The sequence below is a fragment of the Noviherbaspirillum suwonense genome (assembly GCF_900182955.1).
Classification (GTDB): Bacteria; Pseudomonadota; Gammaproteobacteria; order Burkholderiales; family Burkholderiaceae_D; genus Noviherbaspirillum_A; species Noviherbaspirillum_A suwonense.
Window position 1 is genome coordinate 57,672 of sequence record NZ_FXUL01000015.1, and the last position, 56,558, is coordinate 114,229.

General features: G+C 64.4%; 49 protein-coding genes and 5 tRNA genes (1 of these 54 only partly in view). 9 read left to right on the forward strand and 45 right to left on the reverse strand.

Annotated features, from left to right (window positions below; genetic code table 11):
• Positions 1–64 precede the first annotated feature (64 nt).
• The 5 genes from QOL82_RS17940 to QOL82_RS17960 all read right to left on the reverse strand — a co-directional run bounded on the left by QOL82_RS17940 (position 65) and on the right by QOL82_RS17960 (position 4,925).
• Complete coding sequence (locus tag QOL82_RS17940) at positions 65–1,582, reverse strand: XrtA system polysaccharide chain length determinant (protein ID WP_283443675.1); 1,518 nt, start codon at positions 1,580–1,582, stop codon at positions 65–67.
• Positions 1,583–1,927: 345 nt separating this feature from the next.
• On the reverse strand, positions 1,928–2,503 hold the full coding sequence (locus QOL82_RS17945) for an XrtA/PEP-CTERM system exopolysaccharide export protein (RefSeq protein ID WP_283443768.1): 576 nt from the start codon (positions 2,501–2,503) through the stop codon (positions 1,928–1,930).
• 327 nt (positions 2,504–2,830) lie between these two features.
• On the reverse strand, positions 2,831–4,042 hold the full coding sequence (locus tag QOL82_RS17950) for a hypothetical protein (protein WP_283443676.1): 1,212 nt from the start codon (positions 4,040–4,042) through the stop codon (positions 2,831–2,833).
• Positions 4,043–4,219: 177 nt separating this feature from the next.
• Positions 4,220–4,296 (reverse strand) — tRNA-Val (locus QOL82_RS17955).
• Positions 4,297–4,574: 278 nt separating this feature from the next.
• Complete coding sequence (locus QOL82_RS17960) at positions 4,575–4,925, reverse strand: hypothetical protein (protein ID WP_283443677.1); 351 nt, start codon at positions 4,923–4,925, stop codon at positions 4,575–4,577.
• A 310-nt stretch (positions 4,926–5,235) separates the two neighbouring features.
• On the opposite strand from QOL82_RS17960, the gene QOL82_RS17965 reads away from it, so the two are divergent.
• Positions 5,236–6,237: a zinc-dependent alcohol dehydrogenase family protein gene (locus tag QOL82_RS17965; protein WP_430438511.1), complete on the forward strand. Its 1,002-nt coding sequence runs from the start codon at positions 5,236–5,238 to the stop codon at positions 6,235–6,237.
• Between the two features lie 32 nt (positions 6,238–6,269).
• Here the strand turns inward: QOL82_RS17965 and QOL82_RS17970 are convergent, their stop codons facing one another.
• Positions 6,270–8,798 (reverse strand): cation-translocating P-type ATPase, encoded by a 2,529-nt coding sequence (locus tag QOL82_RS17970; RefSeq protein ID WP_283443678.1) that lies wholly within the window; start codon positions 8,796–8,798, stop codon positions 6,270–6,272.
• A gap of 346 nt (positions 8,799–9,144) precedes the next feature.
• Between QOL82_RS17970 and mgtA the strand changes: the two genes are divergently transcribed.
• Positions 9,145–11,685, forward strand: coding sequence for a magnesium-translocating P-type ATPase (gene mgtA / locus QOL82_RS17975; RefSeq protein ID WP_283443679.1), 2,541 nt, complete (start codon positions 9,145–9,147; stop codon positions 11,683–11,685).
• Between the two features lie 238 nt (positions 11,686–11,923).
• Positions 11,924–13,666 (forward strand): bifunctional lysylphosphatidylglycerol flippase/synthetase MprF, encoded by a 1,743-nt coding sequence (mprF, locus tag QOL82_RS17980; protein ID WP_283443680.1) that lies wholly within the window; start codon positions 11,924–11,926, stop codon positions 13,664–13,666.
• A gap of 160 nt (positions 13,667–13,826) precedes the next feature.
• On the opposite strand, the gene QOL82_RS17985 is transcribed toward mprF, so the two are convergent.
• The 29 genes from QOL82_RS17985 to QOL82_RS18125 form a co-directional block, all read right to left on the reverse strand.
• Positions 13,827–13,900: transfer RNA gene (locus tag QOL82_RS17985), tRNA-Cys, on the reverse strand.
• 247 nt (positions 13,901–14,147) lie between these two features.
• Positions 14,148–14,223: transfer RNA gene (locus QOL82_RS17990), tRNA-Gly, on the reverse strand.
• Between the two features lie 93 nt (positions 14,224–14,316).
• A tRNA-Gly gene (locus tag QOL82_RS17995) sits at positions 14,317–14,392 on the reverse strand.
• Positions 14,393–14,485: 93 nt separating this feature from the next.
• Positions 14,486–14,561 (reverse strand) — tRNA-Gly (locus QOL82_RS18000).
• 57 nt (positions 14,562–14,618) lie between these two features.
• The gene (gene pgsA / locus QOL82_RS18005) at positions 14,619–15,197 is read right to left on the reverse strand and encodes a CDP-diacylglycerol--glycerol-3-phosphate 3-phosphatidyltransferase (protein WP_283443681.1); all 579 of its coding nucleotides are present in this window, start codon (positions 15,195–15,197) and stop codon (positions 14,619–14,621) included.
• Positions 15,198–15,253: 56 nt separating this feature from the next.
• Complete coding sequence (gene uvrC, locus QOL82_RS18010) at positions 15,254–17,110, reverse strand: excinuclease ABC subunit UvrC (RefSeq protein WP_283443682.1); 1,857 nt, start codon at positions 17,108–17,110, stop codon at positions 15,254–15,256.
• Between the two features lie 47 nt (positions 17,111–17,157).
• Positions 17,158–18,207: a beta-N-acetylhexosaminidase gene (nagZ, locus tag QOL82_RS18015; RefSeq protein WP_283443683.1), complete on the reverse strand. Its 1,050-nt coding sequence runs from the start codon at positions 18,205–18,207 to the stop codon at positions 17,158–17,160.
• Complete coding sequence (gene acpS, locus QOL82_RS18020; protein WP_283443684.1) at positions 18,204–18,596, reverse strand: holo-ACP synthase; 393 nt, start codon at positions 18,594–18,596, stop codon at positions 18,204–18,206. The genes nagZ and acpS overlap by 4 nt, the downstream gene beginning before the upstream one ends.
• Complete coding sequence (pdxJ, locus tag QOL82_RS18025) at positions 18,593–19,357, reverse strand: pyridoxine 5'-phosphate synthase (protein WP_283443685.1); 765 nt, start codon at positions 19,355–19,357, stop codon at positions 18,593–18,595. Before pdxJ ends, acpS begins: the two co-directional genes overlap by 4 nt.
• A gap of 27 nt (positions 19,358–19,384) precedes the next feature.
• Entirely contained in the window at positions 19,385–20,209 is an 825-nt protein-coding gene (gene recO, locus QOL82_RS18030) for a DNA repair protein RecO (protein ID WP_283443686.1), read from the reverse strand.
• 9 nt (positions 20,210–20,218) lie between these two features.
• Positions 20,219–21,121 (reverse strand): GTPase Era, encoded by a 903-nt coding sequence (gene era / locus QOL82_RS18035; RefSeq protein ID WP_283443687.1) that lies wholly within the window; start codon positions 21,119–21,121, stop codon positions 20,219–20,221.
• A complete protein-coding gene (gene rnc / locus QOL82_RS18040) occupies positions 21,118–21,999 on the reverse strand; it encodes a ribonuclease III (RefSeq protein WP_283443688.1) in 882 nt (293 codons plus the stop codon). The genes era and rnc overlap by 4 nt, the downstream gene beginning before the upstream one ends.
• 20 nt (positions 22,000–22,019) lie before the next feature.
• Positions 22,020–22,358, reverse strand: coding sequence for a DUF4845 domain-containing protein (locus tag QOL82_RS18045; protein WP_346772303.1), 339 nt, complete (start codon positions 22,356–22,358; stop codon positions 22,020–22,022).
• 58 nt (positions 22,359–22,416) lie between these two features.
• Entirely contained in the window at positions 22,417–23,328 is a 912-nt protein-coding gene (gene lepB / locus QOL82_RS18050) for a signal peptidase I (protein ID WP_283443689.1), read from the reverse strand.
• Positions 23,325–25,118, reverse strand: coding sequence for a translation elongation factor 4 (gene lepA / locus QOL82_RS18055; protein ID WP_283443690.1), 1,794 nt, complete (start codon positions 25,116–25,118; stop codon positions 23,325–23,327). The genes lepB and lepA overlap by 4 nt, the downstream gene beginning before the upstream one ends.
• A 146-nt stretch (positions 25,119–25,264) precedes the next feature.
• Positions 25,265–25,516 (reverse strand): glutaredoxin family protein, encoded by a 252-nt coding sequence (locus QOL82_RS18060; RefSeq protein WP_283443691.1) that lies wholly within the window; start codon positions 25,514–25,516, stop codon positions 25,265–25,267.
• An 84-nt stretch (positions 25,517–25,600) separates the two neighbouring features.
• Positions 25,601–27,049, reverse strand: a complete 1,449-nt coding sequence (locus QOL82_RS18065) for a DegQ family serine endoprotease (protein WP_283443692.1) — start codon at positions 27,047–27,049, stop codon at positions 25,601–25,603.
• Between the two features lie 67 nt (positions 27,050–27,116).
• The gene (locus tag QOL82_RS18070) at positions 27,117–28,124 is read right to left on the reverse strand and encodes a MucB/RseB C-terminal domain-containing protein (RefSeq protein ID WP_283443693.1); all 1,008 of its coding nucleotides are present in this window, start codon (positions 28,122–28,124) and stop codon (positions 27,117–27,119) included.
• A gap of 5 nt (positions 28,125–28,129) precedes the next feature.
• Positions 28,130–28,702: a sigma-E factor negative regulatory protein gene (locus QOL82_RS18075; RefSeq protein ID WP_283443694.1), complete on the reverse strand. Its 573-nt coding sequence runs from the start codon at positions 28,700–28,702 to the stop codon at positions 28,130–28,132.
• A 63-nt stretch (positions 28,703–28,765) separates the two neighbouring features.
• Entirely contained in the window at positions 28,766–29,368 is a 603-nt protein-coding gene (rpoE, locus tag QOL82_RS18080; protein ID WP_194713749.1) for an RNA polymerase sigma factor RpoE, read from the reverse strand.
• A gap of 83 nt (positions 29,369–29,451) precedes the next feature.
• The gene (locus QOL82_RS18085; RefSeq protein ID WP_283443695.1) at positions 29,452–29,955 is read right to left on the reverse strand and encodes a hypothetical protein; all 504 of its coding nucleotides are present in this window, start codon (positions 29,953–29,955) and stop codon (positions 29,452–29,454) included.
• Positions 29,956–30,001: 46 nt separating this feature from the next.
• The gene (gene fabF / locus QOL82_RS18090; protein WP_283443696.1) at positions 30,002–31,249 is read right to left on the reverse strand and encodes a beta-ketoacyl-ACP synthase II; all 1,248 of its coding nucleotides are present in this window, start codon (positions 31,247–31,249) and stop codon (positions 30,002–30,004) included.
• Positions 31,250–31,279: 30 nt separating this feature from the next.
• Positions 31,280–31,519 (reverse strand): acyl carrier protein, encoded by a 240-nt coding sequence (gene acpP, locus QOL82_RS18095; protein ID WP_283443697.1) that lies wholly within the window; start codon positions 31,517–31,519, stop codon positions 31,280–31,282.
• A 117-nt stretch (positions 31,520–31,636) separates the two neighbouring features.
• The gene (gene fabG / locus QOL82_RS18100) at positions 31,637–32,383 is read right to left on the reverse strand and encodes a 3-oxoacyl-ACP reductase FabG (protein WP_283443771.1); all 747 of its coding nucleotides are present in this window, start codon (positions 32,381–32,383) and stop codon (positions 31,637–31,639) included.
• 11 nt (positions 32,384–32,394) lie between these two features.
• Positions 32,395–33,327 (reverse strand): ACP S-malonyltransferase, encoded by a 933-nt coding sequence (gene fabD, locus QOL82_RS18105; RefSeq protein ID WP_283443698.1) that lies wholly within the window; start codon positions 33,325–33,327, stop codon positions 32,395–32,397.
• Positions 33,328–33,355: 28 nt separating this feature from the next.
• The gene (locus tag QOL82_RS18110; RefSeq protein ID WP_283443699.1) at positions 33,356–34,342 is read right to left on the reverse strand and encodes a beta-ketoacyl-ACP synthase III; all 987 of its coding nucleotides are present in this window, start codon (positions 34,340–34,342) and stop codon (positions 33,356–33,358) included.
• A complete protein-coding gene (gene plsX / locus QOL82_RS18115; RefSeq protein WP_283443700.1) occupies positions 34,339–35,430 on the reverse strand; it encodes a phosphate acyltransferase PlsX in 1,092 nt (363 codons plus the stop codon). Before plsX ends, QOL82_RS18110 begins: the two co-directional genes overlap by 4 nt.
• 144 nt (positions 35,431–35,574) lie before the next feature.
• Positions 35,575–35,757 carry a 50S ribosomal protein L32 gene (rpmF, locus tag QOL82_RS18120; RefSeq protein WP_194713757.1) on the reverse strand — a complete coding sequence of 61 codons (183 nt, stop codon included), beginning with the start codon at positions 35,755–35,757 and terminating at the stop codon, positions 35,575–35,577.
• Between the two features lie 132 nt (positions 35,758–35,889).
• Positions 35,890–36,387, reverse strand: coding sequence for a YceD family protein (locus tag QOL82_RS18125; RefSeq protein WP_283443701.1), 498 nt, complete (start codon positions 36,385–36,387; stop codon positions 35,890–35,892).
• Positions 36,388–36,492: 105 nt separating this feature from the next.
• Here QOL82_RS18125 and QOL82_RS18130 point away from each other — a divergent pair, with 105 nt between their 5' ends.
• Both QOL82_RS18130 and QOL82_RS18135 read left to right on the forward strand, forming a co-directional pair.
• Positions 36,493–37,104, forward strand: coding sequence for a Maf-like protein (locus tag QOL82_RS18130; RefSeq protein WP_283443702.1), 612 nt, complete (start codon positions 36,493–36,495; stop codon positions 37,102–37,104).
• 10 nt (positions 37,105–37,114) lie between these two features.
• Positions 37,115–37,867, forward strand: a complete 753-nt coding sequence (locus tag QOL82_RS18135) for an SAM-dependent methyltransferase (RefSeq protein ID WP_283443703.1) — start codon at positions 37,115–37,117, stop codon at positions 37,865–37,867.
• Between the two features lie 20 nt (positions 37,868–37,887).
• On the opposite strand, the gene QOL82_RS18140 is transcribed toward QOL82_RS18135, so the two are convergent.
• The 4 genes from QOL82_RS18140 to QOL82_RS18155 all read right to left on the reverse strand — a co-directional run bounded on the left by QOL82_RS18140 (position 37,888) and on the right by QOL82_RS18155 (position 41,042).
• A complete protein-coding gene (locus tag QOL82_RS18140) occupies positions 37,888–38,895 on the reverse strand; it encodes a S49 family peptidase (protein ID WP_283443704.1) in 1,008 nt (335 codons plus the stop codon).
• 28 nt (positions 38,896–38,923) lie between these two features.
• Complete coding sequence (locus tag QOL82_RS18145; protein WP_283443705.1) at positions 38,924–39,295, reverse strand: Rieske (2Fe-2S) protein; 372 nt, start codon at positions 39,293–39,295, stop codon at positions 38,924–38,926.
• A gap of 4 nt (positions 39,296–39,299) precedes the next feature.
• A complete protein-coding gene (locus QOL82_RS18150; protein ID WP_283443706.1) occupies positions 39,300–39,959 on the reverse strand; it encodes an HAD-IA family hydrolase in 660 nt (219 codons plus the stop codon).
• A gap of 66 nt (positions 39,960–40,025) precedes the next feature.
• A complete protein-coding gene (locus QOL82_RS18155; protein WP_283443707.1) occupies positions 40,026–41,042 on the reverse strand; it encodes an RluA family pseudouridine synthase in 1,017 nt (338 codons plus the stop codon).
• A gap of 582 nt (positions 41,043–41,624) precedes the next feature.
• On the opposite strand from QOL82_RS18155, the gene QOL82_RS18160 reads away from it, so the two are divergent.
• The 4 genes from QOL82_RS18160 to moeA all read left to right on the forward strand — a co-directional run bounded on the left by QOL82_RS18160 (position 41,625) and on the right by moeA (position 48,806).
• Positions 41,625–44,870, forward strand: a complete 3,246-nt coding sequence (locus QOL82_RS18160; RefSeq protein WP_283443708.1) for an Rne/Rng family ribonuclease — start codon at positions 41,625–41,627, stop codon at positions 44,868–44,870.
• Between the two features lie 136 nt (positions 44,871–45,006).
• Positions 45,007–46,350 carry a chromate efflux transporter gene (gene chrA, locus QOL82_RS18165; RefSeq protein ID WP_283443709.1) on the forward strand — a complete coding sequence of 448 codons (1,344 nt, stop codon included), beginning with the start codon at positions 45,007–45,009 and terminating at the stop codon, positions 46,348–46,350.
• Between the two features lie 37 nt (positions 46,351–46,387).
• Entirely contained in the window at positions 46,388–47,512 is a 1,125-nt protein-coding gene (gene moaA / locus QOL82_RS18170; RefSeq protein WP_283443710.1) for a GTP 3',8-cyclase MoaA, read from the forward strand.
• 7 nt (positions 47,513–47,519) lie between these two features.
• A complete protein-coding gene (gene moeA, locus QOL82_RS18175) occupies positions 47,520–48,806 on the forward strand; it encodes a molybdopterin molybdotransferase MoeA (RefSeq protein ID WP_283443711.1) in 1,287 nt (428 codons plus the stop codon).
• A 42-nt stretch (positions 48,807–48,848) separates the two neighbouring features.
• Here moeA and QOL82_RS18180 read toward each other — a convergent pair whose 3' ends face one another.
• The 6 genes from QOL82_RS18180 to QOL82_RS18205 all read right to left on the reverse strand — a co-directional run.
• Entirely contained in the window at positions 48,849–50,858 is a 2,010-nt protein-coding gene (locus tag QOL82_RS18180; RefSeq protein ID WP_283443712.1) for an acyl CoA:acetate/3-ketoacid CoA transferase, read from the reverse strand.
• A 64-nt stretch (positions 50,859–50,922) separates the two neighbouring features.
• Entirely contained in the window at positions 50,923–52,356 is a 1,434-nt protein-coding gene (locus tag QOL82_RS18185; RefSeq protein WP_283443713.1) for a DNA recombination protein RmuC, read from the reverse strand.
• A gap of 3 nt (positions 52,357–52,359) precedes the next feature.
• Positions 52,360–52,767 (reverse strand): group II truncated hemoglobin, encoded by a 408-nt coding sequence (locus tag QOL82_RS18190; RefSeq protein WP_283443714.1) that lies wholly within the window; start codon positions 52,765–52,767, stop codon positions 52,360–52,362.
• 47 nt (positions 52,768–52,814) lie between these two features.
• Positions 52,815–55,310, reverse strand: a complete 2,496-nt coding sequence (locus tag QOL82_RS18195; protein WP_283443715.1) for an ABC transporter permease — start codon at positions 55,308–55,310, stop codon at positions 52,815–52,817.
• A complete protein-coding gene (locus QOL82_RS18200) occupies positions 55,310–55,894 on the reverse strand; it encodes a DUF4126 domain-containing protein (protein ID WP_283443716.1) in 585 nt (194 codons plus the stop codon). The genes QOL82_RS18195 and QOL82_RS18200 overlap by 1 nt, the downstream gene beginning before the upstream one ends.
• Positions 55,895–56,005: 111 nt before the next feature.
• A protein-coding gene (locus QOL82_RS18205; protein WP_283443717.1) for an adenosine deaminase crosses the window boundary here: on the reverse strand, positions 56,006–56,558 show its 3' portion. 464 nt of this gene lie beyond the right edge of the window; 553 of the gene's 1,017 nt are visible here — the last part of the coding sequence; the start codon falls outside the window, past its right edge; the stop codon is at positions 56,006–56,008.

Here is a 56,558-nt window from a genome sequence, read left to right on the forward strand (position 1 = left end):
CAATCGTATTCAATGCGGCTAAGTGTCTCGGCAGCGGCGGCGTTGGCCGCCGCAGGCGTCGTCATCAGGCTGTCAATAGCATGCGCGCCATGACGCCGGCATACAGCGTGACCAGGATTGCAAGCGATGCGCCGAAGGCATAGAAACTGCGCTTGCGCTTGGCCCTTTCGTGGTCGGTCCAGTTCATCGACACGGAACCCAGGATAGGCAGACCGGTCGACTCGCGCAAACCATGCTGGCTCAGGTAGGTCGGACGCAGCTGGCTCAGCAGCATGGCGAAAGCGATGCCGGCAATCAGCGCGCCGAGGAAGACCAGCGATGCCAGGCGCAGGCGGTCCGGACCGGCTGGCCGCAGCGGCACGGTCGGCGGGTCGACGACGCGGAACTTCACCATGTCGGTGGTGTTGGTCAGGTCGCCCGACAGGCGGGCTGCCTCGCGGCGGCTGACCATCTGCTGGTAATTTTCCTTGTTGACCTGGTAGTCGCGGTTCAGCTGCGCCATCTGGGTCTCGAGTTCCGGACCGTTGATGCTCTGGGCACGAAGGCGTTCGAAGCGGACCGTGAATTCGTCGACCCGTGCGCGCATCGATGCCACGCGTGCCTCAGCTGCGGACAGCGCAACGTTGAGCTGCTGCAGCATCGGGCTGTAGTTCGCGCCGCGGTCGCCGCCGGCCTTGAAGTTCTTCGCCTCTTCCACCTTCTGGGCTTCGAGCTGCTTGATCAGGCGCTTTGCGGAAATGATGTCCGGATGCTGCTCGGTGTACTGCATGCGCATCGTGTCCAGGTTCTTTTGCAGCGCCAGGATACGGCCGTCCAGTTCGGGGTTGACCAGCGCGCCGGCAGTGGTCGCGCCGGTGCCATTGCCCATGATCTGCACCTGGATCGCATTGCGCGCCTGTTCGGCTTCACGCAGGTCCAGGCGAGCCTGGTTGAGCTGGTCGGACGCGGCCTGCACCTGGGTGCCGTAGTCGCCGCCCTGCGGCAGCGAGCCGCTGTGCTTGATCTTGAAATCCTTCAGCGCGTTTTCGGCGGCCACCAGCTTGGCTTCGTAATTCTTGATCTGCTCGTCCAGGAACTGGACTGCCTTGTCGGAATCGTTCTTCTTGTCGCCGAAGCTGCCCTCGACGAAGATCGTCAGCAGCGACTGGACCACGTCCTTGGCGATGCGGGGATTCGGATTGTTGTAGCTGATGGTGTAGATGTCATCGCGGCCGGTGCTGCTGATCCTGATTTCCTTCATCAGGTCGTTGATCAGCTCCTCGTTTTCCTTGGGCGTCTTGGCCTTGATGTCGAGGTCGACCATGCGCATCACCTTCTCCACGTTGGGCCGGCTCAGCAACGTTCGACTCATGATGGAAACCTGTTGCTCGACGTTGGGCAGCGTTGTCATGCCCGACATCAGCGGCTTGAGGATACTCTGGGTATCAACGAACACCCTGGCCGACGCCTGGTAATTGTCGTCCAGCGTGTAGACGCGTATCCAGCCAGCCAGCGCAATAACCCAAGCGACGATCACGGCGTGCCACCTGTACTTCCATACGCCCTTTAGCAGGAAGAGCACCTGATTGATCGTTTCTTCCATTTCTAACTCTCCATCTGTTTACTGCTGTTCGATAGTGCATTTATACGATATTGCGGCGCAGCATAATTATTGCGGATCATGGAACAGTACCGCATGCGACCGAATTATACGCAGTGGCCAGCGCGCCTGAATTCACAATGCCGTCGAAAACTAACATTGCGACGCAACATTATGGCCATCGCGACACGCAATTGGCCTTCTGAATCAATCCGTAACAATTTATTTTAAGCAATTTTCTATACTAATTGAAAATTTATTTCTTCCATGTAATCCATTTTGATGCCGCAGGCCATCAGGCCCACGGCATATCCGGCTGCTTGCTACATGAATACCAGCGATCAGCGCTTAAAAGAAGCTTTCCGGGATCACGAGCACGTCGCCAGGACGCATGGAGGCATTCGCGGACAGGTCGCCGCGCTTGATCAGATCGTTCAGGCGCAGCGAGAAAGTCTGTTGCTTTCCATCAACATTACGGATCAGCACAGCCTTGTTGCCGGACGCAAACTCAGTGATGCCGCCTACCGCGATCAGCACGTCCATCAGCGACATGTTCTCGCGGTACGGCAGCGCCTGCGGACGGGCAGCCTGGCCGATCACGCGGATCTGCTCGGTGTACGGGCCGACGAAGCCGGTGACGATCACGGTCACGATAGGCTGCTGGATGTATTTTTCCAGCGATTTCTCGAGATCGCGCGCGAGCTGGGTCGCGGTCTTGCCGCTGGCATTCATGTCCTGCACCAGCGGCGTGGTGATCTTGCCGTCCGGCCGGACCGGCACGGTCAGCGAAACCTCGGGGTTGCGCCAGACCAGGATGTTAATGGAGTCGCCTGGGCCGATCAGGTATTCGTGCTGCGGCGCTTGGGTCCGGTCTGCTGCCAGGGAAGGATAGTCAGTGGTTGCGCATGCGGTCAGGGCCAGCATGACGCCTGCCAGCGCGACACTGGCGGCTCGCCTGACGAGGGTTTTCTGTAATGACTTCAATTGATCTTCTCCTTGCTGTATGAATGGTTGCGCTCCGGGCAGGTGCGGCTCGAATGGTACGTTATGATAATGTTAAGGGCAACGCAAAATGGTGCTCTGTTACGCGTTGTCAGGATGCCATAAACACAAAAATTGTCATAGAGTAATTTTACGTTTTTGCCGGCTTGCTGAGGATGATCAAACTTTTCTGTTGGCCTTCTATATCGACAGAAGGCCCCGCACTGGGTGCGGAGCCTTCTGTCTTTACCGCATGTGCCTTACCGAATATCAGTTTTTAACGTAGCTGATAAGCTCGATATTGGTAGTTTCTACCAACGAGGCTGACTGCACCGCATTAGGGGTGCCGATATACGTCCGGACGCCGCTGAATTTCACATTGCGTCCCAGAACCGGATCGAACCAGACCGAGACAGTCTGGGTGTAGCCGCCGCCAGGGAATGCAGCGTTCGTGCTGTTTGCAACGGTCGTTGTCTCGTCAATACGCATTGCGTTGAAGACACCGGCTGCAGTCGTCACTGATTCGTAACCCACAACGCGCGCGCTAATGGATTCGTCCTGGCTATCAACTATGGTTGTATCCGTACCGCACACTGCCTGCCACTTGCCCGTGAATGTCGAGCCAATGGTCAGCGGGAATGCAAGGAGTTTTTCTTCCGGCAGATAACGTGCGACTTTGTTTCCCTGTCGGTTGCAGGTCTGCGTACTGGATGCGTCATTTCTGAAGCTTGTACGGTTACCTTGGTTGGTATAAGTGGCCGCTCCGATAACGGCATTTGCCGACGTCAGGTAGGTCTCAGTCCAGGTGCCATCGCCATTTACAGCCGTCACACGCTGGGTCGTATTGTCAACTCTAAAGGTGTTCTTGTTGAGCAGAATGTCGTTTTCCGCATAGACAAACGAGTCGCCAACCTTTGGCACTACGGCCTGGAATTGGGTAGCCTTCACTGTCACGGGAATTGTTGCAGTCTGCAATGGCAACGCAGTCGTCGTAAAAGTCAGGGTTGCGTTCGTATCGGTGGCAGATGCGAGAACAGCCTTATAGGTTGTCGACGAGTTCGTGCGAACTGCAGCCACTGCGCTACCCAGATTGCCGCCGAATACGGTGGGAATGGACGACGTGACTTCGAGCTCCTGGCCGGAGGTCAAAGTGATGGCCGGCGCCGAAGCGGCAGTAACCGGGTAACCCGCGACCACTACGCCATTCACCTTCGCGGTGACGGTCAGCGTGGACGTGGCGGCATTAGAGTTACCACCACCGCCCCCGCCGCCGCCGCCGCCGCACGCAACCAGAGCTGCACCAAGAAAAGCTATCGGGATAAATTTGAGTTTCATAGTGGTCGTGTTCTTCCTAAATTGTCTGCGATGTTGTAATTCGATCGCCTCCCCGCATGCCATGCGTGTATATTTCCTCGCGGCAGTCATGCTCAGCGCGAGATTCAGTATGGACACATTTTTTCTGAAAGGCTTGAGCAGGAACAATAGTCTCTTCGACAACATTTGTATGTGCGGAAACCCACACAAGAATGCATGGTCGAACTACCGGGATTGCGCTTTGAAAGTTTCCCTGGAGAAAATTTACGGGGGATTCAATGGAAGCAGGACATAAAAAAGCCGGCTTTATCTAGCCGGCTTTTTATCGTACGTGGAACTGGATCCTGGTAGGCGCGAGTGGATTCGAACCAATGACCCCTACCATGTGAAGGTAGTGCTCTAACCAGCTGAGCTACGCGCCTGCGGGTACCGGTATCTGATGATGCAAGGCCGATCCGGATTCAATGGCCTTGGGGCCACGTCATTGCCGTATGTCGGAGCCTCCCGGGCTGACTGCATTGCCCGTTCCAGACACTGGTTGTCGCTAAAACGGTTGCCACTTTACCAGAAGAAAAACAAAAAGCAAGGCGCCTGGCCGCCCGCTGCGCCAAGGCTTGAATACGATCAAGTATTGCGGATTCCGCTCGGCGTGCGCACGGGTTGCCGCGGCTGACGCCAGTGCGGCAGTCCCGGCCGCCAGTCATTTGCCGGAGATGACCTTGTCTTCCCGCGGCGCCTGGAACTGGTAGTACATCCGGTTCAGGTAGTACGCAGTGCTTGCAATGTCATCCTCGTCCCAGTTCAACTCGATTGCGCTCTGCCAGCGCCTGACCTGCACCTTCAGGCTGTCCCAGTCGGTCGCCAGGCGTTGGTCGCGCCAGTGCATCTTGCTGGTGTGGCACGCGACGCAATGGGTGTTATAGAGAAGTTCGCCGCGCACGGCGTCCGCTGCGCGGGCGTCGCCCAGCCCGGTCGATGCATGCAGCACACCGACCGCCGCGCATGCGAGCGCCAGTCGTATTCTCGTGTCGGACCGCTTGCCTGGCTTCATGGACAGACCTCTCAGTTGCTTAATTGCTCAGTTGCTCGCTGCTCGCTGCTCGTTGCTCGTTGCTCGTTGCTCGTTGCTCGTTGCTCGTTGCTCGTTGCTCAGTTGCTCGCTGCTCGTTGCTCGTTGCTCGTTGCTCGTTGCGCTGACGGAAAGCGCGCACCACGAGTCACTGCCATCTAAGCACGCAGGGGTGCCGGGTGCGTTTGACTCAGGTCAATTTAAGGCGGGCGGCATTATCCTAGCCTGAACTGGACAGCCCGGCACGCCGGCCCTCCATCATGAAAACCACGGCATGAATCCCGCCTCGCCCCTGCCCGACCGCATGTATGCGATGGTGCTCGAACACCCGCTGCGGCCCTTGCTGGGACAATGGCGCCCGCTTCCGCAGCCAGGCCCCGGCCAGGTGCTGATACGGGTGGGCGCCTGCGGCGTCTGCCGCACCGACCTTCACATTGCAGACGGTGAATTGCCGCCTCATAAACTGCCGCTGATACCTGGCCATGAGATCGCGGGCACGATCGTCATGGCCGGCGATGCGGCAACGTCGCTGCGCATCGGGCAGCGGGTCGGCGTGCCGTGGCTGGGCCACAGTTGCGGCCGCTGCGACTTCTGCCGCAGGCACCGCGAAAACCTGTGCGACCAGGGGAAGTTCACCGGCTACGACCTGGACGGCGGCTATGCGCAGTACGCGGTGGCCGATGCCGACTATTGCATCCCGCTGCCCGACCAGTATGACGACCTGCATGCGGCGCCGCTGCTATGCGCAGGCTTGATCGGCTTTCGCGCCTACTCGATGATGCAGGCCGATGCGGTCCGCATCGGCATCTACGGCTTCGGCGCCGCCGCCCATATCATTGCCCAGGTGGCCCGCCATGACGGGCGCGAGGTGTTCGCCTTCACCCGCGACGGCGATCGGCGCAGCCAGGACTTCGCGCGCTCGCTGGGCGCGGCCTGGGCCGGCGACGCCAGCCAGGCGCCGCCGGCCGGCATCGACGCGGCGCTGATCTTCGCGCCGGCCGGCGCGCTGGTGCCCACGGCGCTCGGCCATGTGCGCAAGGGCGGCGACGTGATCTGCGCCGGCATACACATGTCCGACATCCCGTCCTTTCCCTATTCGCTGCTGTGGGGCGAACGGCAGCTGCGCTCGGTCGCCAACCTGACCCGGGCGGACGGCACGGCCTTCTTCCGCTTCGCAGCCGCCCACCCTATCGACGCGCGCGCCGTGCCGTTCGCATTGAGCCGGGCCAACGAGGCGCTGGATGCGCTGCGCCGCGGCGCCTTCGACGGCGCGGCAGTGCTGGTGCCGGACTAGTCGCGTCACCTGGCCGGCAAACGCCGGCAGGACTACGGCCTGCGCAGTGCGCGTCCCTGCAGCCTGCGCCGCGTCCATTCGCACCACCCGACGCAGAGGACGGAGGCGGCGGCGCCCACCAGCGCGAGCCTCAGGTCCGGCATCGAGAAGGCGAACAGGCTGCGCACCGGCGGCACGGCCAGCACCGCCGCCAGCAGCGCGAGCGTGGCGACCAGCATCCATGCAAAGTAGGGATTGGCCGAGCCCAGCATGCCGGACGGCAGCATGCCCCAGTTGCGGTTGACCTGGATCAGGCCGATGCTCGACAGCACCAGCGCGGCAAACATCACGGCGCGCGCGGCTTCGTCGGACTGGCCGACCTGCCGCGCCAGCGCAAATACGGCAAGCAATATCAGCAGCACGCCGCCGCCCTGCCACAGGCCGCGCGACAACACGGTCGCATCGAACAGCCGCGCTTCGGGCCGGCGCGGCCTGGCCTGCATGGCGCCCGTTTCCAGCGGCTCGGCTTCGAACACCAGCGAGCAGCTGGGATCGATGATCAGTTGCAGGAACAGGATATGGACCGGCATCAGCAGCATCGGCCATCCGGCGAGCAGCGGCGCGATGGACAGCCCGATGATGGGCGTGTGCGCGGCGACCAGGAACACGAATGCCTTGCGCAGGTTGCCGGTGACCCGCCGACCGTAGCGCACCGCGGTCAGCAGCGATGCGAAGTCGTCGTTCAGCAGCACCAGGTCGGCGGCTTCGCGGGCGACATCGGTGCCGCGCGCGCCCATCGCCACGCCTATGTGCGCCGCCTTCAGCGCCGGCGCATCGTTGATGCCGTCGCCTGTCATCGCGACGATCTCGCCGGATGCGCGCAGCGACTGCACCAGCCGCAGCTTGTGCTGCGGCTGCACCCGGCAAAATACATTGGTCTGCGGCAGGCGGCTTCGCAATGTTTCGTCGTCGAAGGCGTCGATGTCGGCGCCGGTCAGCGCGTCGCCGTCGACAGTAAGGCCGGCCTGGCGGGCAATCGACATTGCGGTGTTCGGATGGTCGCCGGTCATCATCACGACCCGTATGCCGGCGGCCCGGCATTCCGCGATTGCCGCGGGCACGTCGGCGCGCACCGGGTCTTCCAGCGCGATCAGCCCGACGAAGCGGAAGGCGAAGTCATGCTGGCTGACCGGCAGCGCCTGCCGCGGGAAGGCCGCCTCCGCCACGCCGAGGACGCGCAGCCCGCCGGCGGCCAGCCGGCCCGCGGCGGCGACGATGCCCGCGCTGCGGCCGGGGTCGAGATGGCACAGGTCGATGATGGCTTCCGGCGCGCCCTTGGCGGCGATGACCCGGTTTTGCAGGTCCGGCGACTGCCAGACGCGGGACATCGCGAGCATTTCACGGGAGAGCGGATAGTCGCTGACCAGCGTCCAGTCGCGGTGCAGGTGCTCGGTGTCTGCCAGCAGTTCCGCGCCGGCATGGCCGATCGCGGCTTCCATCGGGTCGAATGCCTGCCGGTGGCTGGCGAGCACTGCATACTCCAGCACGCCGTGCAGCGATTCGGGCACCGCCGGCGCGCCCTGCTGCGGCAGGTCATGCTCGGCCTGCTCCGACCAGAGCGTGCGCACGCGCATCCGGTTGACTGTCAGCGTGCCGGTCTTGTCGACGCACAGCACGGTGGTCGCGCCCAGCAGTTCGACCGCGGGAATGTTCCGCGTCAAAACCTGCGCCCGGGAAAGCCGCCACGCGCCCAGGCCGAGGAACAGCGCCAGCACCACGGGCAGTTCCTCCGGCACGACCGCCATCGCGAACGTGATGCCGGCCAGCAGCCCGCCCAGCCAGTCCTGGCGCATTGCGCCATAGGCGCCGGCAAGGACCGCGGCCAGCGCCAGCCCGGCGACGGCCACGACGTTGACGATGCGCCGCGTCTCCTTCTGCACCGGGGTGGTTTCCTTCTCGATGCCGCCGAGCGACATGCCGATGCGGCCCAGCGCGCTCTTCGCGCCGGTTGCCGTCACCTCGCCGCGGCCGGTGCCCTGCGTCACCGGCGTGCCGGCATAGACGGCGCTGTCGCTTCCCTGCGTGGCGCCGGGCGCCGCATGCTTCATCACCGGCACCGATTCCCCGCTCAGCATCGATTCGTCCACCGTGAGGCTGGCCGACTCCAGCAGCCGCATGTCGGCCGGCACGCGGTCTCCTTCGGCAAGCAGGACGATGTCGCCGGGCACCACTTCGCGGCCGGCGATCCTGACCGCCCGGCGGTCGCGGACGACCAGCGCCCGCGGGCTGGAAATGTCCCGCAGCGCCAGCAGCGAGCGCTCGGCGCGCCGCTGCTGGCTGAAGCTGATTCCCATGATGACAAAGACGAAGGCCAGCAGCATCAGCGCCTCGTGCATGTCGCCGAGCGCCAGGTAGATCGCGCCGCAGGCGAGCAGCAGCAGGAACATCGGCTCGAGCACGATTCCCCGCACGAGGCGCAGCAGGCTGTTCTGCCGCGCCGCCGGCAACTCGTTGGGGCCGTGCCGCGCCAGGCGGCTGCATGCCTCCTCGGTGCTCAGCCCGTCGAGGCCGCGCGCGTTCATCGGGCCCTCCAAGCGAGCGCCGCAGGCCGGCCGGGTCGTGGCTCTGCGCCGCGCGTCAAGCGACTGGCTGCCATGCGCGTCTGCGTCGCTGCGCAGCTCGCCGGTCGATGCCTTCGGACGTACACCGTTATTTTGACCATCCGCAATGCCCCGATCCCGGTTTAGGCGAACTTCTGATTGTCACGGCCATGCCGCCGCGCAGGCGACGCTGAACGGCAGGCACAGGCCGCACTCCCATCATCGCGCCCGTTTGAAGCGAATGGCTTGAGACGAGGCAAGGACGGCCGTTCGAACCGCTACCGCAGGTCGCAGTCTCCATGGCACGCAACCATCCGGAAAAAGGCAGATGAGCGCGGCGGCGAAACGCACGCTGTGGTGGCTCTCGGCCATCCCCGATCCGTCGGCCGAGGGCGCCGGCCTGTCCGGCAAGGAGGCTCGCGACAGGCTCGAACGCGACGGCCCCAACCTGTTCCGACCGCAGCGCCGGAGATCGCTGCTGGCCCAGTACCTGGCGCGCTTTCGCAATCCGCTGGTGCTGGTCCTGCTCGCCGCCAGCGCTGTCTCCGCCTTCACCGCGGAATTCGGCAATGTCGTCATCATCGGCGTCATCGTGCTCCTCAGCGTGACGCTGGACTTTTCCCAGGAATACCGGGCCAACGCGGCCGCGGAAAAGCTGCGGCTGTCGGTCGCCCTGCGCGCCACCGTGCTGCGCGACGGCAAGCCGCAAAAGGTCCCCGCGGCGGACGTGGTGCGCGGCGATGTCCTGCAGCTGTCCGCCGGCGACCTGGTTCCGGCGGACGGCACGGTGCTGGCGGCGAACGACTTCTTCGTCGAGCAGGCCATGCTCACCGGCGAGTCCTATCCGGTCGAGAAGCGCCCGGGCAGCCTGCCCGATGGCGCGACCGATCTGCAGGATGCGACAAACGCGGTGTTCATGGGCACCTCGGTCGTCAGCGGCAGCGCGCGGATGCTGGTAAGGGAAACCGGCGAACACACGGTCATGGGGGAGATCGCGGCCAGGGTCGCCCAGCCGTCGGAACCCAGCGCGGTCGAGGCCGGCACGCGCCGCTTCGGCATGCTGATCATGCGGCTGACCGTGCTGATGGTGATATTCGTCTTGCTGGTCAACACGCTTTCCCACAAGCCCCTGCTGGAGACGTTCCTGTTCGCAGTCGCGCTTGCCGTCGGCCTGACGCCGGAACTGCTCCCGATGGTGGTCTCGGTCACGCTGTCCCGCGGCGCGCTGCGCATGGCCGGCAAGCATGCGATCGTCAAGCGGCTGTCGGCCATCCAGGACCTGGGTTCGATGGACGTGCTGTGCACCGACAAGACCGGCACGCTGACCGAAGCGAAGATCCGGCTGGAACGGCACGTGGACGCCGACGGACACGACAGCGAGCAGGTGCTGGAGCTGGCTTACCTGAACAGCTATTTCGAGAGCGGGCTGAAGAGCCCGATCGACGACGCCATTCTCGACCATGCGCAGACCGGGCCGGGCGCGTGGAAGAAGATCGACGAGGCGCCGTTCGACTTCGAGCGCCGCCGCGTGTCGGTGCTCATCGACGACGGCAGCCGGCGGCGGCTGGTCGTCAAGGGCGCGCCGGAGGACATCGTTGCGCTCTGCAGCCTTTACCGGACGCGGGACGGCGGCGCGCAGATGCCGATGGACGACGCGGCAAGCGCCGCGATCCGCGAACGCTGCCATGAGCTGGAGCGCCAGGGCTTCCGGGTGCTGGGCATCGCCTGGCGCGACGTGCCGCCCGATCATCCGCATGCGGTCGTCAACGATGAAACCGAACTGGTGCTTGCCGGCTTCGCCGCCTTCATCGACCCGCCCAAGGCCAGCGCGGCCGCCGCGCTGGCGGCGCTCGGCAAGTCGGGCATAGCCATCAAGATCGTCACCGGCGACAGCGACCTGGTGACCCGGCATGTGTGCGCCACGCTGGGCATCCCGGTGACGGGGCTGCTGACGGGCAAGGACATCGAGCGGATGGATGAGCCTGCGCTGCAGGCGCGGGCAGAGACGGCCAACCTGTTCTGCCGCGTCAACCCGTCGCAGAAGAACCGGGTCATCCTCGCGCTCAGGGCGCGCGGCCATGTCGTCGGCTACCTCGGCGACGGCATCAACGATGCGCCGTCGCTGCATTCGGCCGACGTCGGCCTGTCCGTCGACTCGGCCGTCGATGTCGCGCGGGAAGCGGCCGACATCATCCTGCTGCGGCAGGACCTGCGCGTGCTGCATGCCGGCGTGCTCGAAGGGCGGCGCACCTTCGGCAATATCCTGAAGTACATCATGATGGGGACGAGCTCCAACTTCGGGAACATGTTCAGCATGGCCGGCGCATCGCTGTTCCTGCCTTTCCTGCCCATGCTTCCGGCCCAGATCCTGCTGAACAACATACTCTACGACCTGTCGGAAATCGCCATCCCGTTCGACAAGGTCGATGCCGCGGAAGTCCGCACGCCGCGCCTGCTGGACATCAGTTTCGTGCGCGATTTCATGCTGGCGGTCGGGCCGATCAGCTCGCTGTTCGATTTCCTGACCTTCTACATCCTGCTGGCGGTCCTGAAGGCGGACGAGCGCCTGTTCCAGACAGGATGGTTCGTCGAGTCGCTGTGCACGCAGGTGCTGGTCATCTTCATCATCCGCACCCGCGGCAGCCCGCTGAAAAGCCGTGCGCATCCGCTGCTGACCGCATCGTCGCTGGCCGTGGTCGGCGTTGCGGCGCTGCTGCCCTTCACCCCGGCAGGCGGCTATTTCGGACTGGCGCCGCTGCCCGCGAGCTTTTATTTCATCCTCGTGGCCGTCGTCATCCTCTACCTGTGCATCGTCGAATTCGCCAAGCGGCTTTTCTATCGGCGCGTTGCGTCGAAGGGGATTCGATGAAGGCGCCTGGCCGCCTCGATTCCACGCCTCGCAGCTGCGTTGCCGGCCTTGGCGGCCATCAAAAAATCCGGCTGCAGGCCTGGGTACGATAGGCCGTAGGCGCTGCTCCGGCTGCAATCGGCGCAGCGCCTGCCTCGAGTCCGATACCGCGAGGCATCGTGCCTGCTGTTCATGGCGCGTGCGCCCCGATGACCCAGACGCGGCGGCAAGCCGCCCGACGGCGCACAAAAGACCGGAAATGCCCGTGCCCGGATCCAACACGAGAACATCGCCCCACCCGTCCTCTCCCCCATCGCTGCCGGCCCTGACCAAGGCCGGCAGAGGCTGGAGAGCGCGGTGGCGCAGGGCCGGGGCCGGGCTTCGACGCCGCCTGCTTGCGAGCGCGCCGCGGCTCATGGCGTCGGTCGCCTTCCTGGCCGGCGCGATGCTGCTGTTTTCCGGCGCGGTGCCGGCCGCGCAGGGACGCCTCGATGCGTTGAATGCGCTGCTTTCCCTGCCATTCATCGAAATTTCCCATTTCACCGCGAGCCTGGCCGGCGGCGCGCTGCTGCTGCTCGCCCGCGCATTGCAGCGCCGGCTGGACGCAGGCTGGCAGCTTGCGATGCTGCTGCTTGCGCTGGGCGCCGTGCTGTCCGTCCTCAAGGGTTGGGATGTCGGGGAAGCAGGCCTGCTCAGCCTCGCAAGCCTGGCGCTGCTGCCGATGCGGCGGCAGTTCTATCGCAAGTCCTCATTGCTGGCCGAGCCCTTCAGCCGCGCCTGGATGGCCGCGATCGCCGCCGTACTCTTGGCTTCGGTCTTCCTCCTGTTTTTCGCCCACGCCCAGGCGCCCTATGCGCAGCTGTCCTGGTGGGACTTCGCATTGCACGCCGAAGCGCCGCGCTCGCAGCGGGCGACGACAGGCGCGATGGCGCTCATCGCGCTGTTCGCGCTGTACCGGCTGCTGCGCCCGTTCAGCCCGCCGCTTGCGAGGCCGGACGACGCCGAGCTGGCGCAGGCGCGCGCCATCGCGGAACGTTCCACGGCTACCTATGCCAACCTCGCCCTGCGCGGCGACAAGGCGCTGCTGTTCAGCCCGGCGGGAGATGCATTCCTGATGTACGGACGCCGCGGCCGCAGCTGGGTCGCGATGGGGGAGCCGGTCGGACCGGAAGCGAGCAGCCGCGAACTGCTCTGGCAGTTCCATAACCTGTGCGACCGTTACGATGGCTGGTGCGTGCTGTTCGAGATCGGCGACCGATGGCGGCCGCAGTGCGCCGAACTGGGCCTGGTGCTGACGCCGCTGGGCGAAGAAGCGCGGGTGCCGCTGGCCGGATTCACATTGGACATCCCGGCGCGAAAGAAAATGCGCGAGGTCCGCTCGCGCCTGCTGCGCCGCGGCTACCGCTTCCGCATCCTGAGCCCGGCCGAAGTCGCCGCTGCGCTGCCGGCCCTGGCGAACGTCTCGAATGCCTGGCTGGCCGCGAAGCACACGGCAGAGAAAGGTTTTTCCAATGCATCGTTCGACCTGCATTACCTCTGCCGCTTTCCGGCCGCGGTCATCGAATCGGGCACGGAAATCATCGCATTCGCCAACCTGTGGCTGGGCGCGGGCAGGAACGAGCTGTCGATCGACCTGATGCGCCACCTGCCCGATGCGGCCAACGGCGCCATGGACCTGCTCTTTTGCGAGCTGATGCTCTGGGGTCGCAGCGAAGGCTACCGGTGGTTCAACCTGGGCATGGCGCCGCTGTCCAACCTCCGGGCCGGGCCGCAGGACAAGCTGTGGCCGCATATTGGAACGCTGATCTACCGGCATGGCGAGCATTTCTATAACTTCGAGGGACTTCGGCGCTACAAGGCAAAATTCGACCCGGTGTGGCGGCCCCTGTACCTGGCTTCGCCGGGCGGCCTGGCGTTGCCGGCGGTCCTAATCGACGTTACCGCGCTGACCGCGGGCAGCCTTGCCGGCATCGTGTCGAGACGCAAGGCCGGCGCTGCATGACGATTGCGAGGCCATTGCCGCCTGCTGCCGGGGTTACTGATTACGGGTAGACGTTGCGTGAAACATGCGGCTCGACGTCGACGTCGACGTCGACGCCGAAACGCCGGCGGCGCGGCCGAAGACCTGGGCCGATGTCGTTGCGTACGAAAGGATGGGAATCTGGAGGCGGGGGTCGGGATCGAACCGGCGTACACGGCTTTGCAGGCCGCTGCATAACCACTTTGCTACCCCGCCATTGAAGTCAATGACTTTATCCGATGAACACATGCCTGCGCCCATGGATGACTGCTTACGGCGATGCACGTTACGTTGCAGCACATTGCCGAGGCGTGATTATACTCATTTCTCGCAGCACGTACAGCCCGGTCCGGCATATTTATGAAGGACAACGATTCCGGGCGTTGCCATCGCAATGCACCAGCCAAAAGGCCGGCGCATAAAAAAAAAGAGAGGTCCCTTCGGACCTCCCTCTTTCGGAATCTGGAGCGGGAGAAGAGTCTCGAACTCTCGACCTCAACCTTGGCAAGGTTGCGCTCTACCAACTGAGCTACTCCCGCATTTCTTGCTTCTTTGCCGGTATGTCCAACCCGACACTGCCCTGCCTGCTGCCGCCCGCTCCAAAAACGACCAGAGCGAAACTGAAACCAAACTGGAGCGGGAGAAGAGTCTCGAACTCTCGACCTCAACCTTGGCAAGGTTGCGCTCTACCAACTGAGCTACTCCCGCATTTCGAACCACCTGAACAACGCGCCTGAACTGCCGGCATGCCGTTTTACGACTCATAAAAAAAGAAGCCAACGGCCTCTTTCCTGCAAAACCTGGAGCGGGAGAAGAGTCTCGAACTCTCGACCTCAACCTTGGCAAGGTTGCGCTCTACCAACTGAGCTACTCCCGCGTCACTGGAGAAGCCAGCATTATAGAGATTTGAAATTCAGTGTCAAGGGTGCACTTTTCAGCTGCCGGCGCTTGCCTGGATCAGCGGCCAGGCCTTGCGCAGATAGTAGAACATCGACCACACGGTCAGCACCGCGGCGATGATCAGCAGCACCTGGCCCCAGAAGCCGGTGTCGATCACGCCGAACAGGTCGCCGTAGTAAAGCAGCATCGGGATCGCAGTCATCTGCGCGGTCGTCTTGATCTTGCCGATCGAGCTGACCGCGACCGACTTCGACGCGCCTATCTGGGCCATCCATTCGCGCAGCGCCGAGATCGCGATCTCGCGGCCGATGATGATGAAGGCCAGAATCGCGTCGGCGCGTCCAAGCTGCACCAGCAGCAGCAGCGCTCCGGCGACCATCAGCTTGTCGGCCACCGGGTCAAGGAAGGCGCCGAACGCCGAGGTTTCATTCCAGCGCCGGGCCAGGTAGCCGTCGAACCAGTCGGTCACGGCGGCCACGATGAAGATCGCGGTCGACGCCAGGCCCTTGTCGAACAGCGACATCCAGCTGTCGGGCAGGTAGAAGACGCCGACGATCAGCGGGATCATGGCGACGCGCAACCAGGTGAGCAGGATCGGAATATTCAGCGGCATAGGAGTTTCTTGTTGTAGGTGAGGTTGCGGCCGCAAGTATCGGCGACGCCCGTAATTTAATGGAGTTGCCGGTAAATGTCTTCCGCAAGCTGCCGCGAGATGCCGTCGACCGACGCCAGGTCCTCGACGCTGGCCGAGATCACCCCGCGCAGGCCGCCGAATCGCGCAAGCAGCTTCTGCCTGCGCTTCGCGCCTATGCCTTCGATTTCCTCCAGCCTGGAGGTCTGCCGCGCCTTGGCCCGCTTGGCGCGCATGCCGGTAATGGCGAAGCGGTGGGCTTCGTCGCGGATCTGCGCGATCAGCATCAGCGCCGCCGAGTCCTTGCCCAGTTCGCGCGGCTCCCGGCCGTCGGCGAAAATCAGCGTTTCCAGGCCGACCTTCCTGCCCTCGCCCTTGGCCACGCCGACGATCAGGCCGATGTCCAGTCCCAGTTCTTCCAGCACCTGGCGCGCCATCGTGACCTGGCCCTTGCCGCCGTCGACCAGCACGATGTCCGGCATCACGCCGTCGCCGCCGGCGACCTTTTCATAACGCCGCATCAGCACCTGGCGCATCGCCGCATAGTCGTCGCCGGGAATGATGTCGTTGATGTTGTAGCGCCGGTATTCGCCGTTCTGCATCGCATGGTGATGGAACACCACGCAGGACGCCTGGGTCGCTTCGCCCTGGGTGTGGCTGATGTCGAAGCATTCGATGCGCAGCATGTCGATATCCTCCGGCTCCAGCCCGAGCGCATCGACCAGCGCACGGGTGCGCGACTGCTGCGACCCCTGCTCCGACAGCAGCCGGGCCAGCGCGATCTCCGCGCCCTTCTGCGCCATTTCCAGCCACTGCCGGCGCTGGCCCTGCGGCTGGAACACCAGGCTGATGCGATGCCCGCACTGCTCCATCAGCGCCATCATCAGCGCCGGCTCGTTGAGTTCGGTATTGAGCACCAGCGTCGACGGGATGAACTTGTCGAGATAATGCTGCGCCAGGAAGGCCTTCAGCACTTCCAGCTCGACCGGCTCGCCGTTCTCGCTCATGCCGCTGTCCACGTGCACCGGGAAATAGGCGCGGTCGCCGAGATGGCGGCCGCCGCGCACCATCGCCAGGTTGACGCAGGCATGGCCGCCCTGCACGACCACCGCCAGGATGTCGATGTCGGCATCGTTGCCGGTCTCCATCGTCTGCTGGTGCAGCACCCGGGACAAGGCGCCGATCTGGTTGCGCACCGCCGCGGCCTGCTCGAATTTCAGGTCGGCGGCAAATGCCTGCATCTTCGCTTCCAGGCTGGCCATCAGCTCGGACTGCCGGCCGCGCAGGAAATTGGCCGCGTTCTCGACGTCGGCCGCATAGTCTTCCTTGCTGATCAGGTTCACGCACGGTCCGCTGCAGCGATGGATCTGGTGCAGCAGGCACGGCCGGGTCCGGTTGGCGAAAACCGAGTCCTCGCAGGAGCGCAGCAGGAAGATCTTCTGCAGGATCTGCATCGATTCCTTGACCGCCCAGGCGCTGGGAAACGGGCCGAAGTACTGGTTCTTCTTGTCGACCGCGCCGCGGTAGTAGGCCATGCGCGGATATTCCTGCCCGGTCAGCTTCAGGTAGGGATAGGACTTGTCGTCGCGAAACAGGATGTTGTAGCGCGGCTGCAGCGTCTTGATCAGGTTGTTTTCCAGCAGCAGCGCCTCGGCCTCGCTGCGGGTCACCGTCGTTTCCAGCCGCGCGATGCGCTCGACCATCATCGCCGTGCGCGGGCTGGCATGGGTCTTCTGGAAGTAGCTGGAGACCCGCTTCTTCAGGTCGCGCGCCTTGCCGACGTACAGCAGCTTGTTCTCGGCGTCGAAATACCGGTAGACGCCGGGCAGGTGCGGCAGCTTGCTGACCGTGGCCAGGACGACAGCGCGTGGATCGGGTGCGAGCGGTTCGGACATCTTTTTCGGTATCGGGAACGGGGTTGGGGACAGTCCGGCCTGGACGCTTATCCGCCGCGCGCCGACAGCGCGAGCGCACGGGCGGCGAGGTAACGGGGATCGGCCTGCAATGCCTCCCAGTTGGGGGCGCTACCCCGCGCCAGCAAGCCACTGATGCGCGCATGCGACGCGGCGCTGCATGCGTCTGCCGGCAGCTCGGCCAGCAGCCGGTCGGCCTTGTCGGGCGAGTTGCAGATGAGGACCATGTCGCAGCCGGCCTTCAGCGCCGCCCTTGCCGCATCGGTCACGCTGCCGGCGACGCTGGCGCCTTCCATGCTGAGGTCGTCGCTGAAAATGACGCCGCCGAAGCCGATGTCCTGCCGCAGTATGCGCAGCCAGCGGGACGAGAACCCGGCCGGCTGGCTGTCGACCTCCGGGTAGATCACGTGCGCCGGCATCACCGCCGACAGGCTCATGCCGAGCCAGTCGTACGGCATCGCGTCCTCGCCAAGGATCTGTTCCAGGCTGCGCCCGTCGACCGGGATCGCCACGTGGGAATCGGCGGCAACATAGCCGTGCCCCGGGAAATGCTTGCCGCAATTGGCCATGCCGGCCAGCGCCAGCCCGTGGTTCAGCGCTTTCGCGAGCTGGGTCACCGCCCGCGGGTCGCGGTGGAACGCGCGGTCGCCGATCACGCCCGAGTCGCCGTGGTCGAGGTCCAGCACCGGGGTGAAGGACAGGTCGACGCCGCAGGCACGCAGTTCGGCCGCCAGCACGTAGCCGACCGCCGTCGCGGCGCGGGCCGCGGCTTCGCTGTCGCTGTCCCACAGGTCGCCCAGGCGGCGCATTGCCGGCAGATGGGTGAAGCCGTCGCTGCGGAAGCGCTGCACCCGTCCGCCTTCATGGTCGACCGCGATCAGCACGCCGGGCCGGGCCGCGTGGATGGCGGCAGTCAGCGTGCACAACTGGGCGCGGTCGCTAAAGTTGCGCGCGAAAAGAATCACGCCGCCGGTCAGCGGATGCCGGATGCGCCGGATGTCGTCCTCGGTCAGGCTCAGGCCCACCACGTCCAGCATGACCGGTCCCAGCGCCTGCGCTGGATGTGTGCTTGCACTCATGTTTTCTCCACGATGACGAAGGCAACCGCGTATTCCGCCTCGTCGGTCAGCGTCACCTGCGCGGACAGGCCCTTGCTTTCCATAAATTCCTTCAGCACGCCGCTGGTGACCGCGATCGGACGGCCGCCGGGCGCATTCAGCACCTGCATGCCGCGCCAGGTCATCGGCATGCGCATGCCCAGTCCGATCGCCTTGGAAAACGCTTCCTTCGCCGCGAAACGGGTCGCCAGGAAGCGGATGCCGCGCGCCGCCACCTTGTCGCGCCGGCGCAGGTACTTGTCGAATTCCTCGGGACCCAGGATTTTTTCCGCGAACCGGTCGCCATGCCGCGCCAGCGCCGCCTCGATGCGGGAAATCTGGATGATGTCGGTGCCAATGCCGTAAATCATCGCGCATCGGCGCCCATGCGCGCCGCGATCATGATCGCCTTCATGTCCCGCACGGCCTTCTGCCAGCCGTCGAACACGGCCTGCGCCACGATTGCATGGCCGATATTGAGTTCGGCGATGCCGGGTATGGCGGCAATCGCCTGCACATTGGTGTAATGGAGTCCATGACCGGCATTGACCTGCAGGCCGCGGGCAAGCCCGATGTCCACGCCCTGCCGGATGCGTTCCAGTTCCTGGTGCAGCGCATCGTCGCCGGCTTCCGCATAGCGGCCGGTGTGCAGTTCGATCACCGGCGCGCCCAGTTCGGCCGCTGCCTGGATCTGGTCTTCCTCGGCATCGATGAACAGGCTTACCCGTATGCCTTCGGCCTGCAGCTGGCGCACCGCCGCCTGCACCTCGGAAAAATAGCGGCGCACGTCGAGCCCGCCCTCGGTCGTGACTTCCTCGCGCTTTTCCGGCACCAGGCAGACGTCCTGCGGCCGGATGGCGCAGGCAATGTCCAGCATCTCGGTGGTGACCGCGCATTCCAGGTTCATCCTGGTCGCCAGCCGCGGCCGGATCGCGCGCACGTCGGCATCCTTGATATGTCGCCGGTCTTCGCGCAGGTGCAGCGTGATCACGTCCGCGCCCGCTTCCTCGGCCAGCAGCGCGGCCTTCAGCGGGTCGGGATAGACGGTGCCGCGCGCATTGCGCACGGTGGCGACGTGGTCGATGTTGACACCCAGTTCGATGACCTGTCCGGTCGGCTGCAGATAACTCATGGAAGGCGGATCCCGGTAGGAATGGATTTATAGTTGCATCAGGTCCAGCAGTATCTGCCGGGTGTTCAGGGGCACGCCGCCGAGATGGTGGGCCAGCAGGTAGCGCATCAGGAACTTGCTCTGGGTCTGGGTCGCCGCGTCGGTATAGTCGCCGCGCTGCATGTCCAGCAGGGTCTTGCCCGACACTTTGGGCGACGTGTCCGCAGTCCGCGCCGGGCGCGCACCGCGCTCGGGATCGACCACGTACCAGTTCTCGGGCTGCACCGGCGCGCGGTTCTGCGCGTCGATGCCGATGTCGCCGGCAAAGCCGGTTTCCTTCAGCAAGGCCAGTTCGAAGCGCCGCAGCACAATGGCGGCGGTTTCCTCGTGCGCGAGCCGGTTCAGCGCCTCAACGTAATGGTCGAACAGCGCACGGTGCGGATCGTCGCGGGCGACGAACTTGATCAACAGTTCATTGAGGTAAAAACCGCACAGCAATGCCGCTTTTTCCAGCGGCAACAGCCCGCCCAGCCATTCGGCCGACGTCAGCGTGCGCACCTCGGACTTGCCGCTCCAGCCCAGCGACAGCGGCTGGAAGGTCTGCAGCACGCCGCGCAGCTTGGAATGCGGCCGCTTCGCGCCCTTGGCGACCAGCGCGATCCGGCCGTGGTCGCGGGAAAACACGTCGACGATCAGGCTGGTTTCCTTGTACGGATAGCTGTGCAGCACGAAGGCCGGCTGGTTGGCGACACGGAAATCCTTCTCGGGCGGCCGGGGACGCCGGGCCGCGGGCGCGTCGGCCCTGGCTGGCGCCAGCTCGCCGCCGGGCGGCGGCGTTGCAGGCGGCTGCCCCGACAGGCTGTCCGTTTCCATCACGCCGTCTTACTCGTAGCCATAGGCCCGCAAGCCGGCCTCGTTGTCTGCCCAGCCGGACTTCACCTTGACCCAGATTTCCAGGTAGACCGGGCCGCCGAACAGCTTTTCCATGTCCAGCCTGGACTGGGTGGAAATTTCTTTCAGCCGTGCGCCCTTCTGCCCGATCAGCATCGCCTTGTGGCTGTCGCGCTCCACCAGGATCGCGGCGAAGATGCGGCGCAGGTTGCCTTCCTGCAGGAACTGTTCGATCAGCACCGTGCTGGTGTACGGCAATTCCTCGCCGACGAAACGGAACACCTTTTCCCGGACGATCTCGGCGGCGAGAAACTTTTCGCTGCGGTCGGTGATGTCGTCAGCGTCGAATACCGGCGTGTTTTCCGGCAGCCGCTGCTCGATTTCATCCTGCAGGTACTGCAGCTGGAAACGCTGCTTGGCCGACACCGGCACCACCGCCGCGAACGGGAACAGGCCGGCGACCTGCTGCGCGAACGGCATCAGGGCCTTCTTGTCCTTCACCCGGTCGGACTTGTTGATGACCAGGATGCACGGCACGTTCTTCGGGATCAGGTCCAGCACCTGCTGGTCGGCCTGGCCCCAGGTGCCGGCCTCGACCACGTACAGGATCACGTCCGACGCGGTCAGCGTATCGGTGACCGTGCGGTTGAGCTTCTTGTTGAGCGGGTTCGCATGCCGGGTCTGGAAACCCGGCGTGTCGACATAGATGAACTGGGCGCGCTCGGACGTCTGGATGCCGGTGATCCGGTGCCGGGTCGTCTGTGCCTTGCGCGAGGTGATGCTGACCTTTGCGCCGATCAGCGCATTCATCAGCGTCGACTTGCCGACATTGGGACGGCCAACGATGGCGATATAACCGCAACGAAACGCGGGTGCTGCTACAGGTTCTGTCATGCGGTCTTCGTGTGAGTGGCCGCCAGCGGCTGATCCGGCTTGGAACCACCTTCCTGGGCCGCTGGCTTGCCGTCAGGAGCGGCATCTTGCGTCATTTTCGGCGCAGGTTCGTCTATCGGTAATTCGGCTTGGACGGTGGCTATACCGGCAAGCTTCAATTGGGATGTGCGCGTCCGGGTCTTGCGGGCCGCGGCCGGCGTCTTCACCAGCGTCTTCTGCACCGCTTCCAGCGCAAGCTTGGCTGCCGCCTGCTCGCCGGCGCGGCGGCTGCCGCCGGTGCCGAAAACCTGGATATCGAGCTTGGGGATCAGGCATTCGATCTCGAACTCCTGGCTGTGCGCGGCGCCGTGCGTGGCTACCACGTTGTACTGCGGCAACGCTATTTTCTTGCCCTGGAGATATTCCTGCAACAGCGTCTTGGCGTCCTTACCCAGCGTCTTCGGGTCCACCGAATCGAGGATCGGGATATACAGGGACCGGATCACCTTGCATGCCGCGTCGAAGCCGGCATCGAGGAAGATGGCCCCGAACAAGGCTTCCAGCGTGTCCGCCAGGATGGACGGCCGGCGAAATCCGCCCGATTTCAGCTCGCCCTCGCCCAGCCGCAGGAACTGCGACAGCTCCAGGCGCTGCGCGATTTCGTACAGCGACTGCTGCTTGACCAGGTTCGCGCGCAGGCGGGACAGGTCGCCCTCGTCCACCTTCGAATAGCGGTCGAACAGCAGCGAGGCCACCGCGCAGTTGAGCACGGAATCGCCGAGGAATTCAAAGCGCTCATTATGCAGACTGCTATGGCTGCGGTGCGTCAGGGCCTGCTGCAACAGCGCCGCATCCTTGAACGTATGGCCCAGCCTCGTCTGCAATAATGTCAAATCCATGTTTTCGGGCGCATGCGCGCTTACTGTTCAGCCGCTTTGGCGGGACGGTTCCGGGCGGTGCTGCCTTCATAATCCAGCACCAGACTGGCCGGACCCGCGAGATGGATCACTTTCTGATAGGAAAAACTGACATCGTTTTCCTTGCTGATATCCAGGTCCTTGCTGCTGATCGACTGAATATAGCCGACATCAGCCTGCCGGTCGAACGCCGCCCTGATTTCCTGCGGCGTGCTCCCGGCGGCCTTCGCTGCGACGATCGCTTTCTTCACCGCCATGTATTCGGTCACCGACGGGACCACGCGCAAAGCCAGCACCGCGACAAAAAAGCCGACCAGCAATACCAGGATCAGCCCCGTCACGCTGAGACCGCCCTGCTTTTTCTTTGACCACACTTTCATCGATTCGCTCCCCGCGACCTTATCTAAAACTGCCGATACGCTTGAGATTGCCCAGGTTCATCCAGACGAAAAATGCCTTGCCGACGATGTATTCGTCCGGGACGAAGCCCCAATACCGGCTGTCAAGACTGTTGTCTCGATTATCGCCCATCATGAAATAATGTCCAGCAGGAACCGTGCAGGCGAATCCTTCCGAATTGTAGGTGCACAGCTCCTTCCTCGGGAATGCATCCGGATTCGGCACATAGGACGGTGCGCGCTGGTCGTTCAGGATCTTGTGCGCCACCCCGTTCAGGTTTTCCTCGAACTGCTTCGAATAGGTCAGGCTTTCCTCATCGAGGTAATCCGGCAGCTGCTTGTATTCCACGTCCTTGCCATTGATCGACAGCTTCTTGTTCCGGTAGACCACCTTGTCGCCCGCCACGCCGACCACGCGCTTGATGTAATCGAGCGAGGTGTCTTTCGGATACTTGAACACCATCACGTCGCCGCGCTGCGGCTGGTTGATCTCGATGATTTTCTTGTTCACGACCGGCAGCCGTATGCCGTAGGTGAATTTGTTCACGAGGATCAGGTCGCCGATCTGCAGGGTCGGGACCATCGAACTGGACGGGATCTTGAACGGCTCGAACAGGAAGGAGCGCAGCACGAAGACCAGCAGGATCACCGGGAAAAAGCTGCCCGAGTATTCGACCCAGGTCGGTTGCCGCAGCAGGCGCGCGGCAATCGCGCTTCGGCCATTGGTGTCCTGCGGCACGCCATCGGCTGCGAGGCGGGCGTTGCGGGCATCGTATTCCGCCAGTGCGGCGTCGGCCCGGGCGCGTCGCTGCTTGGACAGGTAGAACACGTCGAGGAACCAGACCACGCCGGTCGCCAGCGTCAAGATGAACAGGATCAGTGCGAAGTTTCCCAGCAAGGCTTGCAAATTCATTTCTCGTCCACTTGTAAAATTGCGAGGAAGGCCTCCTGCGGAATCTCGACCGAACCCACCTGTTTCATCCTCTTCTTGCCCGCCTTCTGCTTTTCGAGCAGCTTGCGTTTGCGGCTGATGTCGCCGCCATAACATTTTGCGAGCACGTTCTTGCGCAGCGCCTTGACGTTCTCACGGGAAATGATATTCGCGCCGATCGCCGCCTGGATAGCCACGTCGAACATCTGCCGCGGAATCAGCTCGCGCATTTTCGCCGCGACCGCGCGGCCCCGGTACTGGCTGTTCGCCCGGTGAACGATGATCGCCAGCGCGTCGACCTTCTCGCTATTGATCAGCATGTCGACCTTGACGACGTCAGCCGCACGGTATTCCTTGAACTCGTAATCCATCGACGCATAGCCGCGCGAGGTCGACTTGAGCCGGTCGAAGAAATCGAGCACGATCTCGGCCATAGGCATTTCGTAGGTCAGCTGGACCTGCTTGCCGTGGTAGCTCATGTTGATCTGCACACCGCGCTTCTGCGTGCACAGCGTGATGACCGAACCGACATACTCCTGCGGCATGTAGAGGTTGACGGTGACGATGGGCTCGCGGATTTCCTCGGTCTTGGACGGGTCCGGCATCTTGGACGGGTTGTCCACCATCAGCGTGGTGCCGTCGCGCATGATGACCTCATAGACCACCGTCGGCGCGGTGGTGATCAGGTCCATGTCGAATTCGCGCTCCAGGCGTTCCTGGACGATTTCCATGTGCAGCAGGCCGAGGAAGCCGCAGCGGAAGCCGAAGCCCAGCGCCTGCGACACTTCGGGTTCGTACATCAGCGCCGCATCGTTGAGCTTCAGCTTTTCCAGCGAATCGCGCAATGCGTCGTACTGGTTGGCCTCGACCGGGAACAGCCCGGCGAACACCTGCGGCTGCACTTCCTTGAAGCCCGGCAGCGGCTCCTTGGCCGGACGGGACGCCAGCGTCACCGTGTCGCCGACCTTCGCCGCCTTCAGTTCCTTGATGCCGGCGATGATGAAACCCACCTGCCCTGCCGCCAGCGTTTCGCGGGAGACCGACTTGGGCGTGAAGACGCCGACGCTTTCGACCAGGTGCTGCGAGCCGTGCGCCATCAGCAGGATCTTGTCCTTGGGCCGCAGCGTGCCGTTCATCACGCGCACCAGCATCACGACGCCGACATAGTTGTCGAACCAGGAGTCGACGATCAGCGCCTGCAGCGGCGCGTCCGGGTCGCCCTTGGGCGGCGGCACCTTGGTGATCAGCGATTCCAGCACGTCCTGGACGCCAAGGCCGCTCTTGGCCGAGCACAGCACCGCGTCGCTGGCGTCGATGCCGATGACTTCCTCGATTTCCGACTTGGCGTTCTCGGGGTCGGCCGACGGCAGGTCGATCTTGTTGAGCACCGGCACCACCTCGACGCCGAGTTCCAGCGCGGTATAGCAGTTCGCCACCGTCTGGGCTTCGACGCCCTGCGACGCGTCGACCACCAGCAGCGCGCCTTCGCATGCCGACAGCGAGCGGCTGACTTCATAGCTGAAGTCGACGTGGCCCGGCGTGTCGATCAGGTTCAGGTTGTAGATCTGCCCGTCGCGCGCCTTGTAGGACAGCGCAGCGGTTTGTGCCTTGATCGTGATGCCGCGTTCGCGTTCGATATCCATCGAGTCCAGCACCTGCGCCTCCATCTCGCGGTCGGACAGGCCGCCGCAGAGCTGGATGATGCGGTCGGCCAGCGTCGATTTGCCGTGGTCGATATGCGCGATGATGGAGAAATTACGTATGTTGTTCATTGACATGGTGCCAGCTACAAAAAAGGCGCTCTGAGGGGGAACCTGTCCCCAGGCGAGCGCCTTGCTACGGTATGGTTGTTCAGCGGGTTGTTCAGCGCCGCATTTTACCGGATTTCACTGCATGCCGATGCGGAAACTTCCCATCGCTACGCCGCAAGGAAAGCCGCGACCGCCTGCGGGTCAAGAAAGTAATGGCAGAGCTCGCGGGCGACGCCGTCCGGCCCGACGCCGATCAGCACCGGCACCCGTTCGTCGTAGGCGCGCAGCAGCACCTCGTCGGCGTCCACGTCGATGACATCGACCGGCAACCCGGCGGCCTGCGGCATTGCCTGCAGCGCGTGCAGCATGTCGTCGCACAGGTGACAGTAGGTGCGGGAATAAAGAATGAAATGGGTCAATTGCGGGACTGCCGGCGCCCTGTGCGCCCCAAAATGAAAAATGGGTATTGCGCAGCGGTTGCCGCGCAATGCCCAGGCTAGCGATTACTGGCCGGTAGGCTTGACGGTGACGAATTGCGACGCTTCGCCGCGACGCACCAGCAGCAGCACGGTCTTCTTCGGCTCGAGCTTGGAAACCAGCGCATTGAACTGCTTGCCGTCCTTGACGTCGGTATTGTTGAGCCGCAGGATCAGGTCGCCCGGCCGCAGCCCGGCGCGGGCTGCCGCGCCCTCGGCGGTCTCGACAACCGCGCCGCCATCGACCTTCAGCTCTTTTTTCTGCGCATCGGTCAGGTCATTGACCACCAGGCCCAGCGTGTTGACCGCCTGCTCGGGCTTCGCCTTCTTTTCCTCGCGCTTGGCCACCTTGTTGTCCGGCTCCATCTCGGCGATGGTCAGGTTCAGGTCGCGCGCGGCGCCCTTGCGCCAGACCGTCACCGTCGAGCGGGCGCCCGGCTTGGTGCTGCCGACCAGGCGTGGCAGGTCGCTGGACTTCTCGATCGGCGCGCCGTTGAACTTGACGATGATGTCGCCGGCCTCGATCCCGCCCTTGTCTGCCGGGCCGCCGGATTCGACCCGCTGGACCAGTGCGCCGTTCGCCTTCGGCAGGCCCAGCGACTCGGCGACATCCTTGGTCACTTCGCCGATCTGGACGCCTATCCTGCCGCGCGTGACGCGGCCCGTGGTCTTGAGCTGCTCCGAGACCCGCATCGCTTCATCGATCGGCACCGCGAAGGAAATGCCCATGTAGCCGCCGGAACGGCTGTAGATCTGGGAATTGATCCCGATGACCTCGCCGCGCATGTTGATCAGCGGCCCGCCCGAGTTGCCGGGATTGACCGCGACGTCGGTCTGGATCAACGGCAGGTAGTCGCCGGTGTCCCGCGCCTTGGCCGAGATGATGCCGGCGGTGACCGTGTTTTCCAGGCCGAACGGGGAACCGATGGCAATCACCCATTCGCCGACCCGCACCTTGTTCGAATCGCCGAAGCTCAGTCTTGGCAGGTTGCTGCCTTCGATCTTCACCAGCGCGACGTCGCTGCGCTTGTCCGAGCCGATGATCTTGGCCTTGTACTCGCGCTTGTCGGTCAGCGTCACATAGACTTCGTCGGCGCCTTCGACCACGTGGGCGTTGGTCAGGATGAAGCCGTCCGCCGAGATCACGAAACCGGAGCCGACGCCGCGCGGCGTTTCCTCTTCCGGCTGCTGCGGTCCCTGCCGGCGCCCGCGCGGGGTGTCGGGCTGCTGCTGGCGCGGCACCGGCACGCCGAAGAAGCGGCGGAAGAACTCCTGCATTTCCGGGTCGTCCATGCCGGGCGGCAGCCCGGACTGGCTTTCCATCTTCGCCCGCTCCGTGGTGCGGATGTTCACAACCGCCGGTCCAACCTTGTCCACCAGGTCGGAAAAGTCGGGAAGGCTGGCGGACGGCGCCGCCACCGGTGGCGCAACGGCGGCCGCCGGCTGGGCGAATACGAGGGTTGCAGGCACGCTCATGGCGCCCGCAGCGCCCACTATCAACACGGACAGGAGGCGCTTGACGGGATACGCAATTTTCATTTGGCTACTTGTTCGGTTTATATTCAATGGAATTAGCAACTTGCCGTATGGCAGTGGATGGCACTTCACCGACGATGGTAAGCCAAAACTCGCCTTGTCGCTTGCCGACGACATTCATCGCGCCCTGCTGCAGCGAACCCTCGGTGCGGCTCTGGGTGCCCGGCTCGATGAATATCGAGATGGCCGCCAATCCGTCCGAATAGACGATCTGCGATACCTCGCGCTGGGCGGGTACTGCGCCGGTCTGGACCGGAACATCCGACACCATCCGCTTCAGTTCCCGCGTCCGGCGAAAACCGGCGGGCATGCGCTTGACGTTCCAGTTCGACAGGTCCGCCTGCGCCATGACCGCGTTTTCCACGCGCCAGCCGCGGGTATTGCCGATTGTCGGTTTCACGCGGTTACGGTCCACGTTGCCGATGCTGAGCTGGGTGAAGGATATCTGCTCGATGACTTCGCCGGCTTCGTTGACGGTCTGCGCCCGCAGCAGCAGGCCGGTCGATTTCTCGGCCCACAGCCGATAGCCATAGCGCAGGTCATCCTTGGGCTCCAGGATCACCGACTGGCAATCGTACCCGGCTATCCGGCCCGATTCGCCCTTGCGCACCGTGTAATGCTCGGTGAGCGCATCGGCGTTCGCCGCGATGATCGCCGGGAAAACGTCCTGGGAAACCCGCTTCTCGACCAGCAGCGTCTTCGTGTCGGGCACGTAGCAGATGACTTCATCGTTGCTGCGTATGTATTCCCTCGGCTGCCCATCGAGCACTTCGAGCTTTTCAAGCTCGTTCTTGCCTTCGGACAGATGGGTGATCCGGGACGTGCGTACCTGGCTGCCTTGCTGATAGATGAAGGTGCCGGAGTAATTCAGCTTTTGCGCCGCAGACTGTATTGTTCGCAACAGAGCCTGCGCTTCCCGGGTTTCCCCGGAAATTGCAGGCTCGGCTTGCGTACTGAAGGCGATGAAACTGGAGACAGCAATAACAAGTTTAAACAGGGCCAGTGTTCGCCGCATAAAGATTATTTACCAGATTCATTTGCGAACGTTGCCGAACGCGCATATTGCGCGGAGCTATAGACCGATGGCGAGAAACGCTGGTGCGCCATCAGATATTCATCGATACCCTGGTCGCGCAGCACCGCACCGGCACGTGCGGAATTCACATTCAGCGCGGTCCGCGAGACGCCGCTGTCGCTGACGACGGCAACCGTGGCGCCCGAGCCTGGGCCACCATGCATTGCAACCATCAGCTGCGGCGTGCCGACGAAGGCCACCGCGGCGGCCGCAGCGGCCAGCACGCCCGGCAGGGCCATGCGGCGAAAGCCAGTCTTCCGCGCGCGTGCCGGCAGCACGGGCGCCACCAGCGCAGGCTCAGCGGCCAGGCGGGCCGCCATGCTCGCCGCGAAGCCGGCGCTCATGGGAACTGCCATTTCGTCGGACCGGAGCAGGTCGCCAATCTGATGGTAGAGCTCCCAACTGGCCTTCCCCTCCGCATTGCGCAGATCCGCCAATGCGATGTCCAGTTGCTCGTCGCTGGTCTCGCCATCCGCGAAAACCGACACCCGTTCTTGTACCAAGCTTTTCGTTTCCATAGTTAACCTCGCCAAAACTGACAGCCAATCCCTTGTAAAGTAACCGTTGTTCTACTTTTTTTCTTACCAGCGTTTATCAAGTGCAGTACCCAGTAAAGGTCTCAGTTTTTCGGCAATTGCCTCGCGTGCACGGAAAATCCTGCTTCGGACCGTGCCGATCGGACATCCCATCGCTTCGGCAATTTCGTCGTAGCTCAAGCCTTCGATCTCGCGCAGGGTGATGGCCATGCGCAGTTCTTCGGGCAATGCATCCATGGCAACATTTACGGTTTCAGCTATTTGCTTGGTAGCAAGCATCGATTCCGGCGTGTTGATATCCCTTAGGTGCTCTCCGTCGTCAAAAGTTTCTGCTTCCTCTGCATCGGCCTCGGTAGACGTCGGCGCGCGACGACCCTGCGTGACCAGATAGTTCTTCGCGGTATTGATTCCAATTCGATACAACCAAGTATAAAACGCCGAATCACCGCGGAACTGTGGGAGCGCCCGGTACGCTTTAATAAAAGCCTCTTGAACAACATCTTCCGCTTCAGCCTGGTCGCGGACGAGCCTCGACACCAGTCGCATCAGCTTTCTCTGATATTTGGAGACCAATAGCTCGAACGCTCTCTTGTCACCGCGCTGCACGCGCTCAACTAGCAGTTGATCAATGTCGCGTTCTGTGGTCAATCCCCATATCCTTGTTTTATTGCAACATGCACGCGGCAACATGTTGACTGGGTGAAATAAGATAAGTTCAAGCCACACTCCGGTTAATCGATAATATTTCCGTCAGCATTGCGTTTCGCTATGGTTCGAAGGGCAACGGACAACTCGGCAAATCCCGTTTCGCCGATACAGTCTGGCAGCACGGGAATGGAAAGCCCCATTCCCGCGGTCGGTTTGAGTCGCAGCAAAAGAAATTGCGGCCACAAGACTGAATCGGGACTTAAGTGAACCACCAGCCCCGATTGCCCGTCTAAGGCCAGGCCCGCATTTTTTTGAAATACGGACACCCCGCTATATTGCGTCAACCGGATTTGTCCGATGCCGGAAATATCAATATGGAACGTTTTTCTGGTTTGGCACGCGCTAAAAACTGCCGCTACCGAAGAGATGGAGACGATTGAGAAAATTTGAAGGCGTGTCGCCAGGTTTAATTCATCAGCCCCGACGAGGATGAGCACGGCAGCCAATGCCGCAGCAGCCGCCATGGCGCAAATGGAGAGTAGTACGCTTCTGGAAGGATTAACCACGACAGATACTGCAATGGTCATGACGGGGAGCCGGTCCGTCTGCCCATGAGGCAAACGGACCAGGGCTTCATATCTTGCCGAAGACCAGCGTCCCGTTGGTGCCACCGAAGCCAAAGGAATTCTTGACTGCGATGTCGATTGGCATTTCCCGCGCAACATTCGCGCAGTAGTCCAGGTCGCATGCCGGATCCTGGTTGAAGATATTGATGGTCGGCGGTGAAATCTGCCGCTTCACCGCGAGCACAGTGAAGACTGCTTCCAGGCCGCCTGCGCCGCCAAGCAGATGACCGGTCATCGACTTGGTGGAATTGACCACGATGTTCTTTGCATGGTCGCCCAGCGCACGCTTGATGGCGATGGTCTCGGCCACGTCGCCCAGGGGCGTCGACGTGCCATGCGCGTTCACATAGCTGACTTCGCCGGTGTTGACGCCCGCATTGTTCAGCGCGGAGATCATGCAGCGCCTTGCGCCATCGCCGTCTTCGAGCGGCGCGGTCATGTGATGCGCATCCGCGCTCATGCCAAAGCCTAGCAGCTCGGCATAAATATGCGCGCCGCGCGCCTTCGCATGCTCGTACTCTTCCAGCACCATGACCCCGGCGCCTTCACCGAGCACGAAGCCGTCGCGATCCTTGTCCCAGGGACGGGATGCGGTCGCCGGGTCGTCGTTGCGCGAGGACAGCGCCCTGGCCGAAGCGAACCCGCCCAGGCCGAGAGGCGAGATGGTGGACTCCGCGCCCCCAGCGATCATCACGTCGGCGTCGCCATATTCGATCAGGCGACCTGCCGCCCCGATGCAATGCAGGCCGGTGGTGCAGGCAGTGACGATGGCCAGGTTCGGCCCTCTCAAGCCGTACTTGATCGACAGGTGCCCGGAGATCATGTTGATGATGGATGCCGGCACGAAGAATGGACTGATGCGGCGCGGGCCGCGGCTGACCAGTTCCGCATGCGTTTCCTCGATCATGGGCAATCCGCCTATGCCCGAGCCCACGATCACGCCGATCCGGTCCGCGTTGGCCTCCGTGACCTCGAGGCCGCTATCCTGCATCGCCTGCATGCCGGCAGCCATGCCATAGTGGATGAAGGTATCCATATGACGCGCTTCCTTTGCAGGAATGTACTCGTCGATCTGGAAACCCTTGACCTCGCCTGCAAACCGCGTGCTGAAGGCCGATGCATCGAAACGTGTGATGGTCGCAATGCCGGATGTGCCGGCAATCAGGGCTTCCCACGCAGCGGCAACGGTATTGCCGATGGGTGACACGCAACCCAGACCAGTAATTACTACGCGGCGCTTTTGTGAGCGGCTCAAGCGAATCTCCTGGAGTCGTTCAATGCTGAATCAGGCCTTGACGTGCGCCTTGGCGTAATCGATGGCTTGCTGGACCGTGGTGATCTTTTCAGCTTGCTCGTCGGGGATTTCCATTTCGAATTCGTCTTCCAGTGCCATGACGAGTTCAACGGTGTCGAGCGAATCGGCGCCGAGGTCGTCAACGAACGAGGATTCCGTCTTGATGTCTGCTTCGGCGACGCCAAGTTGCTCAGCGACGATCTTCTTGACGCGTGTTTCTATATCCGACATGTTGTGCCTCCAAAGGGTGGGTTGCAGAAAGTGCGCGCATTTTATCAGGTTTGCGCGCAAGTAATTACTATTTGCCGGCGGTTTCAGCAGACCTTGCAGCTGCCGAACGCGCGCCTGTCAGTTCATGTACATGCCGCCATTCACATGCAGCGTGGTGCCGGTGATGTAGCCAGCCTGCGACGATGCCAGGAAGGCCACCGCCGCCGCGATATCCGCCGGCTGGCCCAGCCGTGCGAGCGGGATCTGCTGCAGCAAGGCCGAGACCTGCTGCTCTTCGAGCGCACGGGTCATGTCGGTATCGATGAAGCCCGGCGCCACGCAGTTGACAGTCACATTGCGGCTGCCAATCTCGCGCGCCAGGGCCCGGCTCATGCCTGCCACGCCGGCCTTGGCCGCGGCATAGTTCATCTGGCCGGCATTGCCCGCGGAGCCGACCACGGAGGTGATGTTGATGATGCGTCCGTGGCGGGCTTTCATCATGCCGCGCAGCACCGCGCGCGACAGCCGCGCGACCGATGTCAGGTTGGTCGCGATGACCGCGTCCCACTCCTCGTCCTTCATCCGCATCGCCAGCTGGTCCTGCGTGATGCCGGCGTTGTTGACCAGGATGGAGAGGCTGCCGAATTCCTTCTGGATTTCCGCGACCAGCGAATTGCAGCGTTCGGCATCGTTCACATCGAGCACCATGCCGCGCCCGCAGCCTTCGCGCGTCTCCGCGAGGTACTGGGAAATCGCCTGGCTGCCGGCTTCCGACGTGGCGGTGCCGATCACGGTTGCGCCCTGCGCGGCCAGTTCAATGGCGATCGCACGTCCGATGCCGCGGGATGCGCCGGTAACCAGCGCGACCTGTCCTTCCAGGTTCAGGGTATTGGTTGTCACTTGACGAGCTCCAGGATTCTGTCGAGCGATGCCTGGTCGACGATCGCGTCGCCGGTCAGGTCGCTGTTGATGCGTTTGGTCAGGCCGGCCAGCACCTTGCCGGGGCCGCACTCGATGACATGGGTCACACCCTCGGACGCGAACTTCTGCATGGTTTCGACCCAGCGCACCGGGCTTGCCGCCTGGCGCACCAGCGCATCGCGAATGGCTGCCGGGTCGGTGACGATGGCAACATCCACATTATTGATCAGCGGTATCGACGGCGCGGCGAATTGCAGGCCGGCCATGTAGTCCTGCAGCCGCAGCGATGCGGGGCGCAGCAATGACGAATGGAACGGGGCCGACACCGGCAGGACCAGCGCGCGCTTCGCGCCGCGGGCCTTGGCAGCCTCGCAGGCCCGCTCCACGGCGGCCTTGTGGCCGGCGATCACCACCTGCGCAGGCGCATTGAAATTGACCGGCTCGACCACTTCGCCCTGCGCGGCTTCGGCGCAGGCAGCGCGCACGTCGTCGTCCGACAGGCCGAGGATGGCCGCCATGCCGCCCTGCCCGACCGGCACGGCTTCCTGCATCGCCTGCGCGCGGAAACGCACCAGCGGCACCGCGTCGGCAAACGCGAGCGAGTCCGCCGCGACCAGCGCCGAATACTCGCCCAGGCTGTGGCCAGCCACCAGTGCCGGCGCCGGTCCGCCGGCGGCAAGCCAGGCGCGCCAGGTGGCGACGGCGGCCGTCAGCATGACCGGCTGGGTATTGGTCGTCAGGTCCAGTTCTTCCTTGGGACCCTCGGCAATCATCCTGGCCAGGTCGATCCCGATGGCCTCCGACGCTTCGGCCACGGTCTCGCGTACGACCGGGTTGTCGCCGAAGCCATTGAGCATGCCGATTGCCTGCGAACCCTGTCCTGGAAATACAAATGCAAATTTCATCATTCAGTCCGATATCCGGATTATAAGTCTGTCACATGCGCGCAAGCGCTGCGCCCCAGGTAAAGCCACCGCCGACGCCTTCCATCAGCACGATATGCCCGGGCTTGATGCGGCCGTCGCGCATCGCCTTATCCAGCGCCAGCGGAATCGACGCGGCCGAGGTGTTGCCATGCTGGTCGACGGTCACCACCATTTTCTCGGGCGGCAATCCCAGCTTCTTCGCGGTGCCCTGCATGATGCGGATGTTGGCCTGGTGCGGAATCAGCCAGTCGACGTCGGACGACTGCATGCCGGCGGCGTTCAGGGTTTCATGCGCCACTTTTTCGAGCACGGAGACGGCAAGCTTGAACACGGCCTGGCCATCCATGTGCAGGAAAGCGCTGCCCGCGATGGCGCCGGCATTGACGCTGCCGGGAACGCACAGGATGCCGGCCTGGCTGCCGTCGGCATGCAGTTTGGTGGCAAGCAAACCCGGTTCTTCCGAGGCGGACATCAGCACCGCGCCGGCGCCGTCGCCGAACAGCACGCAGGTGGTGCGGTCTTCGAAATTGAGAATACGGGAAAAGACTTCCGAGCCGATGACGAGCACTTTCTTGTGCATGCCGGTGCGGATGAAGCTGTCGGCCATCGACAGGCCATAGACGAAACCGCTGCACACTGCCTGGATATCGACGGCGGCGCTATGGTTGGTGATGCCCAGCTTGTTCTGCACGACGCAGGCGGTGCTTGGAAAGCCGCCGAAGTAATCGGGCGTCGATGTCGCCAGCAGGATCAGGTCGACATCGTTGGCTGCGCAGCCGGCCATCTCCAGCGCGCGGCGCGCGGCGATCACGGCCATGTCGCTGGACTGCATGTCCGGGTCGGCATAGTGGCGCGCCGAAATCCCGCTGCGCGAAACGATCCATTCGTCGGACGTTTCTATTCCTTTTTCAGCGAGCTGCGCCGACAGCGCCTCGTTCGTCACACGCCTCGGCGGCAGGAAACTTCCTGTTCCTATGATTTTGCTGTAGAGGGTCATGCCGTTTTGTTTTCGGTAAGTTGCGGTTGGGGCATCGCCTCAAGGCCCTGCGAGGCAGGCGTCGGCTGAGGCATCAATTCCGCGATCGATTTGGAAATGCGGCTGAGCACGTCATGGTGGACGGCCTCATACGCGCGCCGTATTGCAAACTCGTAGCCGTAGGCATTTTCACCGCCATGGCTCTTGAACACCAGGCCGCGCAGGCCCAGCAAGCTGGCCCCATTGTATCTGGAAGGATTCATCCGGCGCGAAAACGCGGTAATGGCGCCTCGTGCGATCAGCGCGCCCAGCATGTTCAGCGGGTTGCGTCTGAATTCGGTCGTCAGCGCATTCTTGACGAAGCGGCCGACGCCTTCGGACGCTTTCAGCACCACGTTGCCGACGAAGCCGTCGCACACCACGATGTCGGTCGTGCCTTCGAAGATGTCATTGCCTTCGACATTGCCGTAGAAATTCAGGATGCCGCGTTCATGGTCGAGGCGCAGCAATTGCGCGGTGCGCTTGACCAGGTCGTTGCCCTTGATGTCTTCCTCGCCGATATTGAGCAGGCCGACGGTGGGCTTGGCCTTGCCTTCCATTGCCGACACCAGCGCCGAACCCATCAGTGCGAACTGGTGCAGGTGCTGCGGCTCGCAGTCGACGTTGGCGCCCAGGTCCAGCATGTAGGTTGGACCGTCTTTCTGGTTCGGCAGGATGGTGCAGATGGCAGGCCGGTCGACGCCCGGCAGCGTCTTGAGAACATAGCGCGACACGGCCATCAGCGCGCCGGTATTGCCGGCGGAGACGCAGGCCTGGGCGCGGCCTCCCTTGACCAGGTTGATGGCCACGCGCATCGACGAATCCTTCTTGCGGCGCAGGGCCACCTCGAGCGGATCGTCCATGGTCACCACTTCGCTGGCATTGACGACCGACAGGCGTGGATGATCGACGGCGCGGAGCTTTTGAAGTTCGGCCTGGATGGCGTCGGACTTGCCGACCAATATGAGGTTCGCGCCGGCTTCTGCGGCGAGAAAGGAAACTGCTGCGGGGACGGTGACCGACGGACCGTGGTCGCCACCCATGCAGTCGATGGAAAGTGTAATTGTCATTATTGTTTCAGTGCCTCGCCCAACCGCATTATCGGCCAGAATTGGCGTGATTCAAAATGACAGAAGATGTCGCTTGAGCATATAAAAAGCGGCGCCAAGTCCTGGGACTCGTTACGCCGCGTTCAGCCTGGCACAAGGTTGGAATTACTCGTCGTTCTTGGTCTTCAGGACCTTGCGACCGCGGTAAAAACCGTTCGGGCTGATGTGATGACGACGATGCGTTTCGCCGGTGGTCGGCTCAACTGCAATCGGTGGCGCCACCAGGAAGTCGTGTGCACGATGCATGCCGCGCTTGGACGGGGATTTCTTGTTTTGTTGAACAGCCATGATAACTCCTAAACCAAAAGTTCTTGAATTTTAACACATCCGACTACTATGCCGACCGCCGGACCTTGGGAACATCCCTGCCGGCAACAGGCCGACAGTATTTGAAACAGACAGCATCCGGGCAACACCGGATCATTTCTTCAAATTCTTGAGTACTGCAAACGGCGAATCCGGCTTGTCCTGCTTCAGGCCTTCGATCGCCGACGAATCCGGGCAGACATCGTGACGCGGCGACAGCGGCAGCGCCAGCAGCGCTTCATCCTCGATCATGACCGCCATGTCCATCGTGCGGGAGCCGGCAATGACGTCGATGCTTTCGTCGTCCAGCTGCTCTTCCAGCGCGTCCGCGCCCGCCTCGTCATTCGCCAGAACCAGCACCGAATGCGAATCGACGTCGAATTCGAGCGGACCCAGGCAACGCTGGCAGCGCAAGTGGACCCGTCCTGCAACTTCCAGCGTCAGTCCGGGATGCCCCTGCACTTCCGTGCCGCCCTGGACCGCCCATTTCAGCGTGCCGCTGGAATCGATCAGTTCGGCGGAAAGCCTGGCCATTTCGGCAACGGCAGTCTCGCCGGAACGCTCCTGTTTTTGACGGCTGAAATCGAAGGCGTCGACGACGAATGCTTCCATGAGGTTTAGGCTTGGCCGGAAAACCTGCGATAATAACAGGCTTTTCCTTTAATCGTCAAAGCCTTAGAACGCTTTTTCGCCAATTATCCGCACCTGCTCCCGACCATGACCGACGCCGCATCCTTTCCCCGAATAATCCTCGGCTCCAGTTCAAGCTATCGCAAGGAATTGCTTGCGCGGCTGAGGCTGCCGTTCGACGTGATCGCGCCGGACATCGACGAAACCGCGCTCCCGGCGGAATCGCCGGAAGCCACGGCGATGCGGCTGGCCGAACAAAAGGCGTTGGCCATCTCGGCGCTCGCACCGAATGCGCTGGTCATCGGATCCGACCAGGTGGCAACGCTGGACGGCATCCAGATCGGCAAGCCCGGCAATCACGCCAATGCGCTGGCGCAGCTGCAGCTGATGCGCGGACGCGAGGTGATCTTTCATACCGCGCTCTGCCTCCTCGACAGCCGTCCGGGCGCCCGGTATCCGCTGCAGATGGAAAACGTGCAGACCGCGGTCAGCTTCCGCGACCTGCCGGATGCCGAGTTGGACGCCTATCTGAAGATCGAACAACCGTACGACTGCGCCGGCAGCGCCCGCAACGAAGGCCTGGGCATCGCGCTGATCTCCGCCATCCGCGGCACCGATCCGACCGCGCTGACCGGTTTGCCGCTGATCGCGTTGACCGCCATGCTGCGCCAGACCGGCATTCCCTTTTTCCAGAACTGAGCAAGGCGACATGGCTGGCGCTCTTTACCTGATTCCCAATACGCTGGGCCCCGCCGACCCTGTTTCCGGTTGCCCGCTGGACCACGTGATCCCGGACGATGTGCAGGCGACAACCGCACGGCTCGATTATTTTGTCGCGGAAAATGCGAAGACCACCCGCGCTTTCCTCAAGACGGTGGCGCTGGTGCGGCCCCTCGCGAAACCGTTGCAGGAAATCCGGATTGCCGAGCTGAATGTCAACACCGCCGCAGCCGCGCTGCCGGCCTTGCTGGAGCCGCTTCTGCAGGGACAGAACGCCGGCCTCGTGTCGGAAGCCGGCGTGCCGGCGGTGGCGGACCCGGGCGCGAACCTGGTGCGCCTTGCGCATGAGCATGGAATCCGGGTGCGGCCGCTGGTCGGGCCGTCCTCGCTGCTGCTGGCGGTCATGGCCGGCGGGCTGAACGGCCAGAGTTTCGCATTCAACGGCTACCTGCCGACCGATGCCGCGCTCCGGCAAAAACGCATACGCGAGCTGGAAGAACGGTCGCGCCGGGACAATCAGACCCAGTTGTTCATCGAAACCCCGTACCGCAATGCCGCGCTGCTGGAAGCGCTGGCGGGCAGTTGCCATCCGGCGACGCTGATTTCAGTGGCGACCGACCTGACGCTGGCGTCGGAAGCGATACGGACCCAGGCTGCGGCAGGCTGGAAGCGCGACATCGCCGGCGGCCGGCTGCCGGATTTCCACAAGAAACCCACCGTGTTTTCCCTGCTGGCGACCTAGTCGGAAAGCCGCCAGGCCTCTCAGCGCAAGGCTGGCTTGGCGACCGTGCTACCCAGGATCGAAGCGCTGGCGCCGGCGCCGATCGACGCGCCGAATTTCTTCAGCACCCGCTCCGGCAGGCCTTCGTGCTTGGTGTAGTCGACGATATCCTCGGTCTTGAGCTCGTTGCGGGCGACTGAATTGACCGTGCCGAAGCCATCGGCCAGACCGAGTTCCACTGCCCGCGCGCCGCTCCAGAACAGGCCGCTGAACATCTCGGGCGTTTCCTTCAGGCGCTTGCCGCGGCCCTTGCGGACCACGTCGATGAACTGCTGGTGGATTTCCTCGACCATGGTGCGCGCATAGTCGACCTGTTTGGGCTGGACCGGGCTGAACGGGTCGAGGAAACCCTTGTTCTCGCCGGCGGTCAGCAGGCGCCGCTCGACGCCCAGCTTGTCCATCAGGCCGGTAAAGCCGAAGCCGTCCATCAGCACGCCGATCGAACCAACGATGCTGGCCTTGTTCACATAGATGCGGTCGGCCGCGGCGGCGATATAGTAGCCGCCGGAAGCGCACATCTCGTCGACCACGACATAGAGCGGCTTTTGCGGATAGGCCAGGCGCAGGCGCTGGATCTCGTCATTGATGATGCCGGCCTGGACCGGGCTGCCGCCCGGGCTGTTGATGCGCAGGATCACGCCGACCGCGCTGACGTCGGCGAAAGCCCGGTTCAGCGCCGGGATCACCGAGTCGGCCGACCCGCTGCCGCCGCCGCTTTCGATCGTGCCGTCGATCTCGATCAGCGCGCTGTGCGTGCCCACCGACTCCATGTCCCCGCTGGTGTAGCCGAAGGCCAGCGCCAGCCCCAGCAGGACCAGCGCCACGAAGACGAAACGGAAGAAAATATTCCAGCGGCGCCGGGCGCGCTGTTCGGCCAGCGTCGCGAAAGCCAGCTTTTCAAGGGTCTCGCGCTCCCAGGCGAGGCTGCGCAGCGGCGCTTCGGGTTGCGCCGTCGCGGCCGCGGGGGTGGTTGGGTTGTCGATGCTCATCGTGATATGGATTCCTCAGTGCCCGCTGTCAGGCGCGGGCGGGCCTCACAAAATCGTCCGGCTGCCAGTACAGCTTGCCATCGCGCTCGGTGATCGCCAGTGGCCGCAGGCGGCCGCCGCGACAGGGGCCGCCTGCGCAGCGGCCGGTTTCGGGATCGTAGATCGCGCCATGGGTCGAGCACATCAGGTACAGCCCGCTGGACTCGAAAAACTCGCCTTCGGCCCAGTCGAGCTCGATCGGCACGTGGGCGCAGCGGTTCAGGTAGCCATAGACCGTGCCGCCATAGCGCACGACGAAACCGGTCGTATCCTCGCTGCCGGCGGTCAGCGGGAAGCGCACGCCCTTGCCGCCCTCTTCCAGCGCGTCGGCTTCGCAGATATAGATCTCGGTATCGCTCATTTATTCAGGCATGCTCGTTGAGCCACGCGTGCAGCTGCCCGACCGTGTCGGCCGCATACAGCGGCGCCAGCGACTGCAGTTCCTGCGGCGTATGCGCGCCGTAATGAACGGCGATGCCGCCGGCGCCGGCGTTGACCGCCATCTGCAGGTCGTGCGTGGTGTCGCCGATCATGACCGTGCGCTTCAGGTCCTGACCGAGTTCGCGTGTCAGTTCATGCAGCATCGCGGGATGCGGCTTGGAAAAGGTTTCGTCGGCGCAGCGGGTGGCGTCGAATACCGAAAGCAGCCGGGTCGTGTCGAGCGCGCGGTTCAGGCCGACCCGGCTCTTGCCGGTGGCCACCGCCAGGAAATAGCCCTGCTGCGCCAGGTCGGCCAGCATCTCGGAGACGCCGTCGAACAGCACGAGTTCCTGGTCCTGCGACAGATAGTGGTAACGATAGCGCTCGACCATGCGCGGATAGTATTTCGGGTCGAGGTCGGGCAGCACCGCCTCCATCGCGTCCTGCAGGCCCAGGCCGATCACATAGGACGCGGCGCGCTGGTCCGGCACCGGCAGTCCGAGGTCGCGCGCGGACGCCTGTATGCACCTGACGATGGTGCCGGTGCTGTCCATCAGCGTGCCGTCCCAGTCGAATACGATCAGGTCAAACTGTTTTCTAGGCATGGTTCTGCTCGGCCTTGGCCGTCTGCTCCGTTTTCAAAGGTTCGTCGATAGTGTGCTGCTGCTGATTCAGGCTGCGTCGCTCTCCAGGCTTTCCAGGCTTTTCAGCAGGCGCGTGCATTCCGGTGGCAGCGGCGCCTTCAGCGTCACCGGCTTCCCGGTTTCAGGATGGGTGAACGTGATCTGGTGCGCATGCAGGAACATGCGCTTGAAGGCTACCCGCGCCCCGTCGGCCTTCTGCATGTCGCGGTTCAGCGCGAAGTCGCCGTATTTGTCGTCGCCGACGATCGCATATCCGCTCGAAGCAAGATGCACCCTGATCTGGTGGGTCCGCCCGGTTTTCAGTTCCGCCTCGAGCAACGCATATGGCCCAAATTTTCTGATGAGATTGAAAATAGTGTGCGATTGCAAGCCATCGGACTGGACACGGACGCGCCGCTCGCCGTCCGGCGTACTGTATTTATGCAGCGCCAGGCGGATATGCTGCCGTGGATTTGTCCACTCGCCCTTCACCAGCGTCAGGTAGCGCTTGTCGACCACGCCTTCGCGGATCTGCTCGTGCAGGTTGGTCAGCGCCGAGCGCTTCTTGGCCAGCAGCAGGATGCCGGACGTGTCGCGGTCCAGCCGGTGGACGAGTTCGAGGAATTTCGCATCCGGGCGCGACGCGCGCAGCTGCTCGATCACGCCATAGCTGACGCCCGAGCCGCCATGCACGGCAACGCCGGCCGGCTTGTCGATCACAAGCAGGTGGCTGTCTTCGAGAAGGATGGAGAATTCGGCGCCTGGCGCGGTCGACGGCGCCCGTTCGGCGGTGCGGACCGGCGGCAGGCGCAGCACGTCGCCCTCGCACAGGCGATAGGTCTGGTCGATCCGGCCCTTGTTGACCCGCACTTCCCCGGAACGCAGCACCCGGTAGATGTGGCTCTTCGGTACGCCTTTGAAAATACGCAGAAGGAAATTGTCGATGCGCTGACCGGCTTCTTCTCCGGAAATTGTCAACAGCCGGGCTTGTGCGAGGACTTGGGGTTGCGGGGTCGCGGCCGGGAAACTCTCACCCTTCCCTGAAAAGCTCGCTAAGTCCTTCATTTTGAATATATAATCGGTCGGCAGCGGCCAGGAGGCTGCGGCTATGGTGTAAGAATAAAAAGCACATTCTACACAGGGGCGTCTCCATCGGCCTCGCCTAAATGCAAATTCGATGGAAAAGATGTGTATGCAGCATTTGCTGCGCGAGTCAGGGTCGCAACCGTTGTTGCAATCGGGCACCGCGCGAAAATGTTGGATCGAATGGACGGAATATAAGGATTTCGCCGGCGAGAGCGCCCCGTTGGGCTAGCTTGCTGGCAGATGTGGTTTTAGATCTGTTTGCCGAAATTGTTGAACCATCATGTTCCATTTGGCTTGACCGAGCTGTCATGCGACCGAGTTGCTGTTTCCGCGCCTGCATCATGCAGAAGCGGCGGGCAGGCCTCCAATGCGCACTCGGCATCAGAATAAACCCGCATCGGCGCCCGTACGGCTGCAGCGCACTCGCTGCATCTCCGGAACAAGGGCATTCCCCCTCCCGAACGTTCACTCCTCGCATACATCCCTATAAATTGCAGCCGCCTACGGCGACCCGGTTTGCCGGCGGCACTGAAGATGGCCTCAAGGTCACGGAGTAAAAAAATGAAACGCATGTTATTTAACGCCACGCAGCAGGAAGAACTGCGCGTGGCGATCGTCGATGGGCAGAAGCTCATCGACATCGACATCGAAACCAGCGGACGCGAGCAGCGCAAGTCCAACATCTACAAAGGCGTCATCACCCGCATCGAACCCTCCCTCGAAGCCTGTTTCGTCAACTACGGCGAAGAGCGCCACGGCTTTCTCCCCTTCAAGGAAGTTGCCCGCACCTATTTCAAGGAAGGCGTCGACGTACGCACCGCGACCATCCGCGAAGCGCTGCGCGAAGGCCAGGAAATCGTGGTGCAGGTCGAGAAGGAAGAACGCGGCAACAAGGGCGCGGCGCTGACCTCCTTCATCTCTCTGGCCGGACGCTACCTGGTCCTGATGCCCAACAATCCGCGCGGCGGCGGCGTCTCCCGCCGTGTCGAGGGCGAGGACAGGCAGGAACTGCGCGAGACCATGGACAAGCTGGACCTGCCGTCCGGCATGTCGGTGATTGCCCGCACCGCCGGCATCGGCCGCAATGTCGATGAACTGCAGTGGGACCTGAATTACCTGATGCAACTGTGGCGCGCGATCGAAGGCGCCGGCCAGTCGGCGTCGGGCGCCTTCCTGATCTACCAGGAATCGTCGCTGGTGATCCGCGCGATCCGCGACTACTTCCAGCCGGACATCGGCGAGATCCTGATCGACACCGACGACATCTACGACCAGGCCCAGCAGTTCATGAGCCACGTGATGCCGGACATGGTGCACCGGGTCAAGCGCTACCGCGACGACGTGCCGCTGTTCTCCCGGTTCCAGATCGAGCACCAGATCGAGACCGCCTATTCCCGCACGGTGCCCCTGCCTTCCGGCGGCGCCATCGTGATCGACCATACCGAGGCGCTGGTGTCGGTCGACGTCAACTCCGCCCGCGCCACCCGCGGCAGCGACATCGAGACCACCGCGCTCAACACCAATCTTGAAGCCGCCGACGAAGTGGCCCGCCAGTTGCGCCTGCGCGACCTGGGCGGCCTGATCGTCATCGACTTCATCGACATGGAAAACTCGAAGAACCAGCGCGAAGTCGAGACCCGGCTGAAGGATGCGCTGCACTTCGACCGCGCCCGCGTCCAGATGGGCAAGATTTCCCGCTTCGGCCTGATGGAGCTGTCGCGCCAGCGCCTGCGCCCGTCGCTGTCCGAAGGCAGCCACGTGACCTGCCCGCGCTGCAACGGCACCGGCCACATCCGCGACACCGAGTCGTCGGCGCTGCAGGTGCTGCGCATCATCCAGGAAGAGGCGATGAAGGAAAACTCGGCCGCCATCCATGTGCAGGCGCCGGTCGACGTCGCCGCTTTCCTGCTCAACGAGAAGCGCGGCGAGATCCTGAAGATCGAGACCCGGCACCGGGTCAGCGTGATCCTGATCCCCAACAAGTACCTGGAAACGCCGCACTACAAACTCGAGCGCATCAAGCATGACGATCCGCGCCTGGAAGACATGCAGGCGAGCTACGACATGGCCGAGGAAGCCGAGACCGATATCGGCTACGACAAGCGGCAGAAGGAAGAAGCCAAGCCGCGCCAGGAAGCCATGGTCAAGAGCATCACGCCAGACCAGCCTGCGCCCATCGTCGAACGCAAGGCGCCGGAGCCGGCGCCTGTGCCGGTCGCAGCGCCCGTGGTGCAGGTCGAGGAAGGTTTCCTCAGCCGCCTGTTCGGCCTGTTCCGCAAGAAACCGGTCGCGCCGCCGCCGGCGCCTGCGCCGGTTGCCGCCGTCAAGCCGGAAGCAGTGCGCGAGCGCACCAGCGAACGCAATGGCCGCACCAACGGCCAGCGAGGCCGCACACGCGGCGGCCGTGGCGGCCGTGACCGGGATGAACGCGAGGCCGGCAAGCCGGAACTGCGCGATGACGCGGTTAAGCCGGCAGGCGTGACCGCTGCCGCTGCGGCGCCGATGGCGGACCAGCCCGCCCGCCCGCCGCGCCCGCCGCGTGAGCCGAGGGAAGCCCGCGAAGGTGCCGAGCCGCGCCGCGAGCGTGCACCGCGCGCACCGCGCGAGGATCGCAAGCCGGCCGCTGCAGCGACAGCCGCCGCCACTGCCACTGCCACTGCCGTCACCGCGGCAAGCGCCAGCCCTGCCGCTGCATCGGCCGTGGTTGAGCCGGTGACGGAAGAAAAAATCGTGGCAGCCACGCCGGTCGTCGATGAAGCCCAGCAAGCCGCAGTGCAGGCGCTCGCAGCCGAAACCGGCGCAGAGCAGGAAGGCCTTGAAAATCCGGTGCTCGAGACCGGCGAAGCCGGCGAGGAAGGCGACGACCAGCCGCGCCGTCGCCGCCGCCGTGGCGGTCGGAACCGCAACCGCCGTGACCGCGAGAATGGCGAGAATGGCGAGAACGGCGAACTCGGCGAAGGCAGCGACGAGGTGCTGGAAGCCGGCGCCGCGATTGCCGGCGAGGCAGCCGCCATCAGCGACGAGCAGGCGGCAACGACGCCGGCAGCGATGCAGGCAATCGCCACCGACGTGGCGCTCACCTATGCCAGCGTCGAGTCCTCGGTCGGCAGCGTGACGCCGCCGGTCGAACAACCCGCACCGGCGTCCGAAGCAGTGGCGTCCGAGGCAGGTCCGGAAGCAGCGCCGGAGGCGAAGGCCGATGAAGCGATGGCGATCCAGGCCGTCGCGGTCGATACCGAAGCGGCAGCAGTCGCCGACCAGGTCGCCGCGCAGCCCGAGCCGATTGAAGCGGCGCAAGCCGTAGCGACGCCGCGCGATGCCGACATGGCGCAGCATGCGCCGGAAACGGTCGAGCATGCGGCCGTGCAGGACGCGCAGCAGGCCGAACCGGCGCAGGCAGAGCAGACGCCTGTTTCGTCACAGCAGCCTGCCGCTGCCGAAGCCGCGGCGGTTGCAGAGCCGGCGGAAGCAGAGCCGACGGTTGCAGAGCCGAAGGCCGAAGCGCCGCTGATCGAAGAGCCAGCAGCAGAACCGGTCGCCGTGGCGCTGGCGCCTGCAGCGCCCGTTGCTGCCGCCCCCGCCGCTGCGCCGCAGCTGCGGCCGGCCGACAGCGCAATGCCTCTGCAGCAGATCGATGCGATGCTCAACGCGGCCGGGCTGACGCTGGCCAGCACCGATCCGGAAAAGCTGCGCGCAGCCCAGGAAGCGGCTGCCCGCATCCAGCCTGCGCCGCGCGTTCCGCGCGAACGCAAGCCGCTGCCGCCGGTGTCGGACGAGCCGCTGATCCAGGTGGAAACCCAGCGCTGAGTCGAACGACCGGCAGCGCCTGCGGCATGCAGCTTTCGGGCGGCATGCCGCAGGCGCCCGCAAGCCCTGGACAGGGCAAGTATTCAAGTAAGGGAGCGCAAGCTCCCTTTTTCACGTAAAAAGATTATCGAAGCCCATGACTGATACCGCTCCGCCCCGGCAGGTTACCTTTGCGCAGGCGCTGGCCTACTGGCTCAAGCTGGGTTTCATCAGTTTCGGCGGCCCGGCCGGACAGATTGCGATGATGCATGCCGAGCTGGTGGAACGCCGGCGCTGGATCTCCGAGCAGCGTTTTTTGCATGCGCTGAATTACTGCATGCTGCTGCCCGGCCCGGAAGCCACCCAGCTCGCGGTCTACATCGGCTGGCTGATGCACAGGACCGTGGGCGGCGTCCTTGCCGGCGCGCTGTTCGTGCTGCCGTCGCTGGGCATCCTGATCCTGCTTTCCTGGATCTATCTCGCCTGGGGCGCGCTGCCGGTGGTGGCCGCGCTGCTGTACGGCATCAAGCCGGCCGTGGTGGCCATCGTCCTCGCGGCCGCATGGCGGCTCGGCAGCCGCTCGCTCAGGAATGGCTGGCTGATCGCCATCGCGGTCGCCGCGCTGCTGGCGATCGCCGTGCTGCGGCTGCCGTTCCCGGCCATCGTGCTGGGCGCGGCGCTGGCCGGCGTGATCGGCGGACGGCTGCTGCCCGACAAGTTCCGGCCGGGCGGCGCGCACGGCGCGGCTGCGCTCGCCAGCTACGGCCCGGCCATCATTGACGACGCGACCCCGACGCCGGCGCATGCGCGCTTCAGCTGGCGGCGGCTGGCGGCAGCGCTGGGCGTCGGCATCGTGCTCGGCCTGGCGGTATGGATCGCGCTGGCGCTGCTGTACGGTCGCGGCAGTCCGCTGGCGCAGATGGGCTGGTTCTTCACCAAGGCCGCGATGCTGACCTTCGGCGGCGCGTACGCGGTGCTGCCCTATGTATACCAGGGCGGCGTCGAGACCTACCAGTGGCTGAGCGCGACGCAGATGATAGACGGGCTGGCGCTGGGCGAAACCACGCCGGGGCCGCTGATCATGATCGTCGCCTTCGTCGGCTTCGTCGGCGGCTGGACCAAGATGCTGTTCGGCCCGGACCACCTGCTGCTGGCCGGCGCGACCGCGGCCTGCGTCACCGCCTTCTTCACCTTCCTGCCATCGTTCATCTTCATCCTCGCCGGCGGGCCGCTGGTGGAATCGACCCGCGGCAATATCCGCCTGACCGCGCCGCTGACGGCCATCTCGGCCGCGGTGGTCGGCGTGGTGGTCAGCCTGGCGCTGTTCTTTGCCTGGCATGTGTTCCGGCTGGCCGCGCCGCCCGCGCAATGGGACTGGGCCGCGATCGGCATCAGCGCGGTCGCCTCGCTCGCGCTGCTGCGCTACAAGGCCGGCACGATCAAGCTGATCCTGGCCTGTGCGGCCGCGGGCCTCGTGGTATCGTACCTGCGTCAAGCGTAGGGAATTGCCTTTTCCACGGTCTGATACACTGCCCGCCATGTCCTCCCGAGTCAAAGTCATCCCGGTCGCCGACTACCGCAGCATGCAGTCCGCGCCCGCCATTCCAGCGATACTGGAAAGCCCCGACGGCCTGCTGGCCGATACCCTCGCACGCCCGCTGCGCGACCTGCGCATCTCGGTCACGGACCGCTGCAATTTCCGCTGCGTCTACTGCATGCCCAAGGAAGTGTTCGACAAGGACTATGCGTTCCTGCCGCACAGCGCGCTGCTGTCGTTCGAGGAAATCACGCGGGTGGCCAGCCTGTTCGTCGCGCATGGCGTCGAGAAGATCAGGCTGACCGGCGGCGAACCGCTGCTGCGCAAGAACCTCGAGAACCTGGTCGCGATGCTGCGCGGGCTGAAGACGCCGGACGGCCGCGAACTCGACCTGACGCTGACGACCAACGGCTCCATCCTGGCGCGCAAGGCGCAGGCGCTGAAGGACGCGGGCCTCAACCGCGTGACCGTGTCGCTCGATGCGCTGGACGACGCCACGTTCCGCCGGATGAACGACGTCGACTTCTCGGTGGCAGACGTGCTGCGCGGCATCGACGCGGCGCACCGGGCCGGGCTGGGACCGGTCAAGGTCAACATGGTGGTCAAGGGCGGCATGAACGACCAGGAAATCGTGCCGATGGCGCGCCACTTCAAGGGAACGCCGACCATCCTGCGCTTCATCGAATACATGGATGTCGGCGCCAGCAACGGCTGGAAGATGGACGAGGTCATTCCTTCCGCGGAAGTCGTGCGGCGCATCTCGGAGGCCATGCCGCTGGAAGCCATCGGCGCCAACTATGCCGGCGAGACCGCCGCGCGCTGGCGTTACACGGACGGCGGCGGCGAGATCGGCGTGATTTCCAGCGTGACCCAGGCGTTCTGCCACGACTGCACCCGCGCCCGGCTGTCCACCGAGGGCAAGCTCTACACCTGCCTGTTCGCCACCAGCGGCCACGACCTGCGCGCGCTGCTGCGCGAGGGACGCAGCGACGAAGAGATCTCGACCGCGGTCGCCCATGTCTGGCGCGCCCGCACCGACCGCTACTCCGAACTCCGCACAGGCAACACCGACGGCCTGCCGCAGGCAACGCGCAAGAAAGTTGAAATGTCCTACATAGGCGGATAGCTCACCAATGAACCACCCTACCCTCAGCGAGGTCGTCAGCTGCCTGTCCGGCTACGACCCGGACGCGCTTCCGGTCGAGCAGGCCCAGCAGATCATCCGCACCTACGTCGCGCCGCTGCATGCGGTCGAGAAAGTCGCGATCCGCAGCGCGCTGGGCCGCGTTCTGGCAAGCGACATCGTGTCCACCATCAATGTGCCCGCGCATGACAATTCGGCGATGGACGGCTATGCCTTCATCGGCGCCGCGCTGAAAGCCGATGAGCCGACCGCCCTGCGCGTCGTCGGCACGTCCTACGCCGGCCGCGCCTACGACGGCCCGGTGGCGGCCGACGAGTGCGTGCGCATCATGACCGGCGCGGTAATGCCGGCCGGCTGCGACACCGTGGTGCCGCAGGAATTCACCAGCCAGGCGGACACGCATGGCGTGATGCTGCCGCCGGGCGTGGTGCGCACCGGCGACAACCGCCGGCTGGCCGGCGAGGACCTGGCTGCCGGCCAGCCGGCGCTGGCGAAAGGCAAGATACTGCGCCCCGCCGACCTCGGCCTGCTGGCCTCCTTGGGCGTGGCCGAAGTGCCGGTGCAGCGCCGGCTGCGCGTGGCCTTCTTTTCCACCGGCGACGAGCTGCGCTCGATCGGCGAGCCGCTGGACGAAGGCTGCGTCTACGACAGCAACCGCTACACGCTCTACGGCATGCTGACGCGGCTGGGCTGCGACATCATCGACATGGGCGTGGTGAAGGACGATCCCGCCGCGCTGGAAGCGGCTTTCCGGTCCGCCTGCGAGAATGCCGACGCGATCATCACCTCGGGCGGCGTGTCGGTCGGCGCCGCCGACTACACCAAGCAGATGATGGCCCAGCTGGGCGATGTGACCTTCTGGAAAATCGGCATGCGGCCCGGCCGCCCGATGGCCTTCGGCAAGATCGCGTCGGCCGGGCACAGCGCCTACCTGTTCGGCCTGCCCGGCAACCCGGTCGCGGTGATGGTGACGTTCTACTTCTTCGCGCGCGAGGCGCTGCTGCACATGATGGGCGCGCAGGTGCCGCCGCTGCCGCTGCTGCCGGCCCGCTCGGAAGCGCCGATCCGCAAGAAGCCGGGACGCACCGAATACCAGCGCGGCATCCTGTCGGTCGCGGCCGACGGCAGCCGGCAGGTGCGCATCACCGGCGCGCAGGGGTCGGGCATCCTGCGCTCGATGTCCGAGGCCAACTGCATGGTCGTGCTAGGCCATGACCAGGGCAACGTGCAGGCCGGCGACCTGGTCGACGTGCTGGTGTTCGAAGGGCTGGTGTAGGCCGCTGGCCTGCCAGGCGGACCATCCGCCCGTCCCGCTCGCCTACGCCTGCGGCTTCATCAGCTGTGACAGCGCTTCCTCCGGCGTCGCATACAGCGCCGGCTCCGCGTCGTGCGCGCGCAGCGCCCTGCCGAAATAGCTGCGCATGAAGGTGCTGGTGGTATAGCGCGTGACCCGGCTGTAGAAACGCTCGGTCAGGTCGCGCACCATCGCGATGTAGTCATCCATCAGTTCCGGCGCGATCGAGAAATTGTCATAGTTGACGATGGCCGGCACCTTGCGCTGCAGCGGCGCCAGGTGCTGGGCGACGCTCATGTGGATCTCGTCGATCTCGGCCATGGTCCTGACTTCCAGCCCTTCGAAATTGATGAAGAAGATATTGCGTTCGGCGTCGAAGCGCAGCCGTTGCGGCAGCGGCAGGAACAGGATGTCGTCGCGCAGGCCCATCGCGCCGGGCCGGAAGATGCGTTCATCCATCAGCTTCAGCTGCGGGCTGATGGCGGGCCGGAAGCGCATCTGCCCGATGACGTCGCGTTCGAGGTCGATGCCGGGCGCGACCTCGATCACTTCCAGCCCCGCGGCCGAGAGCTGCAGCACGCAGCGCTCGGTGATGTACAGCGCCACCTGCCCGCGCTGCGCCGCATGGACGCCGCTGTAGGTCCGGTGCTCGACTTCCTCGACGAACTTGCACGCGCTGCCTTCCCTGGCGATGCGCATTGCGCCTTCCCGGATCTCCACCTGCAGGTCGCCGGCGGTGAAGGTGCCGACGAACACCACCTTCTTTGCATTCTGGCTGATGTTGATGAAGCCGCCCGCGCCCGCCAGCCGCGTGCCGAACTTGCTGACATTGAGGTTGCCGTGGCGGTCCGCCTGCGCCAGCCCGAGGAAGGCCACGTCGAGGCCGCCGCCGTCGTAGAAGTCGAACTGCGACGGCTGGTCGATGATGGCGTCCGGGTTGCTGGCCGCGCCGAAGTTCAGGCCGCCGGCCGGGATGCCGCCGATCACGCCCGGCTCCGCGGTCAGCGTGACGAGGTCGAGTATCTTTTCCTCGGCTGCCACGCTGGCCACGCCTTCCGGCATGCCGATGCCGAGGTTGACGACGCTGTTGGGCTTCAGCTCCATCACCGCGCGGCGGGCGATGATCTTGCGCTCGTTGAAGGCCATCGGCTGCAATGACGACACCGGCACCCTGATCTCGCCGGAGAACGCCGGGCTGTAGGCCTCGGCGAAGGTCTGCATGTGATATTCCGGACGCTCGGCCACCACCACGCAGTCGACCAGCACGCCGGGTATCTTGACCTGGCGCGGATTGAGCGTCCCGGTGTCGGCGATGCGCTCGACCTGCACGATGACGATGCCGCCCGAATTGTGCGCGGCCATCGCGATGGCCAGTGCTTCCAGCGTCAGCGCCTCGCGCTCCATCGTCACGTTGCCGTTGGCGTCCGCGGTGGTGCCGCGGATGATGCCGACGTTGATCGGCATCGCCTTGTAGAACAGGTATTCGCGGCCCCCCACCGTCATCAGCTCGACCAGGTCTTCGGTGGTGCGCTCGTTGACCTTGCCGCCGCCGTGCCGCGGGTCGACGAAGGTGCCGAGGCCGACATGGGACAGCACGCCGGGCTTGCCGGCGGCGATATCGCGGAACAGATGGCTGATGATGCCCTGCGGCAGGTTGTACGCCTCGACCCGGTTTTCCATCGCCAGCCGCTGCAGCCGGGGCACCAGTCCCCAGTGCCCGCCGATCACGCGTTTCACCAGGCCCTCGTGGCCCAGGTGGTTGAGGCCGCGGTCGCGGCCGTCGCCCTGGCCGGCCGCGTAGATCAGCGTCAGGTCGCGCGGCCGGCCCGCGCCGTTCTCAAGGAAGCGCTGCTCCAGCGCCACCGCGATGTTTTCCGCGAAGCCGATGCCGACGAAACCGCCGGTCGCCACCGTGTCGCCGTCATGGATCAGCCGGACCGCCTCGGCGGCCGACACGATCTTGTTCCGGTGCGAGCGGCGCGCGCCGGCCGCGGTCTGGTCCAGGCTTGCTGCCTGCGGGGGAAACGGTGACATGGCCAGCCTCCACGAAGTTTTGCAAATTATGCATCAAGGCCGGGTGCTGCAACCATTCGTAGAATTACGTGCCGTCGCCGCCCAGCAACTGCTGCGCCACATCCGCCGGCAGCGCCTCGACCGACTTCAGCTTGCGCGACATCTGCCGGCTGCGGGTCTCGGCCTGCTCGATGTTCTTGGCGGCCCGCTCCAGCGTCAGCTTGGTCGTCGCCAGCACGTCGCCGAACTTGCCGAACTCGGTCTTGACCGCGCCCAGCACCTGCCAGACCTCGGACGAGCGCTTTTCCAGCGCCAGCGTGCGGAAGCCCATCTGCAGGCTGTTGAGCAGCGCGCACAGCGTGGACGGGCCGGCAATGGTGATGCGGCAGGTGCGCTGGATCTCGTCGGCCAGGCCCGGGCGGCGCATCACTTCCGCATACAGGCCCTCGGTCGGCAGGAACAGGATGCCGAAGTCGGTGGTCAGCGGCGGTGAAATGTATTTTTCGCAGATGGTGCGGGCCTCGCTCTTGAGCACGCGCTCCAGGTCGCGCACGGCCAGCGCGACGCCTTCGGCATCGGCGCGGTCGGCGGCTTCCGCCATGCGCTCGTACTGCTCCTTCGGGAACTTGGCGTCGATCGGCATCCAGACCGGCGTGCCGCCGTCGATCAGGCCCGGCAGCTTGATCGCGAACTCGACCCGCTCGCCGCTGCCCGGCACGGTCTCGACGTTCTTTGCATACTGGTCGGCGGTCAGCATCTGCTCCAGCAGTATACCCAGCTGGACCTCGCCCCAGGTGCCGCGCGACTTCACGTTGGTCAGCACCCGCTTCAGGTCGCCGACGCCGATGGCCAGCTGCTGCATCTCGCCCAGGCCCTGGTGGACCTTGTCGAGCCGGTCGGACACCAGCTTGAACGATTCGCCGAGCCGGTGTTCCAGCGTCGCATGCAGCTTCTCGTCCACCGTGCGGCGCATCTCTTCCAGCCGCGCGCCATTGTCGCTCTGCAGGTCGCGGATCTTCGCCTCCAGCGTCGCGCGGATCTCGCCCATGCGCTGGGCGTTGGACTCGGTCAGCGTCGCCAGCGTCTGGTTCAGCGTGTCGCCGAAGTGGCGCAGCGCATTGGCCTGCTCCTCGCGCCCGGACTTGGCCTGCAGCGTGATCGCATGCCGCATCGCCTCGAGCTGCAGCGCATTGGCCTCGCCGGTCTTGGCGAGCTGCTGGGCGAAGGCGTCGATCTGGCCGTTCTGCAGCGTCGCGACCCCGGTCACCTGCGCGCCGATGCTGCGCTGGAACTCGGCCAGCAGGCCGGCCAGCTCCTGCCGGGTGCCGCGGGCGCTGGCCTGCACCTCGCCGCGCAGCTCGCGCTCGGTGCGTTCGGTGGTCTTTTCCAGCACCGCGGTGAATTCGTCCGCGTCCGCGCTGGCGCCGCCCTGGGACGGGCGGCGCATCAGCTGCAGGCACTGGAGGGCGACGATGACGATGCCCAGCGCCAGCAGCACGAAAAATTCGATGGACGACATGGTTCAGCCTTCGCGGTTGCGCATCCAGTCCGCGGTCTGGAAAAAGGAATGGATCAGGCGCTCCTGCAGCGCCTCCGGCATGTCGAGTTCATGCATGGCCAGCGCCATGCAGCGCAGCCACTGGTCGCGTTCATTCGATGCGATGGAAAACGGCAGGTGCCGGGCCCGCAGCCGCGGGTGGCCGAAACGCTCGATGTAATGATTGGGGCCGCCGCTCCAGCCGGACAGGAACCAGAACAGCTTGTCGCGCGAGCCGTCGAGCGACGGCGGATGCATCGCGCGCAGCGCCGCGAACTGCGGCTCCAGGTCCATCAGGTCGTAGAAACGGTCCACCAGTTCGCGCAGCCGCGCTTCGCCGCCGATGATGTCGTACAGCAGCGGCGCGTCTTCTTGGTCTTCAGCAGGGGTCATGGGCGGCTATGATAACGCAGCCGTGGCGCCCCTGCCTCCTCCCGTTTTCACGCTTCCCGCAGCGTCTGGAGCGGTGGATGCCGCAGCACGTTGCGCAGGCCCACCCAGCCGCCGATGAAGGCGCAGGCGGCGCCGACGGCGACGCCTGCCACCCAGACCATGGGGCTGAAGCGCCATTCGAAATTGAAGACGAATTCCGCCAGCGCCCAGCCGGTGGCGGCGGCGCCGGTGGCCGCCAGCAGGCCGGCCAGCCCGCCGACCAGCGCGAACTCGATCCATTGCGCGGTCGACAGCTGCCGCCGGGTCGCGCCCAGCGCCCGCAGCAGCCCGGCTTCGCGGATGCGCTCGTCCTGCGAACCCACCAGCGCCGCGTACAGCACCAGCACGCCGGACGCCAGCGTGAACAGGAACAGGAATTCCACCGCCCGCACCACCTGGTCGATCACGCTCTGGATCTGGCGCACCACGCTGCCGATATCCACGATGGTGAGATTGGGAAAGTCGCGCACCAGCTGGTTGACCAGCGCGGCCTTTTCCGGCGGCAGGCGGAATGCGGTGATGAAGGTCTGCGGCGTCTCGGCCATCAGCGCCGGGTTCAGGATCACGAAGAAGTTGACCCGCATCGAGCCCCATTCCAGCTTGCGCAGGCTGGTAATCGGCGCTTCCACGATCTGGCCGCCGATGTCGAAGCGCAGCCGGTCGCCCAGCTTCAGGTTCAGCGTCTTGGCCAGTCCCTGCTCGACCGACGCTTCCGGCTTGCGGTCGTCCAGCCATTTGCCGGCCACGACCTGGTTCTGCGCCGGCAGCGCGGTCATCGTCGACAGGTTGAACTCCCGGTCGACCAGGCGCTTGGCGCGGTCCTCGATATAGGTTTCGCCGGTGATCGGGGTGTCATTCACCTGGATCAGCCTGCCCCGTATCATCGGGTAGAGAACGGGCTGCGCCACGCCGTTCTGCGACAGCGTCGTCGCCAGCGGCGCCTGCTGCTCGGGCTGGATATTGAGCACGAACTGGTTGGGCGCATCCGGCGGCGTCGCCTGCTGCCAGGCCTGCACCAGGTCGCCGCGCACGACGGTCAGCAGCAGCAGCGCCATCAGGCCCAGCGACAGCGCGACCACCTGCACCACGGTCGCGCCGGGACGGCGCTGCAGCGCGGTGACCGCGAAGCGCCAGCCTGGATGGTCGATCGCGCCGCGCAGCAGGCGCAGCGATTTCAGCGCCAGCCAGCCGACCAGCGCAAACAGCGCAAAGCCGCCGAGGAAGCCGCCCGCCGTCAGCGCGCCGAGTTTCAGGTCGCCCGACTGCCAGAGCAGCAGCGCGACGAAGCTGACCAGGCCCAGGCCGTAGGTCGCCAGCGTCATCGGCTGCGGCGCGGCCTGTTCGCGGCGTATCACCCGGTTGTGCGGGACGTTGCGCAGTTGCAGGATGGGCGCCACCGCGAAGCCGACCAGCAGCAGCATGCCGGTCGCCATGCCCTGCAGCGCCGGCAGCGCGCCGGCAGGCGGCAGGTCGGCGCCGACCAGCGTTCCCAGCCAGGCCAGCAGCACGAAGTGCGCGCCGAAACCGACCAGAACGCCGAGCGCGCTGCCGACCAGCCCGACCGCGATGAATTCGAGCAGGTACATCTGCATGACCTGGCGCTGCGTCAGGCCCAGGCAGCGCAGCATCGCGCAGGCGTCGAGGTGGCGCAGCATGAAACGGCGGGCCGCCATCGCGATGGCCACCGCCGCCAGCATGGCCGAGAGCAGGCCCACCAGCGCGAGGAACTGTTCGGCGCGGTCCAGCGTCGCCCGCATCTCGGGACGGCCCGACTCCAGCGATTCCAGATGGACGCCCTTCATCTTGCCGCTTTCGATGCGGTCGGCGATCCAGCGCTGGAAGGCCGCGACCTGTGCCGTCTCGCCCGCCACCAGCAGCCGGTAGGTCACGCGCGAACCGTACTGGATGAGCCCGGTTGACGGCAGGTCCGCCTGCGCCAGCATCACGCGCGGCGCGAAATTCATGAAGGCCGCACCGCGGTCGGGTTCGACCGAGATCACTTCGGCAATGCGAAAGCTGCGCTCGCCCAGCCGGAGCGGGTCGCCGGTTTTCAGCTTGTGCGCGAGCAGCAGGTTATCGTCGACCCAGACCGTTCCCGGCGCCGGCACGTCGCGGGTCACACGGTCGGCCTGGCCCTGGCGCAGCTTGACGCTGCCGCGCAGCGGATAGCCCGGCGTCACCGCCTTGACCGACGCGAGCTGCGTGACGCCCGCGTCCCCGGCGCCGCTGCTGGCCATGCTGGGAAATACGGTCGTCTGCGCCACCTGCAGCTTGCGGTTCGCCGCCTCGGCCAGCCAGGACGGGTCGATCGGCTGGTCGGCGCGCACCAGCAGGTCGGCGCCAAGCAGCTGGTGGGCGTCGCGCGACAGCGCGCCGCGCATGCGGTCGACGAAAAAACCGACCGACGTCAGCGCCGCCACGGCGACGATCAATGCAATCAGCAGGAAACGGAGTTCGCCCGCGCGCCAGTCCCGGCGGGTCATGCGCAGTGCCTGGACAAGCATCAGGTGCTGAACTTTCTAAATAGCCAGCGCATGCCGCGCCAGAGTTTGGGCATCAGCCACAGGGCCAGCAGCAGGAACAGCAGCAGCAGCACGAACCATAGCCACGGGTAGAAAAATGCGGCCCACAGCCCGGTCGCCACCACCGCTTCCTCGGAAAACGAGGCGGCCCAGTTGCTGAACGGTTCAGGCGAGGTATTGATCAGCGCGCGGCTGCCGGCCTTGGTGAAATGCGCGCTGGCCGCCAGCGTGCCGCCCAGCAGGCCCGCCACCACGGTCCAGGCCGGATCGATATGGCCCAGCGCCGCGACGCTGAGCACCGCGCCGGCGGGAATGCGGATAAAGGTCTGGATTGCATCCCAGGCCGAATCGACGCCCGGGATCTTGTCGGCCAGGAATTCGACCACCAGCAGCACGCCGGCAACGCCCAGCACCCAGGGCGACTCCAGCACCTGCAGCGACGACGGCAGCTCCAGCCAGCCGAGGCGGCCGAGCGTACCCGCCATAAACAGGGTCATGTACAGGCGCAGCCCGCTGGCCCAGGCCATGCCGCCTGCCAGCGCGGCGGCGGACAGGGTTTCATCCATCGTCGCTCTCCTTCACGCTATGGCTACAGCCTACCCCATCCGGCGCGGCAGCGACACGCAGCGGTTGCGCGGCTGCGATTCGGTCAAGGCCGGCAGGTGCATGGGCGCAGCTCAAGCGGTGGCGAAGTAGTCGTCGACCTGGCGCAAATAGGCCGCCTTGGCTTCCTCGTCGATAAACGCGGCGGCAAAGCTGTTGCGGGCCAGCCGGTAGGCATGGTCGCGGGTCAGCGGCAGCGATTCGAACAGCGCGACATAGTTATCGTTGACATAGCCGCCAAAATAAGCCGGGTCATCGGAATTGACCGTCGCGGCAATGCCGGCGTCGAGCAGTTCGAGGATGTTGTGATCATGAATCCGGTCGAACACCCGCAGCTTGATATTGGACAGCGGGCAAACGGTCAGCGCCACCTGCTCGCGCGCCAGCCGGGCCGTCAGCACCGGGTCTTCCAGGCAGCGCACGCCATGGTCGATCCGCTCGACATGCAGCTTGTCCAGCGCGGTATAGATGTACTCGGGCGGGCCTTCCTCGCCGGCGTGGGCCACCAGGTGCAGGCCGAGCTCGCGGCACCGGGCGAACACGCGTTCAAACTTTTCCGGCGGGTTGCCGCGCTCCGACGAGTCCAGGCCGACGCCGATGAACTTGTCCCGGTGCGGCATCGCCTCC

What these genes read in the sequence shown, in the direction of transcription:
- QOL82_RS18070 (WP_283443693.1), bottom strand. Translation starts at nt 28,124, where the DNA reads ATGCGGCGAACACTGGCCCTGTTTAAACTTGTTATTGCTGTCTCCAGT.
- QOL82_RS18110 (WP_283443699.1), bottom strand. Translation starts at nt 34,342, where the DNA reads ATGACCCTCTACAGCAAAATCATAGGAACAGGAAGTTTCCTGCCGCCG.
- rpmF (WP_194713757.1), bottom strand. Translation starts at nt 35,757, where the DNA reads ATGGCTGTTCAACAAAACAAGAAATCCCCGTCCAAGCGCGGCATGCAT.
- mprF (WP_283443680.1), top strand. Translation starts at nt 11,924, where the DNA reads ATGCCCGTGCCCGGATCCAACACGAGAACATCGCCCCACCCGTCCTCT.
- QOL82_RS18185 (WP_283443713.1), bottom strand. Translation starts at nt 52,356, where the DNA reads ATGTCGTCCATCGAATTTTTCGTGCTGCTGGCGCTGGGCATCGTCATC.
- recO (WP_283443686.1), bottom strand. Translation starts at nt 20,209, where the DNA reads ATGGAAACGGACAGCCTGTCGGGGCAGCCGCCTGCAACGCCGCCGCCC.
- mgtA (WP_283443679.1), top strand. Translation starts at nt 9,145, where the DNA reads ATGAGCGCGGCGGCGAAACGCACGCTGTGGTGGCTCTCGGCCATCCCC.
- QOL82_RS18200 (WP_283443716.1), bottom strand. Translation starts at nt 55,894, where the DNA reads ATGGATGAAACCCTGTCCGCCGCCGCGCTGGCAGGCGGCATGGCCTGG.
- QOL82_RS18160 (WP_283443708.1), top strand. Translation starts at nt 41,625, where the DNA reads ATGAAACGCATGTTATTTAACGCCACGCAGCAGGAAGAACTGCGCGTG.
- chrA (WP_283443709.1), top strand. Translation starts at nt 45,007, where the DNA reads ATGACTGATACCGCTCCGCCCCGGCAGGTTACCTTTGCGCAGGCGCTG.
- QOL82_RS17940 (WP_283443675.1), bottom strand. Translation starts at nt 1,582, where the DNA reads ATGGAAGAAACGATCAATCAGGTGCTCTTCCTGCTAAAGGGCGTATGG.
- plsX (WP_283443700.1), bottom strand. Translation starts at nt 35,430, where the DNA reads ATGACAATTACACTTTCCATCGACTGCATGGGTGGCGACCACGGTCCG.
- QOL82_RS17960 (WP_283443677.1), bottom strand. Translation starts at nt 4,925, where the DNA reads ATGAAGCCAGGCAAGCGGTCCGACACGAGAATACGACTGGCGCTCGCA.
- QOL82_RS18065 (WP_283443692.1), bottom strand. Translation starts at nt 27,049, where the DNA reads ATGAGCGTGCCTGCAACCCTCGTATTCGCCCAGCCGGCGGCCGCCGTT.
- QOL82_RS18150 (WP_283443706.1), bottom strand. Translation starts at nt 39,959, where the DNA reads ATGCCTAGAAAACAGTTTGACCTGATCGTATTCGACTGGGACGGCACG.
- QOL82_RS18130 (WP_283443702.1), top strand. Translation starts at nt 36,493, where the DNA reads ATGACCGACGCCGCATCCTTTCCCCGAATAATCCTCGGCTCCAGTTCA.
- QOL82_RS18140 (WP_283443704.1), bottom strand. Translation starts at nt 38,895, where the DNA reads ATGAGCATCGACAACCCAACCACCCCCGCGGCCGCGACGGCGCAACCC.
- QOL82_RS18125 (WP_283443701.1), bottom strand. Translation starts at nt 36,387, where the DNA reads ATGGAAGCATTCGTCGTCGACGCCTTCGATTTCAGCCGTCAAAAACAG.
- moaA (WP_283443710.1), top strand. Translation starts at nt 46,388, where the DNA reads ATGTCCTCCCGAGTCAAAGTCATCCCGGTCGCCGACTACCGCAGCATG.
- QOL82_RS17970 (WP_283443678.1), bottom strand. Translation starts at nt 8,798, where the DNA reads ATGAACGCGCGCGGCCTCGACGGGCTGAGCACCGAGGAGGCATGCAGC.
- QOL82_RS18180 (WP_283443712.1), bottom strand. Translation starts at nt 50,858, where the DNA reads ATGTCACCGTTTCCCCCGCAGGCAGCAAGCCTGGACCAGACCGCGGCC.
- acpS (WP_283443684.1), bottom strand. Translation starts at nt 18,596, where the DNA reads ATGATTTACGGCATTGGCACCGACATCATCCAGATTTCCCGCATCGAG.
- QOL82_RS18195 (WP_283443715.1), bottom strand. Translation starts at nt 55,310, where the DNA reads ATGCTTGTCCAGGCACTGCGCATGACCCGCCGGGACTGGCGCGCGGGC.
- pgsA (WP_283443681.1), bottom strand. Translation starts at nt 15,197, where the DNA reads ATGCCGCTGAATATTCCGATCCTGCTCACCTGGTTGCGCGTCGCCATG.
- QOL82_RS18145 (WP_283443705.1), bottom strand. Translation starts at nt 39,295, where the DNA reads ATGAGCGATACCGAGATCTATATCTGCGAAGCCGACGCGCTGGAAGAG.
- QOL82_RS18085 (WP_283443695.1), bottom strand. Translation starts at nt 29,955, where the DNA reads ATGACCATTGCAGTATCTGTCGTGGTTAATCCTTCCAGAAGCGTACTA.
- QOL82_RS18075 (WP_283443694.1), bottom strand. Translation starts at nt 28,702, where the DNA reads ATGGAAACGAAAAGCTTGGTACAAGAACGGGTGTCGGTTTTCGCGGAT.
- uvrC (WP_283443682.1), bottom strand. Translation starts at nt 17,110, where the DNA reads ATGTCCGAACCGCTCGCACCCGATCCACGCGCTGTCGTCCTGGCCACG.
- moeA (WP_283443711.1), top strand. Translation starts at nt 47,520, where the DNA reads ATGAACCACCCTACCCTCAGCGAGGTCGTCAGCTGCCTGTCCGGCTAC.
- acpP (WP_283443697.1), bottom strand. Translation starts at nt 31,519, where the DNA reads ATGTCGGATATAGAAACACGCGTCAAGAAGATCGTCGCTGAGCAACTT.
- era (WP_283443687.1), bottom strand. Translation starts at nt 21,121, where the DNA reads ATGACAGAACCTGTAGCAGCACCCGCGTTTCGTTGCGGTTATATCGCC.
- QOL82_RS17945 (WP_283443768.1), bottom strand. Translation starts at nt 2,503, where the DNA reads ATGCTGGCCCTGACCGCATGCGCAACCACTGACTATCCTTCCCTGGCA.
- fabD (WP_283443698.1), bottom strand. Translation starts at nt 33,327, where the DNA reads ATGATGAAATTTGCATTTGTATTTCCAGGACAGGGTTCGCAGGCAATC.
- lepA (WP_283443690.1), bottom strand. Translation starts at nt 25,118, where the DNA reads ATGAACAACATACGTAATTTCTCCATCATCGCGCATATCGACCACGGC.
- rnc (WP_283443688.1), bottom strand. Translation starts at nt 21,999, where the DNA reads ATGGATTTGACATTATTGCAGACGAGGCTGGGCCATACGTTCAAGGAT.
- QOL82_RS18135 (WP_283443703.1), top strand. Translation starts at nt 37,115, where the DNA reads ATGGCTGGCGCTCTTTACCTGATTCCCAATACGCTGGGCCCCGCCGAC.
- QOL82_RS18190 (WP_283443714.1), bottom strand. Translation starts at nt 52,767, where the DNA reads ATGACCCCTGCTGAAGACCAAGAAGACGCGCCGCTGCTGTACGACATC.
- pdxJ (WP_283443685.1), bottom strand. Translation starts at nt 19,357, where the DNA reads ATGAGTTATCTGCAGCCGACCGGACAGGTCATCGAACTGGGTGTCAAC.
- nagZ (WP_283443683.1), bottom strand. Translation starts at nt 18,207, where the DNA reads ATGAGTGCAAGCACACATCCAGCGCAGGCGCTGGGACCGGTCATGCTG.
- QOL82_RS18155 (WP_283443707.1), bottom strand. Translation starts at nt 41,042, where the DNA reads ATGAAGGACTTAGCGAGCTTTTCAGGGAAGGGTGAGAGTTTCCCGGCC.
- lepB (WP_283443689.1), bottom strand. Translation starts at nt 23,328, where the DNA reads ATGAATTTGCAAGCCTTGCTGGGAAACTTCGCACTGATCCTGTTCATC.